The organism is Nocardioides sp. LHG3406-4 (assembly GCF_049897745.1).
GTDB lineage: Bacteria > Actinomycetota > Actinomycetes > Propionibacteriales > Nocardioidaceae > Nocardioides.
In genome coordinates this window covers 112,481-169,258 of sequence record NZ_JAFCWV010000006.1, presented here as the reverse complement: position 1 = coordinate 169,258, position 56,778 = coordinate 112,481, and the positions used below count along the sequence as shown (strand labels likewise).

At 71.4% G+C, this 56,778-nt stretch carries 51 protein-coding genes and 1 riboswitch (2 of these 52 only partly in view); of the genes, 17 read left to right on the top strand and 34 right to left on the bottom strand.

Annotated features, from left to right (window positions below):
* Positions 1-1,659, bottom strand: the 5' portion of a protein-coding gene (locus ACP7BP_RS19400; RefSeq protein ID WP_426247038.1) for a methylmalonyl-CoA mutase family protein. Its footprint begins 54 nt before the window's first position; the window shows 1,659 of its 1,713 coding nt (coding positions 1-1,659); the start codon lies at positions 1,657-1,659; its stop codon lies off the left edge, out of view.
* A gap of 145 nt (positions 1,660-1,804) precedes the next feature.
* Between ACP7BP_RS19400 and ACP7BP_RS19395 the strand changes: the two genes are divergently transcribed.
* The 3 genes from ACP7BP_RS19395 (at position 1,805) to ACP7BP_RS19385 (ending at position 4,574) form a co-directional block, all read left to right on the top strand.
* Complete coding sequence (locus ACP7BP_RS19395; RefSeq protein ID WP_426247036.1) at positions 1,805-2,440, top strand: RNA polymerase sigma factor; 636 nt, start codon at positions 1,805-1,807, stop codon at positions 2,438-2,440.
* Complete coding sequence (locus ACP7BP_RS19390; RefSeq protein ID WP_426247035.1) at positions 2,433-3,359, top strand: CU044_5270 family protein; 927 nt, start codon at positions 2,433-2,435, stop codon at positions 3,357-3,359. The genes ACP7BP_RS19395 and ACP7BP_RS19390 overlap by 8 nt, the downstream gene beginning before the upstream one ends.
* Before the next feature lie 129 nt (positions 3,360-3,488).
* Complete coding sequence (locus ACP7BP_RS19385) at positions 3,489-4,574, top strand: glycosyltransferase (RefSeq protein ID WP_426247034.1); 1,086 nt, start codon at positions 3,489-3,491, stop codon at positions 4,572-4,574.
* Between the two features lie 24 nt (positions 4,575-4,598).
* Here the strand turns inward: ACP7BP_RS19385 and ACP7BP_RS19380 are convergent, their stop codons facing one another.
* Complete coding sequence (locus ACP7BP_RS19380) at positions 4,599-4,976, bottom strand: VOC family protein (protein WP_426247032.1); 378 nt, start codon at positions 4,974-4,976, stop codon at positions 4,599-4,601.
* 169 nt (positions 4,977-5,145) lie between these two features.
* Here ACP7BP_RS19380 and ACP7BP_RS19375 point away from each other — a divergent pair, with 169 nt between their 5' ends.
* Positions 5,146-6,360, top strand: a complete 1,215-nt coding sequence (locus tag ACP7BP_RS19375) for an MFS transporter (RefSeq protein ID WP_426247030.1) — start codon at positions 5,146-5,148, stop codon at positions 6,358-6,360.
* Between the two features lie 16 nt (positions 6,361-6,376).
* Here ACP7BP_RS19375 and ACP7BP_RS19370 read toward each other — a convergent pair whose 3' ends face one another.
* The 6 genes from ACP7BP_RS19370 to ACP7BP_RS19345 form a co-directional block, all read right to left on the bottom strand.
* Positions 6,377-6,772, bottom strand: a complete 396-nt coding sequence (locus ACP7BP_RS19370; RefSeq protein ID WP_426247028.1) for a MerR family transcriptional regulator — start codon at positions 6,770-6,772, stop codon at positions 6,377-6,379.
* Positions 6,773-6,833: 61 nt separating this feature from the next.
* On the bottom strand, positions 6,834-7,610 hold the full coding sequence (locus tag ACP7BP_RS19365; protein WP_426247026.1) for a succinate dehydrogenase/fumarate reductase iron-sulfur subunit: 777 nt from the start codon (positions 7,608-7,610) through the stop codon (positions 6,834-6,836).
* A 2-nt stretch (positions 7,611-7,612) separates the two neighbouring features.
* Complete coding sequence (locus ACP7BP_RS19360; protein WP_426247025.1) at positions 7,613-9,499, bottom strand: fumarate reductase/succinate dehydrogenase flavoprotein subunit; 1,887 nt, start codon at positions 9,497-9,499, stop codon at positions 7,613-7,615.
* On the bottom strand, positions 9,499-10,272 hold the full coding sequence (locus tag ACP7BP_RS19355; protein WP_426247023.1) for a hypothetical protein: 774 nt from the start codon (positions 10,270-10,272) through the stop codon (positions 9,499-9,501). The genes ACP7BP_RS19360 and ACP7BP_RS19355 overlap by 1 nt, the downstream gene beginning before the upstream one ends.
* Before the next feature lie 119 nt (positions 10,273-10,391).
* Positions 10,392-11,624, bottom strand: a complete 1,233-nt coding sequence (locus ACP7BP_RS19350) for a DUF1501 domain-containing protein (protein ID WP_426247021.1) — start codon at positions 11,622-11,624, stop codon at positions 10,392-10,394.
* 5 nt (positions 11,625-11,629) lie between these two features.
* Positions 11,630-13,210: a DUF1800 domain-containing protein gene (locus ACP7BP_RS19345; RefSeq protein WP_426247019.1), complete on the bottom strand. Its 1,581-nt coding sequence runs from the start codon at positions 13,208-13,210 to the stop codon at positions 11,630-11,632.
* 136 nt (positions 13,211-13,346) lie between these two features.
* Between ACP7BP_RS19345 and ACP7BP_RS19340 the strand changes: the two genes are divergently transcribed.
* The 7 genes from ACP7BP_RS19340 to ACP7BP_RS19310 all read left to right on the top strand — a co-directional run bounded on the left by ACP7BP_RS19340 (position 13,347) and on the right by ACP7BP_RS19310 (position 22,089).
* Positions 13,347-14,060, top strand: a complete 714-nt coding sequence (locus tag ACP7BP_RS19340; protein WP_426247018.1) for a succinate dehydrogenase cytochrome b subunit — start codon at positions 13,347-13,349, stop codon at positions 14,058-14,060.
* Positions 14,061-14,082: 22 nt separating this feature from the next.
* Positions 14,083-16,104: a fumarate reductase/succinate dehydrogenase flavoprotein subunit gene (locus ACP7BP_RS19335; RefSeq protein ID WP_426247190.1), complete on the top strand. Its 2,022-nt coding sequence runs from the start codon at positions 14,083-14,085 to the stop codon at positions 16,102-16,104.
* Positions 16,105-16,201: 97 nt separating this feature from the next.
* On the top strand, positions 16,202-16,945 hold the full coding sequence (locus tag ACP7BP_RS19330; protein WP_426247188.1) for a succinate dehydrogenase/fumarate reductase iron-sulfur subunit: 744 nt from the start codon (positions 16,202-16,204) through the stop codon (positions 16,943-16,945).
* A gap of 111 nt (positions 16,946-17,056) precedes the next feature.
* Positions 17,057-17,890, top strand: a complete 834-nt coding sequence (locus ACP7BP_RS19325) for a M55 family metallopeptidase (protein ID WP_426247016.1) — start codon at positions 17,057-17,059, stop codon at positions 17,888-17,890.
* Positions 17,883-19,193, top strand: coding sequence for a M20/M25/M40 family metallo-hydrolase (locus ACP7BP_RS19320; RefSeq protein WP_426247015.1), 1,311 nt, complete (start codon positions 17,883-17,885; stop codon positions 19,191-19,193). Before ACP7BP_RS19325 ends, ACP7BP_RS19320 begins: the two co-directional genes overlap by 8 nt.
* An 11-nt stretch (positions 19,194-19,204) precedes the next feature.
* The gene (locus ACP7BP_RS19315; RefSeq protein ID WP_426247014.1) at positions 19,205-21,160 is read left to right on the top strand and encodes a prolyl oligopeptidase family serine peptidase; all 1,956 of its coding nucleotides are present in this window, start codon (positions 19,205-19,207) and stop codon (positions 21,158-21,160) included.
* Positions 21,157-22,089, top strand: coding sequence for a S66 peptidase family protein (locus ACP7BP_RS19310; RefSeq protein WP_426247012.1), 933 nt, complete (start codon positions 21,157-21,159; stop codon positions 22,087-22,089). The genes ACP7BP_RS19315 and ACP7BP_RS19310 overlap by 4 nt, the downstream gene beginning before the upstream one ends.
* On the opposite strand, the gene ACP7BP_RS19305 is transcribed toward ACP7BP_RS19310, so the two are convergent.
* The 9 genes from ACP7BP_RS19305 to trpS all read right to left on the bottom strand — a co-directional run bounded on the left by ACP7BP_RS19305 (position 22,061) and on the right by trpS (position 30,936).
* Positions 22,061-23,065: an ABC transporter ATP-binding protein gene (locus ACP7BP_RS19305; RefSeq protein ID WP_426247010.1), complete on the bottom strand. Its 1,005-nt coding sequence runs from the start codon at positions 23,063-23,065 to the stop codon at positions 22,061-22,063. The genes ACP7BP_RS19310 and ACP7BP_RS19305 overlap by 29 nt on opposite strands.
* On the bottom strand, positions 23,062-24,066 hold the full coding sequence (locus tag ACP7BP_RS19300; RefSeq protein ID WP_426247009.1) for an ABC transporter ATP-binding protein: 1,005 nt from the start codon (positions 24,064-24,066) through the stop codon (positions 23,062-23,064). The genes ACP7BP_RS19305 and ACP7BP_RS19300 overlap by 4 nt, the downstream gene beginning before the upstream one ends.
* Before the next feature lie 8 nt (positions 24,067-24,074).
* A complete protein-coding gene (locus tag ACP7BP_RS19295; RefSeq protein ID WP_426247007.1) occupies positions 24,075-25,001 on the bottom strand; it encodes an ABC transporter permease in 927 nt (308 codons plus the stop codon).
* Positions 24,998-25,981, bottom strand: coding sequence for an ABC transporter permease (locus ACP7BP_RS19290; RefSeq protein WP_426247005.1), 984 nt, complete (start codon positions 25,979-25,981; stop codon positions 24,998-25,000). Before ACP7BP_RS19290 ends, ACP7BP_RS19295 begins: the two co-directional genes overlap by 4 nt.
* A gap of 7 nt (positions 25,982-25,988) precedes the next feature.
* Complete coding sequence (locus ACP7BP_RS19285) at positions 25,989-27,833, bottom strand: ABC transporter substrate-binding protein (protein WP_426247004.1); 1,845 nt, start codon at positions 27,831-27,833, stop codon at positions 25,989-25,991.
* 152 nt (positions 27,834-27,985) lie between these two features.
* Positions 27,986-28,213 carry an SCO4848 family membrane protein gene (locus ACP7BP_RS19280; protein ID WP_426247002.1) on the bottom strand — a complete coding sequence of 76 codons (228 nt, stop codon included), beginning with the start codon at positions 28,211-28,213 and terminating at the stop codon, positions 27,986-27,988.
* Entirely contained in the window at positions 28,210-29,328 is a 1,119-nt protein-coding gene (locus tag ACP7BP_RS19275; RefSeq protein ID WP_426247000.1) for a YihY/virulence factor BrkB family protein, read from the bottom strand. Before ACP7BP_RS19275 ends, ACP7BP_RS19280 begins: the two co-directional genes overlap by 4 nt.
* A 5-nt stretch (positions 29,329-29,333) precedes the next feature.
* A complete protein-coding gene (locus ACP7BP_RS19270; protein WP_426246998.1) occupies positions 29,334-29,867 on the bottom strand; it encodes a 2'-5' RNA ligase family protein in 534 nt (177 codons plus the stop codon).
* A gap of 10 nt (positions 29,868-29,877) precedes the next feature.
* Entirely contained in the window at positions 29,878-30,936 is a 1,059-nt protein-coding gene (gene trpS, locus ACP7BP_RS19265; protein ID WP_426246997.1) for a tryptophan--tRNA ligase, read from the bottom strand.
* Between the two features lie 236 nt (positions 30,937-31,172).
* Here trpS and ACP7BP_RS19260 point away from each other — a divergent pair, with 236 nt between their 5' ends.
* Positions 31,173-32,456 carry an HNH endonuclease gene (locus tag ACP7BP_RS19260; protein ID WP_426246995.1) on the top strand — a complete coding sequence of 428 codons (1,284 nt, stop codon included), beginning with the start codon at positions 31,173-31,175 and terminating at the stop codon, positions 32,454-32,456.
* A gap of 58 nt (positions 32,457-32,514) precedes the next feature.
* Here the strand turns inward: ACP7BP_RS19260 and ACP7BP_RS19255 are convergent, their stop codons facing one another.
* From ACP7BP_RS19255 to ACP7BP_RS19245, 3 genes are all read right to left on the bottom strand, one after another.
* Positions 32,515-33,747, bottom strand: a complete 1,233-nt coding sequence (locus ACP7BP_RS19255; RefSeq protein WP_426246994.1) for an MFS transporter — start codon at positions 33,745-33,747, stop codon at positions 32,515-32,517.
* 250 nt (positions 33,748-33,997) lie between these two features.
* Entirely contained in the window at positions 33,998-34,309 is a 312-nt protein-coding gene (locus ACP7BP_RS19250) for a hypothetical protein (RefSeq protein ID WP_426246992.1), read from the bottom strand.
* A gap of 93 nt (positions 34,310-34,402) precedes the next feature.
* Entirely contained in the window at positions 34,403-36,619 is a 2,217-nt protein-coding gene (locus ACP7BP_RS19245; RefSeq protein ID WP_426246990.1) for an NADP-dependent isocitrate dehydrogenase, read from the bottom strand.
* A gap of 233 nt (positions 36,620-36,852) precedes the next feature.
* Here ACP7BP_RS19245 and ACP7BP_RS19240 point away from each other — a divergent pair, with 233 nt between their 5' ends.
* On the top strand, positions 36,853-37,950 hold the full coding sequence (locus ACP7BP_RS19240) for an MIP family channel protein (RefSeq protein WP_426246988.1): 1,098 nt from the start codon (positions 36,853-36,855) through the stop codon (positions 37,948-37,950).
* A 240-nt stretch (positions 37,951-38,190) separates the two neighbouring features.
* On the opposite strand, the gene ACP7BP_RS19235 is transcribed toward ACP7BP_RS19240, so the two are convergent.
* The gene (locus ACP7BP_RS19235) at positions 38,191-38,955 is read right to left on the bottom strand and encodes a hypothetical protein (protein ID WP_426246986.1); all 765 of its coding nucleotides are present in this window, start codon (positions 38,953-38,955) and stop codon (positions 38,191-38,193) included.
* A gap of 95 nt (positions 38,956-39,050) precedes the next feature.
* Between ACP7BP_RS19235 and ACP7BP_RS19230 the strand changes: the two genes are divergently transcribed.
* A complete protein-coding gene (locus tag ACP7BP_RS19230) occupies positions 39,051-40,040 on the top strand; it encodes a malate dehydrogenase (RefSeq protein ID WP_426246984.1) in 990 nt (329 codons plus the stop codon).
* Between the two features lie 62 nt (positions 40,041-40,102).
* Here the strand turns inward: ACP7BP_RS19230 and ACP7BP_RS19225 are convergent, their stop codons facing one another.
* From ACP7BP_RS19225 to ACP7BP_RS19205, 5 genes are all read right to left on the bottom strand, one after another.
* On the bottom strand, positions 40,103-40,477 hold the full coding sequence (locus ACP7BP_RS19225; protein WP_426246983.1) for a DUF3017 domain-containing protein: 375 nt from the start codon (positions 40,475-40,477) through the stop codon (positions 40,103-40,105).
* Positions 40,474-41,337, bottom strand: coding sequence for a bifunctional methylenetetrahydrofolate dehydrogenase/methenyltetrahydrofolate cyclohydrolase (locus tag ACP7BP_RS19220; RefSeq protein WP_426246981.1), 864 nt, complete (start codon positions 41,335-41,337; stop codon positions 40,474-40,476). Before ACP7BP_RS19220 ends, ACP7BP_RS19225 begins: the two co-directional genes overlap by 4 nt.
* A gap of 16 nt (positions 41,338-41,353) precedes the next feature.
* Positions 41,354-42,907, bottom strand: a complete 1,554-nt coding sequence (gene purH / locus ACP7BP_RS19215; RefSeq protein ID WP_426246979.1) for a bifunctional phosphoribosylaminoimidazolecarboxamide formyltransferase/IMP cyclohydrolase — start codon at positions 42,905-42,907, stop codon at positions 41,354-41,356.
* A 28-nt stretch (positions 42,908-42,935) separates the two neighbouring features.
* A riboswitch (ZMP/ZTP riboswitch) is annotated at positions 42,936-43,013 on the bottom strand.
* Entirely contained in the window at positions 43,011-43,622 is a 612-nt protein-coding gene (purN, locus tag ACP7BP_RS19210) for a phosphoribosylglycinamide formyltransferase (protein ID WP_426246977.1), read from the bottom strand. Its footprint overlaps the riboswitch before it by 3 nt.
* Before the next feature lie 26 nt (positions 43,623-43,648).
* Positions 43,649-44,905 (bottom strand): DUF6350 family protein, encoded by a 1,257-nt coding sequence (locus ACP7BP_RS19205; protein WP_426246975.1) that lies wholly within the window; start codon positions 44,903-44,905, stop codon positions 43,649-43,651.
* A gap of 136 nt (positions 44,906-45,041) precedes the next feature.
* Here ACP7BP_RS19205 and ACP7BP_RS19200 point away from each other — a divergent pair, with 136 nt between their 5' ends.
* A complete protein-coding gene (locus tag ACP7BP_RS19200; RefSeq protein WP_426246973.1) occupies positions 45,042-46,937 on the top strand; it encodes a hypothetical protein in 1,896 nt (631 codons plus the stop codon).
* A gap of 102 nt (positions 46,938-47,039) precedes the next feature.
* On the opposite strand, the gene sucD is transcribed toward ACP7BP_RS19200, so the two are convergent.
* Both sucD and sucC read right to left on the bottom strand, forming a co-directional pair.
* A complete protein-coding gene (gene sucD / locus ACP7BP_RS19195; RefSeq protein ID WP_426246971.1) occupies positions 47,040-47,921 on the bottom strand; it encodes a succinate--CoA ligase subunit alpha in 882 nt (293 codons plus the stop codon).
* 1 nt (position 47,922) lies between these two features.
* Positions 47,923-49,092 carry an ADP-forming succinate--CoA ligase subunit beta gene (sucC, locus tag ACP7BP_RS19190; protein ID WP_426246969.1) on the bottom strand — a complete coding sequence of 390 codons (1,170 nt, stop codon included), beginning with the start codon at positions 49,090-49,092 and terminating at the stop codon, positions 47,923-47,925.
* Between the two features lie 169 nt (positions 49,093-49,261).
* On the opposite strand from sucC, the gene ACP7BP_RS19185 reads away from it, so the two are divergent.
* Entirely contained in the window at positions 49,262-49,864 is a 603-nt protein-coding gene (locus ACP7BP_RS19185) for a dihydrofolate reductase family protein (RefSeq protein WP_426246967.1), read from the top strand.
* Positions 49,865-49,868: 4 nt separating this feature from the next.
* Here ACP7BP_RS19185 and ACP7BP_RS19180 read toward each other — a convergent pair whose 3' ends face one another.
* Positions 49,869-50,285, bottom strand: a complete 417-nt coding sequence (locus ACP7BP_RS19180; RefSeq protein WP_426246965.1) for a cobalamin B12-binding domain-containing protein — start codon at positions 50,283-50,285, stop codon at positions 49,869-49,871.
* Between the two features lie 258 nt (positions 50,286-50,543).
* Here ACP7BP_RS19180 and ACP7BP_RS19175 point away from each other — a divergent pair, with 258 nt between their 5' ends.
* Positions 50,544-51,473 (top strand): M23 family metallopeptidase, encoded by a 930-nt coding sequence (locus ACP7BP_RS19175; protein ID WP_426246964.1) that lies wholly within the window; start codon positions 50,544-50,546, stop codon positions 51,471-51,473.
* Positions 51,474-51,491: 18 nt separating this feature from the next.
* On the opposite strand, the gene ACP7BP_RS19170 is transcribed toward ACP7BP_RS19175, so the two are convergent.
* The 5 genes in view from ACP7BP_RS19170 to ACP7BP_RS19150 are tightly spaced (at most 58 nt apart) and all read right to left on the bottom strand, a layout consistent with a single transcriptional unit that may run on beyond the window.
* Complete coding sequence (locus tag ACP7BP_RS19170; protein WP_426246963.1) at positions 51,492-52,124, bottom strand: LysE family translocator; 633 nt, start codon at positions 52,122-52,124, stop codon at positions 51,492-51,494.
* A gap of 58 nt (positions 52,125-52,182) precedes the next feature.
* On the bottom strand, positions 52,183-54,591 hold the full coding sequence (gene pcrA, locus ACP7BP_RS19165) for a DNA helicase PcrA (protein ID WP_426246961.1): 2,409 nt from the start codon (positions 54,589-54,591) through the stop codon (positions 52,183-52,185).
* Between the two features lie 45 nt (positions 54,592-54,636).
* Positions 54,637-54,993 (bottom strand): hypothetical protein, encoded by a 357-nt coding sequence (locus ACP7BP_RS19160; RefSeq protein ID WP_426246959.1) that lies wholly within the window; start codon positions 54,991-54,993, stop codon positions 54,637-54,639.
* A 28-nt stretch (positions 54,994-55,021) separates the two neighbouring features.
* Positions 55,022-55,480, bottom strand: coding sequence for a universal stress protein (locus ACP7BP_RS19155; RefSeq protein ID WP_426246957.1), 459 nt, complete (start codon positions 55,478-55,480; stop codon positions 55,022-55,024).
* A gap of 2 nt (positions 55,481-55,482) precedes the next feature.
* On the bottom strand, positions 55,483-56,778 hold the 3' portion of the coding sequence (locus tag ACP7BP_RS19150) for an APC family permease (protein WP_426246956.1). 120 nt of this gene lie beyond the right edge of the window; only the last 1,296 of its 1,416 coding nucleotides appear in the window; its start codon lies off the right edge, out of view; the stop codon is at positions 55,483-55,485.

Genomic DNA, 56,778 nt, shown 5'->3' with positions numbered 1-56,778 from the left:
CGCGCAGGAGTCGTCGGCGCCGACGTCGGCCCTGCCGGCGACGATGACCCACCCGGCGCCGGCCTCGCGCAACGCCTGCACCGCCTGCGCGCCCCACTCGGCGTACGCCGTGTCGGTGCCGGCCAGGCAGACGACCGGCTGTCCGGCGTACGCCGCGACCAGGTCGTCGGGGCCGGCGGCGGCGCCGGCCGGGTCGACGGCGACGCCGCCCGCAGCCAGGAGGTTGGCGGCGAAGGTCGCGCGCGCCGTGTGCTGGGCGACCGTGCCCATCGTCGCCAGGAAGACGCGAGCAGCAGGCGGCTCCTCGCGGAGCGCCTCGAAGGCCGCGCCATAGCGGCGTACGGCGGGAGGGACGGGGTACGGCGCCCGCTCGGGCCGCGTCTCACCCAGGTGGGGGAACTCGCTGAGCCCCGTGATCGGCCGCGTGCGATGGGCGATCTGCGCGTCGCGGGCGGCCGCCACCTCCGCGATGCGGGAGTCCAATCCGGCCGGGCCGTCGCGCTCGATGCGTCCCAGCTCGGCCCAGGCGGCGTGCGCGAGGTCGTCGGTCAGCTTCTCCACGGCGTAGGCCCCGCCCGCCGGGTCGGCTACGTGGGCGACGTGGGACTCGCTCATCAGCAGGCTCGAGGTGTTGCGGGCGATGCGCCGGCCGAAGGCGTCGGGCACGCCGAGCGGGGAGTCGAAGGGCAGCACCGTCACCGCGTCGGCGCCGGCGACGCCCGCAGCGAAGGCGGCGACGGTGGTGCGCAGCATGTTGACCCACGGGTCGAACGCGCTCATCATCGGCCGGCTCGTCACGACGTGCTGGCGCTGATGGGTGCGGTCGGAGCCCGACAGCTCGGCGACGCGGGCCCACAGCCGGCGGGCGGTGCGCAGCTTGGCGATCGTGGGGAACTGCTCGTCGGTCGCGGCGTAGCGGAACTCGATGAGCCCGAGTGCGTCGTGGATGGCGATGCCGGCCGCGGTCAGGGTGCGCAGCGCCCCGATGCCGGCGGCGAGCGACCAGCCCAGCTCCTGCACGTCGGAGGCGCCCCGGTCATGGACGAGAGTGCCGTCGACCACGACCGCCAGCGTGCCGGCTTCGAGGGCCAGGCCGGCCACGGCCACGAGCTGGTCGTCGTCCCACGGGGCGCCGAGGTTGGTGCCCTCCGCCGGGGTGGCGCCACCCAGCACGCCGAGGAACGCGCGCGCTGCGGCGAGGGTGTCCCCGTGCCCGTCGAGCACGACCGGTGCCAGGTCGAGGAGCACGCCGTCGAGCAGGCCGGGCAGGTCGACTCCCTCGACCCGGTCGAGCCACAGCGAGGTCACGCCCTGGTCGAGGTCGACGAGGATCGCCTCGTTGGTGGCCTCCTCGGCCACGACCGTGACGTGCGACCGGATGTCCCAGTCGCCCGCGCGGGTGGGGCGACCGGCCGTGGTCGCCTGCTCGGCCAGCTCTCGGGTGCCGATGGGAGGCACGTCGATGCCGTCGAGGGTGGTCCGGGCCAGCCGGTCCCAGACCAGCTCGTCGGGATCGTCGGCGCCGAGCCGGCGGGCCTTGCGGAGCACCGCAGCCGCCGCCCTCTCCCAGTCGGCCACCGTCGCGTCGTCATCAGGGGATGCCAGGGTGAGCGAGCCCTGCTCAGGCTCGAACTCCTCCGGCTCCGTGAGGCCACTCATGCTGCGAACAATAGGCAGCGGTCTCCGCGACGACCACCGAGTGTGACGTTTTCGGCGCATCACCCGACCGCTCCGGTCCGTCCTGGCACGGGGAGCGGTGGACGAAGCCGTGAACCCGGACCACGACATCGGGGAACATCACCACGTGAGCACTCCCGCAGCGGCCCCGCAGCCCGACCGCACCGACGCCCAGGTCGTCGCGGCGTCCCTGCACGACCCGGCCGAGTTCGCACACGTCTACGACCGGCACGCTCCCGACGTACACCGCTACCTGCTGCGCCGTCTGGGCGCCGACGTGGCCGAGGACCTCACCGCCGACACGTTCGTGATCGCCTTCCGCTCGCGGGCCCGCTTCGACCACACCCGGGGCAGCGCTCGGCCCTGGCTCTACGGCATCGCCAGCAACGTGGCCGCCAAGCACCGGCGCAGCGAGGTGCGGGGCCTCCGTGCCTTCGCACGCACGGGCATCGACCCGATCGCCCACTCGTGGGTCGAGCAGGCCGACCAGCGGGTGGCTGCCCAGGCGCTGAACCGGCCGCTGGCCCTCGCGCTCGCCGAGCTCTCGGCCGGCGACCGCGACGTGCTGCTGCTCGTGGCGTGGGCCGACCTCTCCTACGCCGAGGTGGCCTCGGCCCTCGGCCTCCCGGTCGGGACCGTGCGGTCCCGGCTCAACCGCGCCCGCCGCAAGGTCCGTGAGGCACTGCCCGGACCGCCGGCGGGCGACCCCGATGACGCGCGCGACACCATCCGATCGACCAGTCAGGAGACCCACCATGGATGAGCTGACCCTCGTGCGCGAGCTTCGCGCCGACGCACCCGCCGCCGCGCCGAGCGGCGCCCGCGACGTACTCCTCGCCGAGCTGCGACCACCCCGTCGCTCCCGAGCCCGCTGGCTGGTCTCGGCCGCGGCCGTGCTCGCCCTCGGCGCGGGCGGCCTCGTGGCCCTGCAGACCGGACCCGGTGCATCGCCCAGCGCGGCAGCCGTGCTCCAGCGGGCCGCGGCTGTCGTCGCCGACGACGTAGTGGAGCGGCCCCGCGACGACCAGTGGGTCTTCGAGACGATGTACGGCGGAGCCACCGTCGGAGAGCCCTTCGAGATGATCCCGGGCGAGGCATGGACCCGGTTCGACGGCACCCAGTTCGCCGGCGGCCCGTCCGACCGACCGGGCAAGCTCCTCGTCCAGGACCTCGTGGACGACCCCGAGATCCCCACCCCCGAGGAGTGGTACGACGGCGCGGCCGCCCTGCCCGCCGAGCCCGCGGCGCTGCTCGCCGCTCTCCGTGACGGCGACCTTGCCGACGCGAAGGGCCCCACCGAGGCGGCCCGCGACTTCGACGCCGTCGTCGAGACCCTGGGCCAGCCCCTCCTGCCGGCGCAGGCCCGGGCGAACCTGTTCCGGGCGCTGGCGACCATCCATGGCGTCGGGATCGACGAGGACGCCCGACCCGACCTCCTCGACCGTCCGGTGCTGTCCGTGACGTTCGACGGGGTCCCCGACGTGACCGGCATCGAGTCCCGGCGCGAGATGCTCCTGGACCCGCACACCTACGCCTACGTCGGCACCCGCGTGACCGCGCTCGAGGCGGGCCACATCGGCGCGGCTGGTGACCCCGGCTTCGACCTCACCCCGGGCGAGACCTGGTACGAGTCCACGGTCCTCCCCGCGGCCGTCGTCGACCGTCCCGGCCAGCGCCCCTGACGCCATCGAGGAGGCCGGCCCACGGGGGTGCCGGCCTCCTCGATGCCTGTTCGGCCGACCGGCCTGGTGTTCATCGTGGGGTCGACCGCAGTCCGCGCCGCGTTGGTGATGGCGTCCGATGCTTGCCGCATGACGCCACGTCGGATCGCGCTGGTGACCGAGTCCTTCTATCCCGCCGTCGACGGCACCACCACGACGCTCAAGAACGTCGCCGACCACCTCGTCGACACCGGCCACGAGCTGATGATCGTCGCGTCGGGACCCGGACTGGCGACGTACCGCTCCATGCCGGTAGTCCGGGTCGCGACCACCCACGCCGGCGCCCACGTGCGTGCCGCGCTGACGACCTTCGAGCCCGACCTGGTTCACGTCCTGAGCCCGGGGCGCATCGGCCGGCGCGCCCTCGAGCACGCCCGGCGCCTGGGTGTCCCGAGGCTGGCCGTGCAGCACTCCCCCGTCTCGGCCGCCGCGGCGGAGCGCTGGCTCCGCCAGGTGGTCGCGCGCGCCGACCGCGTCGTCGTGACGAGCCCGTGGATGGCCGACCGGATGGGCATCCTGGGCGTCGACGCCCTCGTCTGGCAGCCCGGCGTCGACCCGGCCGCGTTCTCGCCGAGCCTGCGCGACGAATGGCTGCACGCGAAGTGGGCTCGGGCGAGGTCGAGCTCCGGCCCGCGCGTGGTCGTGGGCTACGCGGGGAGCCTGCACAAGCGACACGGCGTACGACGCCTCGCGGAGCTGGCCGGCGTCCCGGGCATCCGTCTGGTGGTCATCGGCGACGGACCCCAGCGATCGTGGCTCGAGGCCCGGCTGCCCGGCGCGAAGTTCACCGGGACCCTCCCCACGGGCGAGCTCGCGACCGCCCTGGCCTCGCTCGACGTGCTGGTCCACCCCGGCACCGACGAGACCTGCTGCCACGTCCACCGTGAGGCGGCCGCGTCGGGCATCCCGGTCGTCGCGCCGCGGTCGGGGGGCGCGCTGGGCCTCGTCCGACCCCTCGAGACCGGCCTGACCTACGACCCGGCCGACCCGCGTGCCCTGCGTCGCGCCGTGGAGTCCGTGGCCGCCGACCCGCAGCGTCACCTGCTCGGCACCCGCGGCCGCGAGCTCGCGTCCGCCCGCACCTGGGTGGAGGCCTGCGCGGCACTCGACGCGATCCACGAGGACCTGCTCGCCACGAGTCGCCCGCCAGCGCGGTACGCCGCTGCCACCGGGTGACACCGGCGTACCGCAGCGGGACGATCAGGACTGCTGCGACCAGTCCGGCAGCTCCTGGAGCGCCCAGCGGTTGCCGTCCCGGTCGGCGAACGACACGAACCGGCCCCAGGGGTGCTCCTCGACGCCGTCGGCGTCCACCCCGCGCGAGCGCAGGTCAGCCAGGGTGGTGTCGGCGTCGGCGACGACCATCTGCAGGTTGTCGAGCGAGCCGGGGGTCAGCCGGGTGAGGCCCCGGCCGATCGCGATCGAGCATGCCGACCCAGGCGGGGTCAGCTGCACGAAGCGAATCTCCTCGCTCACCGTGTAGTCGTGATCGGCGACGAAGCCGACCTTCTCGTAGAACTCCTTGGCCCGGTCGACGTCCGTCACGGGCACCATCACCAGCTCCAGCTTCATGTCCATGACATCGAGCCTAGGAAGTCATCAGGTCAGTTCCTGGCCTCTACATCGAAATTTCGAACGACCACCAGGAGTTGCTCGGCGCCTGCGAGCCTCGACCGGACGCACGTGGCTGACCTCACACCCAGCCGCTTTGACCTTCACACCTCTGTGAGGGTTCGACCATGGCGCCATGCGAAACGACACGGCACGGCCGGTCCCCGGCCCACAGACATCCACGAGCCAGCGGCTCCCGCTCGGGGCACTGATGGCCATGGCCACGGCCTCCTTCATCACCGTCCTGACCGAGGCCCTGCCAGGGGGCCTGCTGCCCGCGATGAGCAGCGACCTCCGGGTGGGCGAGTCGGCGATGGGGCAGGCGGTGACCATCTACGCGATCGGGTCCGCGGTCGCGGCGATCCCGTTGTCCGCGGCCACCTCCGGGTGGCGGCGCAAGAGACTGCTGCTGACCACGATGGCCGGGTTCGCGATCGCCAACACGATCACAGCCGTCTCCGACCAGTTCGTGCTGACGATGGTCGGCCGGTTCATCGCCGGCGTCTGCGGCGGGCTGGTCTGGGCGATGATGGCCGGCTACGCGCGGCGCATGGTCCCCAGCGCGCTTCACGGCAAGGCGATCGCGGTCGCCATGGCCGGGACGCCGCTCGCCCTGGCGCTCGGGGTGCCGGCAGGAACGCTCCTCGGCCAGGCTCTCGGCTGGCGGGTCGCCTTCCTCACCATGACCGTCATCGCCCTGGTCGTGCTCGCCTGGCTCGGCGTGACGGTCCCGGACTTCCCCGGCGAGCACCGGCAGCGTCGGTCCCGTGTCGCGCACACCCTGCGCGTGCCCGGCGTGACACCCGTCCTGTTCGTCGTCCTCACCGTCGTCCTGGCGCACACCGTCCTCTACACCTACATCGCGACCTTCCTCGACGAGTTCGGCATGGTCGACTCCACCGCAGCGGTGCTGTTCGTGTTCGGCACGGCGTCGGTGGCGGCCATCTCGCTGGTGGGCTCCCACATCCACCGTCGCCTGCGCCGCCTCACCATCGCCGGCACTCTCCTGTTCGCCGCAGGGACCACCCTCCTGGCCACGCTCGCCGACAGCCCGGTCGTCGTCTACGTCGCAGCGGCTCTGTGGGGAGTGGGATTCGGCGGCATGGCCACCCTCCTGCAGACGGCTCTGGGCGACGCGGCCGGCGCAGCGGCCGACACCGCCCAGGCCATGCTCGTCACGCTGTGGAACGCAGCGCTCGCCCTGGGTGGCGTCGCGGGCGGTCTGCTCCTCGACGGCCTGGGCGCGCGATCCTTCCCCTGGTTCGTCCTCGTCCTTCTGGCCCCGGCGCTGGCGGCCGTCGTCACGGGCACGCACGGGTTTCCCGCGAGGCGGAGGGAGGCGACCACATGAGTGCCGCGAACCGGGCCTAGGCGTGCAGCAGACCCGTCTCGTCGTTCACCGACTTCACGGCCAGGACCTTGTCGAGGTAGTCGGCGATCGCGTCCCGGTTGCGGGTCAGGCACTCGATGCGCTCGGACAGGCGCGCCTGCTCCAGCTGGAGGGTCGCGGTCATCTCGGGGGTCACGTTGGGGACGTAGATGGTCCGCGGCCTGTCCAGGCACGGCAGGAGCTGCTGGATGATGCGGGTCGGCAGTCCGGCATCGAGGAGCCCCTTGATCTGGAGGACGATGTCCACGTGCGCCTCGTCGTACTCCCGGTAGCCGTTGCGGGCCCGGCTGGGCGTGATCAGCCGCTGCTCCTCGTAGTAGCGCAGCAGCCGTCGGGACACGCCGGTGCGCTCCGCGAGCTCGCCGATCCTCATGCCCTCCAGGATAGGACGGGACCCTCACAGCCATGTGCAGGTCTCACGCTCGCAGCCCGGCTCAGACCTCGGTGCGCCCCTCGGAGTCCTTGCTCCGCAGCCCGATCTTGCTGCCCAGCCACACCAGCGGGTCGTACTTGCGGTCGACCACGCGCTCCTTCATCGGGATGATCGCGTTGTCGGTGATCTTGATGCCCTCGGGGCAGACCTCGGTGCAGCACTTGGTGATGTTGCACATCCCGAGCCCGGCGGCGTCCTGGGCCAGCGCCCGGCGGTCATGGGTGTCCAGAGGGTGCATGTCGAGCTCGGCGTACCGCAGGAAGAACCGCGGCCCGGCGAACGCCTGCTTGTTGTCCTCGTGGTCGCGTACGACGTGGCAGGTGTTCTGGCACAGGAAGCACTCGATGCACTTGCGGAACTCCTGCCCGCGCTCGACGTCGATCTGCGCCATCCGGCGCTTCCCATCGGGGTCGCGGGGGCCGAGGTCGGCGTACGGCAGCTCCTTGGCCTTCTCGTAGTTGTAGGACACGTCGGTGACCAGGTCGCGGATCACCGGGAACGTGCGCATCGGCGTGACCGTGATCGTGTCGGTCTCCTCGAAGTCGGAGAGCCGGGTCATGCACAGCAGCCGCGGCTTGCCGTTGATCTCCGCCGAGCACGAGCCGCACTTGCCGGCCTTGCAGTTCCAGCGGATCGCCAGATCGCCCGCCTGGGTCGCCTGCACCCGGTGGAGGGCGTCGAGGACGACCTCCCCCTCGGACACCTCCACGGTGTAGTCGCCGAGCTCGCCGCCGTCCTGGTCGCCGCGCCAGATCCGCATCTTCAGGTCGTATCCCATGGCTACTTCCCCTCCTTGCTGTCGGCTGGGCTCTCGGCGGCTGCCGGCTCGAAGTACCTCTTCAGCTCGTCGGGCATGACGGGCAGCGGCTTCTCGTGCAGGTCGACGCCGGTGCCCTGGTCGTTGAGGGTCACGATGAGGTTCTTGACGCCCCACTCCTCGTCGTTCGGCCCGGGGAAGTCGTCGCGGGTGTGCCCGCCGCGCGACTCCTGCCGGGCCAGCGCCGCCTTGGCGATGCACTCGCTGACGACGAGCATGTTGCGCAGGTCGAGCGCGAGGTGCCAGCCGGGGTTGTACTGCCGGTGTCCCTCGACCGCCATCGCCGCCGCCCGCACCTTGAACGCCTCGATCTCCTCGAGCGACCGCTCCAGCTCCTCGGCGGTGCGGATGATCCCGACCAGGTCGTTCATCGACTGCTGCAGGTCGCCCTGGATGGAGTAGGGGTTCTCGCCGCCCTCCAGCTCGAACGGCGCCAGCGCGCTCACCTCGGCGGCCTTGACGTCGGCCGGCGCCACGGCCGGCCGGTTGCCGCCCAGTCCGGCGGCGTACGACGCGGCGGCCTCCCCCGCCCGGCGCCCGAACACCAGCAGGTCCGACAGCGAGTTGCCCCCGAGCCGGTTGGAGCCGTGCATGCCCCCGGAGCACTCGCCCACGGCGTACAGGCCGGGGACGGCCGTCACCTCGGTGTCGGGGTCGACCTCGACGCCACCCATCACGTAGTGGCAGGTCGGGCCGATCTCCATCGGCTCGGCGGTGATGTCGACGTCGGCGAGCTCCTTGAACTGGTGGTACATCGACGGCAGCCGCTTGCGGATGAACTCCGGGCTCCGGCGGGAGGCGATGTCGAGGTAGATGCCGCCGTGCGGTGATCCGCGACCGGCTTTGATCTCGGAGTTGATCGCGCGGGCGACCTCGTCACGGGGCAGCAGCTCGGGAGGACGACGGTTGTTCGCCTTGTCGTCGTACCACCGGTCTGCCTCCTCGACCGTGTCGGCCGTCTCGCTCTTGAAGTACTCCGGGATGTAGTCGAACATGAACCGCTCGCCCTCGGAGTTCTTCAGGATGCCGCCGTCGCCGCGCACCGACTCCGTCACGAGCAGCCCCTTGACCGACGGGGGCCAGACCATGCCCGTCGGGTGGAACTGCACGAACTCCATGTTGATCAGCGAGGCCCCGGCCCGGAGCGCGAGCGCGTGCCCGTCACCGGTATACTCCCAGGAGTTCGAGGTGACCTTGAACGACTTGCCGATGCCGCCCGTCGCGAGGATGACGCTCGGCGCCTCGAAGGTGACGAAGCGTCCGGTCTCGCGCCAGTAGCCGAAGGCGCCGGAGACCTTGTCACCGTCCTTGAGCAGGTCGGTGACCGTGCACTCCATGAACACGTCGATGCCGAGCTGTACGGCGCGCTGCTGGAGCGTGCGGATCATCTCCAGGCCGGTGCGGTCACCGACGTGCGCCAGGCGGGCGTACCGGTGCCCGCCGAAGTCGCGCTGCGAGATGAGCCCGTCGTCGGTGCGGTCGAACAGGGCGCCCCAGTCCTCGAGCTCCATCACCCGCTCGGGGGCCTCCTGGGCGTGCAGCTGGGCCATCCGCCAGTTGTTGAGCATCTTCCCGCCACGCATGGTGTCGCGGAAGTGCACCTCCCAGTTGTCCTCGGGCCAGCGGTTGCCCATCGCCGCGGCGATGCCGCCCTCGGCCATCACCGTGTGTGCCTTGCCGAGGAGCGACTTGCACACGATCGCGGTCCGGGCGCCCGCGTCGTGCGCGGCGATCGCGGCCCGGAGGCCGGCACCGCCGGCGCCGACCACCACCACGTCGTAGGTGTGGCGCTCCATCCCGCCGCTGTGCTCCCCGGACATCTCGTTGCCGGTCATCTCGTGCCGAGCCATTAGAAGAACCTCACGTCGTCGATCACGCCGGTGGCGAGCAGGTAGATGTAGAGGTCCACCAGCGCCACCGAGAAGAGGGAGTACCACGCGTACTGGGCGTGCCGGGTGTTGAGCCGCGACACCCACGTCCACAGCCGGTAGCGGACCGGGTGCTTCGAGAAGTGCCGCAGGCGGCCGCCCACCGCGTGCCGGCAGGAGTGGCACGACAGGGTGTAGAGCCAGATCAGCACCACGTTGACCAGCATCAGGAGGGTGCCGAGCCCCATGTGGCCCCACTCGTGCTCGGCGTTGCGGAAGGCCAGCACGACGTCGAAGCTCAGGACCAGCGCGACCAGGACCGCGGCGTACCAGAACCAGCGGTGGATGTTCTGGAAGACGAGCGGGAAGCGGGTCTCACCGGAGTAGGCCTGGTGCGGCTCCGCGACGGCGCACGCGGGCGGCGAGAGCCAGAAGGCTCGGTAGTAGGCCTTGCGGTAGTAATAGCAGGTCAGCCGGAAGCCCAGCGGGAAGATCAGGATGATCAGCGCCGCCGAGAGCGGGAACGCCTGGAACGGCTGCCCGAAGTCGGACGCGCCGTCGACGCAGTCGCCCAGGCACGGCGAGTAGAACGGCGAGAGGTACGGCGACGCGTAGTAGCCGCTGCCCATGAAGGCACGCACGGTCGCGTAGACCACGAAGGCCGCGAACACCACGAAGGTCGCGAGCGGCGCCAGCCACCAGCGGTCCTCGCGCAGGGTCCTCTCCGGGATTCGCGCTCTGGTCGGGCCGCTCACTCCGGTGTCCGTCGATGCCACTAGTTCCTCCGCTGGTCAGACAACGCCCCCGACTATGGCGGGTGTCACACGCCAGCGGAAGGGGGCGCGCCCATTCGCGGACAGCGAGGGTGCGGTGGCTACACCCGGGCCATCAGGCCGACGGCGCTGCGCTTCAGGCCGGGGAAGACGGTCGCCGACGAGGCGCCGAACCGGGTCTCGACCACGTCGGCCAGCACGTTGCGGTAGTCGGTGGTGACCGCGAGGTCGGCCTCGTAGCTGTTGGCCAGGCCGGGCCACCGGCCGTGGTAGCCGCCCCTGACCCCGGCCCCGACGGCGAACATCACGTTGCCGTGGCCATGGTCGGTGCCGTAGCCGTCGTTCTCGACCACGCGGCGGCCGAACTCGCTGATCGTGACCAGCGTGACCTTCGGCGCCTGAGGGCCCAGGTCGGCGAAGAAGGCGGCGATGGAGGCGGCCAGGTCCTTGGCCTTGTCGGCCATCCAGCCGCCGTCGGCCGACCCCATGCCCGTGTGCATGTCCCAGTCGCCCTGGTCGACGGTGATGACCTCGACGCCGACGTCGCCGCGCACGATGCGGGCCGCCGTGGAGAGCGCGCGGCCCAGGTCGGACCCGGGATAGGTCTTCGAGTTGTCCACGGCCGCCTGGGCCGGGTCGAAGGCGTCGATGGCGGAGAAGACCGAGCGGATGCTCGTGCCCAGGCCGCTCCTCTCGTTGGCCCACAGGGTCTCCAGCGATGCCTTGCGGCGACCCTCCTTGTCGGCTCCGGGCACCTCCACGCTCTTGACGTTGCCGCCCGACATGACCGGGCTCCCTCCGTAGAGCGCGGTGGGCAGGGTGCCGACGCCGAACCCCTGCAGGGGGTGCGATCCCGCCGTGGTGCCGACCAGGCGGTTGAGCCAGCCGACGCGCTTGCTCGACCCCGGGTCGGCGTCCTCGATCTCCTCCATGGCCGCGAAGTGCGAGCGGTTGGCGACCGGCAGACCGGTGGCGTGAACCGCCGCCACCTGCCCGGCGTCCCACAGCGGCACGAGGGCGCTCATGGCGGGATGCAGCCCGAACATGGCGTCCTTCGCCAGCAGCCGGTCGGCGGGTACGGCGATGCGCGGCCGCGCCGCGTAGTAGACCGGGTCGGCGTGCGGCACCACGAGGGACAGGCCGTCGGCGGCGCCGCGCAGCGACACCACGACGAGCACCGACGACGCGCTCGCCGCCGCGGCCGGGGAGGCCGTGACGACGGCGTTGCCGACGACGGTGCTGGCGCCGGCCAGGGCCAGGGCGCCGGCGAACAGCCCGCGGCGCGAGACCGCGGCGTACTCGTCACAGCAGGGGGTGGCGGGGTTCTGCGTCATGGCGGTCACCTGGTGAAGTGGTCGGGCGAGTCGAGGAAGGTCGCGAGGAACCGCGGGAACATCCAGTCGGCGAGCGGGTGGTCGACGTCGATGGGCTCGTCGGCGTCGTAGCCGGTGGCCCGCTTGCACGCCAGCATCAGCGTGCCGGTGGCCGGGCGGTGCAGGATCCGCTCGGACATGTGCTCGACGTACTCGTCGAAGCGCAGCTGGGGCCTCGGCAGCCAGGACACCGGCTCGCGGAAGACGATGTCGTCGCCACCGGACCAGCCGCCCGCCATGCCGTAGTGCGTCGCCATCGAGCCGAGCAGCCGGGACGGGGAGGACCACCCGGCGTTGTCGATCGGCGCCCCGTCGGGGGGTGACCAGGTGTGCGGCGGCGGGCCGATCTGGCTGGTCTGCCAGAGCAGGGCGGCGACCCCGGAGGATCCGTACTCCTCCCCCGTAGGCGGCCGCCGGAACGTCGGCGCCAGGACGCGGAGGGTGGCGACGACGTCCTCGCCGGCGTCACGCACCTTCTCGCCCTCCGCCTTCTTGAAGGCCTTGGAGGCCACCAGCGCTCGCAGGACCGGCACGATCGCGGTGTCGTTGTCGAGGTAGACGCGGGCCAGCTGCCTGACGAGCGAGGCCGGCGGGTCGTCGCTGACGAACTTGATCGCGAGCTTGGTCGCCAGGTGCCGCGCGGTGTCGGGGTGGTGGGCGAGGTGCTTGAGGTAGTCGCGGGTGACCTTCTTGCCGTCCGCCTTGTGGTTCTTGTCCGTGAACCCCTTGACCTTGACCCGGCCCCGGTAGTGGGTGTCGTAGAGGTAGAGGGCGCGCCAGGCCTCGCGGTCGACCGTCCAGCCGGTCAGGATCCGTGCGGAGTCACGCACGTCGCGCTCGGAGTAGTTGCCGACCCCCACGGTGTGCAGCTCGAGCAGCTCGCGCCCGAGGTTCTCGTTGGGGTGCTCCTTGGTCGACTTGTCGGCGGCGAAGTACATCAGGTTCGCGGGGTGGGTCGCGGCCGCGAGCAGCAGCTCGTCGAAGCGCCCGAGGGCGTGCTTGCGGATCGTCTGCCCATAGTCGGCGCGGTAGGTGAAGTGCGGGTCGCCCACGGCCGGGACGTGGAGGTGGTTCTCCCAGAAGGACGTCATGACCTCCAGCACCTGGCGGTTGGAGTGCACGTGCCGCAGCAGCACCCAGCGGACATAGTCGTCCATCACCTGCCAGCCGCCCTCGACATCGGTCACCTGCCGCGTCCAGAGCTCTCCCGGTCCGCGCCGCATGCTCGGGAACCACGACGCGATCGTCTCCGCCTTGGGGTCACGGATCCGCGAGGGCTTGAGCTGACGCTCGAACCAGGCCTCGGCGCCCCCGCGCCGGCGGACGTCCCTGGCCAGCTCCGGGGTGATCCCGAACGAGAAGCGGCTCACCAGGTGGCGGTCCTGCTTGGACAGCAGCCGTCGCTTCCCCTTGCCCCTGCCCTTCCCGCCACCTGGGGCGAGGGCGTCGGCGGGGGCCGAGGCGAGCGGGAGGAGGGCGGCAGCCGCGCCCAGGCTGGCGCCGCCGACGAGGGCGCGCCGACCGAGGGCAGAGGTCGTTGAGGACATGGGGGGAGACTTCCAGGAGCGGGGGCGGACGCGACACGCTAGCGCGAGGGGGGTGCCCCGAGTAAGGGCCGAGCGGGTCGAATGTCACACCGCCCGGGCTCATGTCCCGGGTCCCACTGGCGGTAGCGTAACCATCGTGTCAGCCCAAGTCTCCGGCCCGAGCCTGGTCAGAGGTGCTCGTGCCTCGCGGTCCACGATCGCCCTCAAGCTCCTGATGGCCGTCAGTGGATTCGTCTTCATCGGCTTCGTGATCCTCCACATGTACGGCAACCTCAAGGCCTTCGCCGGCCATGACGCCTTCAACGAGTACGCGCACCACCTGCGCACCTTCGGACAGCCGATGCTGCCGTACTCCGGCCTGCTGTGGATCATCCGCGCCGCACTCGTCCTGTCGCTGGTGGCCCACGTGTACGCCGCGGTGGCGCTCTGGCGCCGCGCCCGGCTGGCCCGGCCGGTCAAGTACGTCGTGAAGAAGCACACCGGCGCGATCCCGGCCAGCCGGCTGATGCGCTGGGGCGGCGTGACGCTCCTGCTCTTCGTGGTGTGGCACCTGCTGAACTTCACCATCGGCAAGGTCAACGTCGACGGCGGTCCGACCAACGACCCCTACAACCTGTTGGTCGACACGTTCGCCACCTGGTGGCTCACGGTCATCTACCTGGTCGCGATGGCGATGCTCGGAGCGCACATCCACCACGGCTTCTGGAGCGCGTGCCAGACCATGGGGCTCACCGGCACCCAGCGCTCGCGCACCCTCGCCAAGCGGGTCGCGTTCACCCTGGCGGTCGTCATCGCCGGAGGGTTCTCGCTGGTCCCGATCTTCGTCCTCGCCGGTGTCATCGAGAAGTAAGGCAAAGCACCCCATGACCGACATGCCGGACACCACCCTCACGTCCCACCCCTCCCACGACGCCCCGCTCGGTGGCGAGACCGACGACGCCGCCGGCTACTACACGCCCGGCGCCCCGATCGCCGACACCAAGGCGCCCGGCGGCCCGATCGACGAGCGCTGGAGCACCCGCAAGTTCGAGGCGCGACTGGTCAACCCGGCCAACCGCCGCAAGCTGTCGGTGATCATCGTCGGCACCGGGCTCGCCGGCGGCTCGGCCGCGGCCACGCTCGGCGAGGCCGGCTACGTCGTGAAGTCCTTCTGCTACCAGGACTCACCGCGTCGCGCGCACTCCATCGCCGCCCAGGGCGGCATCAACGCCGCGAAGAACTACAAGGAGGACGGCGACTCCGTCCACCGCCTCTTCTACGACACGGTCAAGGGCGGCGACTACCGCTCCCGCGAGTCCAACGTCTACCGGCTGGCCGAGGTCTCGACCAACATCATCGACCAGTGCGTCGCGCAGGGCGTCCCGTTCGCCCGCGAGTACGGCGGCCTCCTCGATAACCGCTCCTTCGGCGGCGTCCAGGTCTCCCGCACGTTCTACGCCCGCGGCCAGACCGGCCAGCAGCTGCTCCTCGGCGCCTACCAGGCCCTGGAGCGCCAGGTGCACGCCGGGACGGTCGAGACCTTCACCCGTCACGAGATGCTCGAGCTGATCGTCGTGGACGGAAAGGCCCGCGGCATCATCGCCCGCGACATGGTGACCGGTGAGATCGAGACCCACCTCGCCGACGTCGTCGTACTCGCGAGCGGTGGCTACGGCAACGTCTTCTACCTCTCCACGAACGCGATGGGCTGCAACGTCACGGCGACCTGGCGAGCGCACCGCAAGGGCGCCTACATGGCCAACCCGTGCTACACGCAGATCCACCCGACCTGCATCCCGGTCTCGGGCTCGCACCAGTCGAAGCTGACGCTGATGAGCGAGTCGCTGCGCAACGACGGCCGCATCTGGGTGCCCAAGAAGCAGGCCGACTGCACCAAGGACCCGCGCGAGATCCCCGAGGCCGACCGCGACTACTACCTGGAGCGGATCTACCCCTCCTTCGGCAACCTGGTCCCCCGCGACATCGCGTCCCGGGCCGCCAAGACCGTCTGCGACGAGGGTCGCGGTGTCGGGCCCGAGGTCGACGGCGTACGCCGCGGTGTCTACCTCGACTTCGCCGACTCCATCGCCCGCCTCGGCCGCGACGGCATCGAGGAGAAGTACGACAACCTCTTCGACATGTACGCGCGCATCACCGGCGAGAACCCCTACGAGACGCCGATGCGGATCTACCCCGCCGTGCACTATGTGATGGGCGGCCTGTGGGTCGACTACGACCTCCAGTCGTCGATCCCGGGGCTCTTCGTGACCGGTGAGGCCAACTTCTCCGACCACGGTGCCAACCGCCTGGGCGCCTCGGCGCTGATGCAGGGGCTGGCCGACGGCTACTTCGTGCTGCCGCACACGATCCGCGACTACCTGGCCGACGGCCCGTTCGAGACCATCGACGAGCAGCACCCCGCCGTGGTCGAGGCCCGCACCCAGGTCGAGAGCCGGATCAACCACTTCATGACGGTGGGCGGCACCCGCAGCGTCGACTCCTACCACCGCGAGCTCGGCAACATCATGTGGGAGTACTGCGGCATGGAGCGCACCGCGGACGGGCTGCGCAAGGCCATCGACCTGATCCGCTCGCTCCGCGACGACTTCCACCGCAACGTGAAGGTGCTCGGCAGCGCCGACAGCCTCAACCAGAACCTCGAGAAGGCCGGCCGGGTGGCCGACTTCTTCGAGCTCGGTGAGCTGATGTGCATCGACGCCCTCAACCGCCGCGAGTCGTGCGGCGGCCACTTCCGGGCAGAGTCCGCGACCGAGGACGGCGAGGCGCTGCGCCACGACGACCAGTTCGCGTACGTCGCGGCGTGGGAGTTCGCAGGAGACGGCGAGGCGCCGGTGCTCCACAAGGAAGAGCTCGTCTACACGGCCATCGAGATGAAGCAGCGGAGCTACAAGTGAACGAAGCGAGAGACCGCGTCGGTCTGCACCCGAACGCGGCCGTGACCGTGCGGTCGAACTGCGAGCGAACGGACATGAAGTGAGTGACGGACAGAACATGCACATCACCCTGGAGATCTGGCGGCAGGCCGATGCGTCGAGCGAAGGCGAGATGAGGACCTACCAGGTCGACGACGTCTCCCCCGACATGTCGTTCCTCGAGATGCTCGACGTGCTCAACGAGCAGCTCAACGCGGCCGGCGAGGAGCCGGTGGCGTTCGACTCCGACTGTCGCGAGGGCATCTGCGGCATGTGCGGCCTGATGATCAACGGCGAGCCGCACGGGCCGGAGGTCACCACGACCTGCCAGCTGCACATGCGCTCGTTCCAGGACGGCGACACCATCACCATCGAGCCGTGGCGGGCCGGCGCGTTCCCGGTGATGAAGGACCTCTGCGTCGACCGCGGCGCCTTCGACCGGATCATCCAGCAGGGTGGCTACATCTCGGTCAACACCGGCTCGGCTCCCGAGGCCCACTCGGTGCCCGTGCCGCGTGACGACGCCATGCGCGCCTTCAACGTCGCCACCTGCATCGGCTGCGGCGCCTGCGTCGCCGCCTGCCCCAACGGCTCCGCGTCCCTGTTCATGGGTGCCAAGATCACCCACCTCGGCGAGCTGCCGCAGGGCCAGCCCGAGCGCGACAGCCGAGTGGTCAACATGGTCGCCCAGCACGACCACGAGGGCTTCGGCGGCTGCACCAACATCGGCGAGTGCACCGCTGCATGCCCCAAGGAGATCCCGCTCGACGTGATCTCGCAGCTCAACAAGGACCTGCGCACCGCGATGCGGCACGGGCACTGACCCAAGGCGCGCGGCTGAAGGCTTCGACACGCCAGTAGATCCACGTGTCGGAGCGGCCGCGCGGGCACGTCGCGACCCCCACAGGTCGCGATGGCGCTACGTTGGCGCACGATGAAGATCCTGATCTCTGCCGACATGGAGGGCGCCACGGGCGTCACCTGGCCCGCCGACTGCGAACCCGGCACGCCGGAGTGGCAGCGGTGCCGCCCGATGTTCACCTCCGACGTCAACGCCGCCATCGAGGGGTTCTTCGAGGGCGGCGCCACGGAGGTCCTGGTCAACGAGGCGCACTCGACGATGCGCAACCTGCTGCTGGAGGAGCTCGACGAGCGCGCCAGCATGCTGACCGGGCGGCACAAGGACCTCAGCATGGTCGAGGGTGTCCAGCACGGTGACGTCGACGGCATCGCGTTCATCGGCTACCACACCGGCGCCGGCACCGAGGGCGTGCTCGCGCACACCTATCTCCCCAACTCGATCACCGGCGTGTGGGTGGGTGGCACGCCCGCCAGCGAGGGCTTCCTGAACGCGGTCGTCTGCTCCGAGTACGGCGTCCCCGTCGTGCTCGTGACCGGCGACGACCGCGCCTGCCTCGACGCGGCGGCGTACGCCCAGGACGCCCGGACCGTCGCGGTGAAGGACTACGTCTCGCGGTACGCCGCAGTGTGCCGGCCGCCGGTGCGGACCCATGCCGACATCCGCGCGGCCGCCCAGGAGGCCATGACGCTGGCCGTGCGGCACGAGCCGCGGTCGTGGGGTCCGGTCGAGCTGGAGATCGAGGTCGACGCGACCCATCTGGTCGGGAACGCCTGCATGGTCCCCGGCGTGGAGCGCGTGGACGAGCGCCGGGTCCGCTACTCCAGCCCGACCGGCTACGAGATGATCCGCACGTTCAAGGCGGTGACGACTTTGATCTCCAACGCCGTGGAGAAGTCCTATGGCTGACCCCGTGGACGAGGTCGTGCGCTTCACCTCCGACCTGATCCGGATCGACACGTCCAACCGCGGGGCGGGCGACTGCGCCGAGCGTCCCGCCGCCGAGTACGTCGCCGCGCAGCTCGCTGAGGACGGGCTGGAGCCGCTGCTGCTCGAGTCCGCCCCCGACCGCGCGAACGTCGTGGTCCGGCTGGCCGGCGCCGACCGCGACCGACCGGGGCTGCTGGTGCACGGCCACCTCGACGTCGTGCCCGCCGAGCCCGACGACTGGACCGTGCACCCGTTCTCCGGCGAGGTGGCCGACGGGTGGGTCTGGGGACGCGGCGCGATCGACATGAAGGGCATGGTCGCGATGATGCTGACCGTCGCCCGGCGGATGGCCCGGGAGGGGCGCCGGCCGGCCCGGGACGTCGTGCTGGCGTTCACGGCCGACGAGGAGGACAGCGCCGCCGCCGGAAGCGACTGGCTGGTGCGCGAGCACGCGGACCTCTTCGAGGGCTGCGCCGAGGGCATCAGCGAGTCCGGCGCCTACACGTTCCACGCCGCGGAAGGCGTGCGGCTGTACCCCGTCAGCGCCGGCGAGCGCGGCACCGCCTGGCTCGAGCTCACCGCGCACGGCACCGCGGGACACGGGTCCCGGGCCAACGGTGACAACGCGGTCGGCGTACTGGCGGAGGCGGTCGCCCGCATCCACGCCCATCGCTGGCCGGCGCGGCTGACCCCGACCGTGCGGGCGGCACTGCGCGAGATCGGGGGCGCCCTCGGCGTCCCGACCGATCCAGAGGCTCCCGGCTTCGACGTCGACGACGCCATAGGAAGGCTCGGCGCCGCGGGTGACCTGGTGGCCTCCACGGTGCGCAACAGCGCCAACCCGACCATGCTCCAGGCCGGCTACAAGGTGAACGTCATCCCGGGCTCCGCCACGGCGCGGGTCGACGGCCGGGTCCTGCCGGGCGGCGACGCCGAGTTCGAGGCCACGCTCGACCGGCTGTGCGGCGATGCCGTCAGCTGGCGCTACGTCCATCGCGAGGTGCCGCTGGAGGCCTCGGTGGACACCCCGACGTTCACCGCCATGCGGGAGTCGCTGCTGGCGGAGGACCCCGGCGCGCACGTCGTACCCGTCTGCCTGGCCGGCGGCACCGACGCGAAGCAGTTCTCCCGGCTCGGCATCACGGGCTACGGGTTCGCCCCGCTCCGCCTGCCCGACGGCTTCGACTACTCGGCCGCGTTCCACGGCGTCGACGAGCGGGTGCCCGTCGACGGCCTGGAGTTCGGGGTCGAGGTCCTCGACCGGTTCCTGGCCACCTGCTGAACGGAGTGCACATGACCACCACGACGCCGTACGGCGCCTGGCCCTCGCCCCTCACCGCGCGCAGCGCGGCCGCCGACGACGGGATGCCACGGTGGGTGTCCGCGCGCGGGGACGCCGTGTGGTGGTGCGAGCCACGACCCGCCGAGAGCGGCCGGGTCGCCCTGGTCCGCCGCGTCGGCGACGGCCCGGTCGAGACCGTGCTCCCGGCGCCGTGGAACGTCCGCAGCCGCGTGCACGAGTACGGCGGCCGGTCCTACCTGGTGCTGCCGGACGACGCGGTGGTCTTCGCGGAGTACGCCGACCAGCGGCTCCACCTGGCCCGAGCCGGCGGCGAGCCGGTGCCGATCTCGCCCGCTCCGGCGGTGGCGAGCGGACTCCGCTACATCGAGCCGTTCCTCTCCCCTGACGCGAGCGAGGTGTGGTGCATCCGCGAGGAGCACCACAGCGAGGTCGCGACCGACGTCACCCGCTCGATCGTGGCGGTCCCCCTCGACGGCTCCGCGGCGACCGACCCGGCCCGGGCACGGGTGGTGGTCGAGGACGGCCACTTCCTGGCCTGTCCGCAGCTGTCGCCGGACGGCACCCAGCTGTCCTGGCTGACCTGGGACCACCCTCAGATGCCCTGGGACGCCACCCTGCTGCGGGTGGCCGAGCTCGGCGACGGCATCGCCGGGCAGGCCAGGACCGTCGCCGGCGGCCCGGACGAGTCGGTGCCGCAGGCATGCTGGCTCGACGACTCGACCCTGCTGGCGGCCAGCGACCGCAGCGGCTGGTGGAACCTGCACCGCATCGACCTCGACTCCGGGCGGTCCGAGAGCGTCTGCCCGCGCGACGAGGAGTTCGCCGGCCCGTTGTGGAACCTCGGGCCGCGCTGGTTCGGCGTGCTCGACGACGGCCGGGTCGCCACCCTGCACGGGGTCGGCGCCATGCGGCTGGGCCTGCTCGACCCCAGCACGGGGGTCCTCGGTGATGTCGAGTCCCCCTTCACCGAGTGGTCCGGACAGCTCCATCTCGCCGACGGCCGTGTCCTGGCGGTGGCGGGAGCGTCCGACCGGCCCTTCCAGGTCGTGGCCTTCGACCCGGCCACCTCGCAGACCACGGTCGTCTCGGAGGTGGGTGAGCCCGGCGCGCTCGCCGACTACGTGCCCGTCCCCGAGCACCGGACCTTTCCCGGACCCGGCGGCGAGGTGCACGCCCACCTCTACCCGCCCCGGCATCCCGAGGTGACCGGGCCGGCGGACAAGCTGCCGCCGTACGTCGTCTTCGTGCACGGCGGCCCGACCAGCCGGTCCCCGATGGTCGAGGACCTCGAGATCGCTTTCTTCACCAGCCGCGGGATCGGTGTCGTCGACGTGAACTACGGCGGGTCGACCGGCTACGGACGCGACTACCGCAGGAGGCTCAACGAGAGCTGGGGCGTCGTCGACATCGACGACTGCGTGGCTGTCGCGCAGGCGCTGGTGACCGCCGGCCTGGCCAGCGCCGACCGCCTGGCCATCCGCGGGCTCAGCGCCGGCGGGTGGACCACCGCGGCCGCGCTGGCTGCGACAGACGTCTTCGGGTGCGGCGCGATCGCCGCACCGATCCTGGACCTGGTCGCCTGGCAGGGCTCGGGCACCCACGACTTCGAGGCGCACTACCTGCACAGCCTCGTCGGCCCGTGGCCCGACACCGCGACCCGCTACGAGGAGCGCTCTCCGCTGGCCCGGGCGGACCAGGTGCACGCGCCGTTCCTGCTCCTGCAGGGCGACGAGGACGTCATCTGCCCACCGTCGCAGGCCGAGGAGTTCCTGGCCCGCGCGGCCGGGCACGGCGTGCCCCACGCCCACATCGTCTTCGCAGGCGAGCAGCACGGCTGGCGCCAGGAGTCCACGATCGCGGCCGCGCTCGAGGCCGAGCTCTCGCTCTACGGCCAGGTCTTCGGCTTCGACCCGCCCGACATCACGCGGCTCGAGCTGCACCCGTGAGCGAGGGGCTGCAGCCGCTCACGAGGCCGCCGCGGCTGCGCGAGGGCGACAAGGTTGCGGTGGTCTCGCCCAGCGGACCCGTCCTACCCGACCGGCTCGAAGCCGGCTGCGAGATCCTGCGTGCCTGGGGACTCGAGGTCGAGATCGCGCCGCACGTCCTCGACGTGCACCCGGAGCTCGACTACCTCGCCGGCACCGACCGGGCGCGGGCCGAGGACCTCCAGGCGGCCTGGCTCGACCCCTCGGTGGCGGGAGTGCTGTGCGCCCGCGGTGGGTACGGCGTGCAGCGGATGGTCGACCTGCTCGACTGGAGCGCGATGCGCGACGCCGACCCCAAGGTGTTCGCGGGCTTCAGCGACATCACCGCCCTGCATGCGGCCTTCGCCTCCGAGCTCAGGGTGGCCACCCTGCACGCGCCCATGGTGGCGGTGATGTCGTTCGTCGAGGCCGGGCACACCGCAGACCTCGCGCACGCGATGCTGTTCGACCCGGAGTCGCAGCTGTGCCTGACCTCGGCCACCGCGCAGACGTTGGTGCCCGGGGTGGCCCGAGGCGTCACCGTGGGCGGCTGCCTGAGCCTGCTGGCCAGCGAGCCCGGCACACCCCACGCACGCAGGAGCGCTGCGGGCGGCATCGTCCTGCTCGAGGACGTGGGCGAGGATCGCTACCGCCTCGACGGCTTCCTGACCCACCTGCTGCGCAGCGGCTGGTTCGACGGCGTCACCGGCATCGCGCTCGGGTCCTGGCTCGACTGCGAGGACGGCGTACGCGAGCTGATGCTGGACCGGCTGGGCGGCCTCGGCGTGCCCGTCGTGTGGGAGCTGGGCTTCGGCCACGGCACGCCGTCCCTGACGGTGCCGCTCGGTGTGCCGGCGACCCTGGACGCGGACGCCGGCACCCTCACACTGGACGTGCCGGCTCTGCTGTGACCCGGGCGTAGTGGCAGGCCACCTGCGAGGTGGCCTCCGCGCTCAGGATCTCCAGGTCGACCGTGCGGCACTGGTCGGCCACGCCCGCGGCGTCGGCCGCCCCGGACGCGAGCACGGGGCACCTCAGGTGGAACCGGCACCCGGCCGGGATGCGGGCCGGGTCCGGCGGCTCGCCCGTGAGCACCGTGGGCTCCGCGGCCCCGCCGGTCGCGTCGGGCAGCACCGAGAGCAGGGCCTGCGTGTAGGGGTGCTCGGGTGCCGACAGGATCTTCTCGACGGGACCGGTCTCGACGATGCGGCCGAGGTACATCACCGCGACCCGGTCGGCGATGTTCCACGCCAGCCCGAGGTCGTGGGTGACCACGAGGCAGGACAGGCCGAGGTCGTCGCGCAGCCGCAGCAGGAGGGAGAGGATCTCGCCGCGTACCGACGCGTCGAGGGAGGCCACCGGCTCGTCGGCCACCAGGGTGGTCGGATGCAGCACCAGCGCGCCCGCGATCACCACCCGCTGCCGCTGGCCGCCGGAGAGCTCGTGGGGGTAGCGCAGGAAGAAGCGCTCGGGCGGACGCAGCCCGGCCCGCGACAGCGCGTCGGCGACGGCCGCCTGCTCGTCGGCCACCCCACCGTGGATGCGCAGTCCCTCGGCGACGGCCTCGTAGACGGTGTGCCGCGGGTTGAGCGAGCCGGTGGGGTCCTGCAGCACCAGCTGGACCTTCCGCCGGTACGCCGACAGCGCACGGCTGGAGTAGGACAGCGGTGTGTCGTCGTAGTAGATCGTGCCCTGGTCGGGACGCTCGAGACCGAGCAGGGTCCGGGCCAGCGTGGTCTTGCCGCAGCCGGACTCCCCCACCAGGGCCACGATCTCCTTCGGCCGGACGTGGAGGTCGACACCGTCGACGGCGCGGGCCACGCCACCGCCGCCGCGAGCCGGGAAGCCGACGTGCACCCCCTCCGCGCGCAGCCCGGCCCCGCTCATCGGGCCACCTCCTCGGCAGGGGCGAGCAGACCCTCACCCTGGTCGGGGAGCACCAGGACGCACGCGGCCCTGGTCGCCTCGCCGGCGGGCCACAGCTGCGGGTCGATGTCGTCGCAGATGTCGCGAGCCGACGGGCACCGCGGGTGGAAGCTGCAGCCGGACGGGAGGTCGGCCGGGTCGGGAGGGTCGCCGGCCAGTCCGCGCGGCCGGAGGCGGGACGCCGGGTCGCCGATGCGGGGGAAGGCGTCCGAGAGCGCCGAGCTGTAGGGATGGCGGCCGGACTCGAAGACCTGCCTGGCCGGGCCCTCCTCGACCACCCGGCCGGCGTACATCACGGCCAGCCGGTCGCACGTGCCGGCGAGCACCGCCAGGTCGTGGCTGATCATCATCAGGCTGATGTCGCTGTCGCGGACCAGGTCCTCGATCAGCCGCAGGATCTGCGCCTGGACCATGACGTCGAGCGCCGTGGTCGGCTCGTCGGCGACGATCAGCCGCGGGTTGCAGGCCAGCGCCATCGCGATCATCACCCGCTGCCGTTGGCCGCCGGACAGCTCGTGGGGGTAGGCCTGGGCACGCTCGGGGGGCAGTCCGACCTGGGTCAGCAGCTCGTCGACGCGGCGGTCGGCCACCGCCTGGGTCACCCGCTCGTGGAGCAGGATCGGCTCTGCGATCTGCGCCCCGATGCGGTGCACCGGGTTGAGGGAGTGCATCGCACCCTGGAAGACGATGGAGGTGCCCGCCCAGCGCACGGCACGCAGCCGGCCCCACGACATCGTGAGGACGTCCTCGCCCTCGAAGAGGATCCGGCCGCCCAGGGTGGCGGTCGGTGGCAGCAGCCTCAGCAGCGCCAGCGCCACAGTCGACTTGCCACAGCCGGACTCGCCGGCCAGCCCCAGCTTCTGACCCGCGTCGAGCGACAGGCTGACACCGCGCACCGCGGGGACCGGGCCCCCACCGGTGCGGTAGGTGACCGTCAGGTCCTCGATCTCCAGCAGGGTCATCGACGTCCCTATCTCTCGCTCAGTCTCGGGTTGAGCACCTGCTCGAGCGCCCGCCCGACGAGGGTGAAGGCCAGCGCGACGAGGGCGATGGCGAAGCCGGGAGGGAGGATCCACCACCACAGCCCGGCTGAGGTGGCACCCGCGCTGCGCGCCTCCTGCAGCGTCGAGCCCCAGGAGATCCGCGACGAGTCGCCCAGCCCGAGGAAGGCCAGCGTGGACTCGGCGATGATCGTGCCCGCGACCAGGAGCGTGGTGCGGGCCAGCACGATCGGCATCACGTTGGGGAGCACGTGGCGGCTCATCACGTGCCAGTGGCCCCCGCCCAGCGCCTTGGCGCGCTCGATGTAGGGCCGGGACTCGACCGCCAGCGTCTGCGCTCGCACCAGCCGGGCGGTGACCGGCCACGCGGTGACGCCGATGGCGATGATGATCGTGCTCAGCCCCCGGCCCATCACGACGACGAGCGAGATCGCCAGCACCAGCGTCGGCAGCACGAGCACCCAGTCGGTGAACCTCATCAACACCGACTCGACCCAGCCGCGGAAGTGCCCGGCGGTGATCCCGACGAGGGTGCCGAGGAACACCGAGATGAAGGTGGCCAGGAAGCCCACGGTCAGCGAGACCCGGGCGCCCTCCCAGATGAGGTGCATGATCGACCGGCCGAAGCTGTCGGTGCCGAGCGGGTAGGTCCAGCTCGGGGACGCCACGAACGGTCCCGGCGCCCGCGTCAGGCTGAGCTCGGCCGGGCTGATGAACAGCGGTGCCAGCAGGGCGCCCACGCACGCGAGCAGCAACGTGACGAGCCCGACCATGCCTGGGGTGCTGCGACGGAACTCGCTCCACAGCCGGCGTACGGCGCGCCCGCGGCGTGCCCACGCGAGGTGCCGGGGCACGGGTGCCGGCGTCGGGGCGGGTGTCTGGGGTGTCGAGCTCATCGGCGTACCCGGGGGTCGAGGAAGGGGTAGATCAGGTCGGCGAGCAGGTTCATCACGATCACCGCGGCGGAGAAGAAGAGGAACATGCCCTGGATCAGCGGCAGGTCGGGCACCTTGAGCGCCTCGTAGAACATGTTGCCGAGGCCGGGCCAGGAGAAGACGGACTCGACCAGGATCGTGCCGGCCACCACTCCCCCGAGGTCGATGGCGATCATCGTCACCGTGGGCAGCAGGGCGTTCGGGACGGCGTGCTTGCGCCGCACCCTGGCGTCGCGCAGGCCCTTGGCCCGCGCGGTGAGCAGGTAGTCGCTGCCCATCTCGTCGAGCAGCGACGACCTGATCACCAGGAGGTACTGCGCGTAGACGACGGCGACCAGGGTCACCACGGGCAGCACGAGGTGGAGGGCGACATTGCCGATCAGGTCGGTGCCGGTCACCCCCGGATCGCGCATCCCCCCGGTCGGGAAGAGCCCGGGTATCGGCCCCAGGCCGGACGAGAAGACGATGATCAGCATCAGCCCCAGCCAGAACGTCGGGACCGACCACAGCGACAGCGCGATCCCGGTGTTGACCCGGTCGCTCGTGCTGCCGCTGCGCCAGCCCGACCTGATGCCGATCCAGAGCCCCAGCACGGCCGACAGCACGGTGGCCGTGCCGACGAGCAGGACGGTCGGCAGCAGCTTCTCGCCGATCAGCCCGGCGACCGACTCGGCACCGCGGTACTGGTAGGACGTGCCGAGGTCGAAGTGCGCCAGCTGGACGACGTAGTCGACGAACTGGCGCCACAACGGCTGGTCGAGCCCGAACTGGTGACGCAGCGCCTCGAGCTGCTCGATGCTGACGTTCTGGTCCTCCGTCATGGTCCGCACCGGATCCCCGGGCAGCACTCGGAACAGGAAGAACCCGATGAACGCCACCGCGAGGAGCGAGAGCGCGGCCCCGAGCAGACGGCCGACGACGTAGCGGGTCGTCTTCCCCATCCGCCGCCTACTCGCGATCTGCGGAGCTGGTCGCCCGGCGGCGTGCCAGCAGGACGCCACCGGCCACCAGCACCACCAGGACCGCGGCCCCGATGCCGAGCACGAGGCCGTTCGAGCCGCCGTCGTCGGAGGCGTTCGAGCCGCCGTCCGTGCCGCCGTCGGTGCCTTCGGCACCGGCCGGCTGCGCGGACCACCAGCCCCAGTAGCCGTCCTGCCCGTAGATGTTGCCGTTCTCGGCCGGCTGCGTCTGCGGGCTGTCCTCCTCGATCACGTCGGTGCGGTAGGCCTCGAGCATGTCGGGGTAGCCGAAGATGACCACGACGCCGTGCTCGTAGATCTCCTTCTGCATGTCGCGCACGATCTCGGCGCGGGCGTCGGGGTCCAGCTCGGTCTTCTGCTCGGCGTACATGTCGTCGTACGCGGGATCGCACATGAACGAGTCGGTCTGGTAGGAGGCGCCCGGCTTCGCCGGCCGTACGTCGCACGTCTGGATGCTGAAGATGTAGTCGGGATCGGGGTTGACCGTCCAGCCGGTGAAGAGGAGGTCGAACTCGCCGGTGTCGAGGAACCCGCCGATGTCGTCGCTCGGCGTGGTCTTCACCTCGATGCCGATCTCCTTGAGCCACTCCTCCATGAACTGGGCGATCGCGCGGTACTGCGCGTCGTCGGCGTGGACGTACTGCCGCAGCGACAGGCGTACGCCGTCGGGCGAGACCCGGATGCCGTCGTCGCCGCGCTCGTAGCCGGCCTCGTCGAGGATGCGGTTGGCCTCGTCGGGGTCGTAGGCGATCAGGTCGTCGCCCTCGGCCTCCCAGTGGTAGTCGCCGTACCGGCTCGGGATGTAGCTGCCGTTGGGCTCGAACTTGCCGGAGTAGACGCGCTCGGCCACGGCGTCGCGGTCGATCGCGTGCAGGATCGCGGTGCGGACCTGCGGGTCCCGCAAGGCGGGGTTGCCGTCACCGATCGGGGTGCCGTCCTTGGCCTCGGCGCCCGGGTTCATCGTGAGCCCGGCGAAGCGCTTGCCGACCGCCTCGTTGACGTGGATGTTGTCCTCGTTCTCCAACGCCTGGGCCTGCAGGGTGGTCAGTCCGGTGATGAACGAGACCTCGCCCTTGCGGAGCGCCTCGACGACGGCGTCCTGGTCCTTGTAGAAGCGGTAGACGAGCTTGTCGAACCCGGGAGCGCCGCGCCAGTAGTCGGGGTTCGCGTCGAGGGTGATCGACTCGTTGCGCTGGTAGTCGGTGAGGATGAAGGGGCCGTTGCCCACGATCGGGTAGGTGTCCTCGTTGCTGAAGTCGGCGATGTTGTCGACCTTCTCCCACACGTGCTGCGGCACGATCGGGATGTCGATGGCCAGCATCGAGGCCGTCGGCTCCTTCAGCTTGATCTCCACCGTGTGCTCGTCGGTCGCGGTGACCGACTCGAAGTTGGTGACGTAGCTGCTGTTGGCCATCGCCCCCGACTCGTCGTCCATGATCGCGTTGTAGGTGTAGGCGACGTCGTCGGCGGTGACTGGCTCGCCGTCGGAGAAGGTCGAGTCGTCGCGGATCGTGAAGGTCCAGGTGAGGCCGTCGTCGGAGAACTCCCACGACTCGGCCAGCCCCTCCGTCGGGGTGGCGTCCTCGGCGCTGTACATCGTCAGGTAGTCGTACATCAACCGGTGGATCTGGGTCGGCAGCGAGTAGATCGACGTGAATGGGTTGAGCGAGTCGACCGTGGGGTCGACCACGCCGATCGTCAGGGTCGTCGGCTCCTCGGTCGCGTGCGCGACCGGTGTCGTCGCGCCCGGCGCGGTGGCCGCGAGGCCCAGGGCCACGAGCGCGGCGGCGAGGGCGCCGATGATGCCTCTCATCGGCCATCTCCTCGGCCGGTCGCTGCTCATGCTTGACAGTGCTGCGGTCCGAGATCGGCTCACGACGGAGTCCCTTCGATGAAAGCTCAGGTTCCCCGGACGTTATCCACGAGGATGCGGGCTGTAAAGGAAGCCGCTCCGGCCGGGCGCCCCTATTCGCGGCTGGTCGAGCGCAGCGCCCGCCAGCCGAGCGAGCCCAGCACGGCCGCGATGGCGACGTTCACGACGATGAGCACGGTGTGCGCGACCCAGTAGCCGGTCGCCCGCTCCTCCCCCGACTCGTAGGCGGAGTAGAGGTTCTTGGCGAAGTTGCCGAACGTGACGACGTTCCACAGCGCCACCGCCAGCAGCAGCACCGCATGCCTGCGCTCGAGCTTCACGACTTTCTCCTTCTGAGTACGGCGGCCAGGGCGAGGGCGGCGCTGCCGCCGGCGACCAGGGCGATCCGGCCTCGATTGTCGTGCACCACCGAGGAGCGGCCGCGGGCGGGCTCGGGAGTACGTCGCGGCGCGGGGGCATCGACCGCCTCCGCGACCGCCTCCCCGACGGCATCCGCGACGGCCGGGCCGACGGACGGCCCCTCGACGGTCAGCTCCGCCCGGCGCCTGGCATCGGTCACCGCGCGCGCCTCCGCGGACGTGTGCGCCCAACTGGCGGCGTACACGACCACCCGCGAGAAGTAGTTGATCCACACGACGAGCACGAGAGCGATGCCGAAGGCCTGGAAGGCCGGTTGCGAGGCGGTCGCGGAGAGCAGGAACCGCGAGAGCTGCTTGAGCACCTCGAAGCCCACGGCTCCGAGCAGGGCGCCCGACCACAGCGACCTCGCGGGGGCGTCGGGCTCCCCGAGGAGTCGGAAGAACACGAAGAACAGCACGGTGTTGGCGACCAGGCCGATGACCACCGCCAGCACCCACACGGCGGGCTCGAGGCCCAGCCCCAGGTCGAGAGCCTCCAGGATGTTCTTGGACAGGCTGGTCACGACGCCCGACACGGCCACGCTGAGCATCAGGATCACGCCGAGGGCGACCAGCGCCACCAGGTCGCGCAGCTTGCCGACGAGGAAGTTGGGGTGCTCGCGCGCGGGCTGCTCGAACACGGCGAGCAGCGCGGTGCGCATGCCGGAGAGCCAGCCCAGGCCGGAGTAGAGCAGGGTCAGCAGGCCGATGCTGAAGATCCCGGGCGCGGCCGACTCGATGTCGGACAGCTGGACCTGGTCGTCGCCGTCGCCCACGATGCCCGGCAGCACCTGGTTGATCGCGTCGACGAGGTTCTGCTCGGCGTCGGGGTAGACGCGGGCCACCCAGCCGACGACGGCGAACGACAGGGCCAGGATCGGGAAGAACGAGAGGAACGCGAAGTAGGTGACCGCGCCGGCCTGGAGGCTGCCGTTGACCTTGCCGTAGTGCTCGACGGTGCGCAGCGCGTGGTCCACCACCGGACGCCCGTGACGGAGGTCGTTGACGCGTCTCTTGATGGTGGCGATGACCGGCACGGCGCCTACCCGGAGGTGGCGCGCGCGGGCAGGAGGCTGAAGGTCTGGGTGGGCTGCCAGCCGTGCTGGTCGTCGTGGCAGTAGAGATGGAACTCGCTGACGTCGAAGACGCACTCGAAGGACGCCAGCTCGCCGAAGGCCCTGTCGAGCGCGGCGTCGTCGAGGTGGTGGGCGATGGTGACGTGCGGGTGGAAGGGGAAGCTGAGGTCGAGGGCGAGGGGCCCGCTGCGTACGGCGCCGGCGAGCTGCTCGCACTCGGAGATGCCGCGCGCCAGCGCCACGAACACCACCGGCGACACCGGGCGGAACGTGCCGGTGCCCCGCAGGTGCACGGCGAACCCGTGGTTGCCTGCCGCGACGTCCGAGAGGTGCTGGACGCAGTCGTCGAGCTTCTCCGGGCTCACCTCGACCGGCGGGATCAGCGTGATGTGCGTCGGGATCTTGGTGGCCGTCTCGTCACCGAGCGACGTCCGATAGTCCTGGAGCTCGCTGGCCCACGGCTGCGGGATGGCGACGGCGACACCGATCGTGGAGGACACGCGGGCGACCCTACCGACCCGGGAGGAAGCCGACGCGGTCGTAGACGTCGCGCAGGGTGGCCTCCGCCACCGCGCCCGCCCGAGCCACTCCGTCGGCGAGCACGGACTCGAGCTCGGACCGGTCGTCCATCAGCTCGAGGGTGCGGTCCCGGAACGGGGTGACGAAGTCGACCACGATCTCGGCCAGCTCCTTCTTGAGGTCGCCGTAGCCGCGGCCGGCGTACTGCTCCTCGAGACCGGCCACCGGGGTGCCGGTGAGCGCCGAGGCGATCGTGAGCAGGTTGCTGACGCCCGGCTTGGTCTCGGGGTCGAAGCGAATCTCCGACTCGGAGTCGGTGACGGCCGAGCGGATCTTCTTCGCGCTCACCTTGGGGTCGTCGAGCATCTCGATGATGCCGCTGGGCGAGGACGCCGACTTCGACATCTTCGCGGTCGGCTCCTGGAGGTCGGTGATCTTGGCCGTCGCCTTGAGGATGTAGGGCTCGGGCAGCCGGAACGTCTTCTTGTACCGGTGGTTGAAGCGCTGTGCGACGTCGCGGGTGAGCTCGAGGTGCTGGCGCTGGTCCTCGCCGACAGGCACGTAGTGCGGGCGGTAGAGGAGGATGTCCGCGGCCTGCAGCACCGGGTAGGTGAAGAGGCCGACGCTCGCTGCGCCCTCGCCGCCCTTGGCCGACTTGTCCTTGAACTGCGTCATCCGGCGGGCCTCCCCGAAGCCGGTGAGGCACTGCAGCACCCAGCACAGCTGGGCATGGGCCGGGATCTGGCTCTGCACGAAGATCGCCGAGCGCTGCGGGTCGATGCCCATCGCGAGCAGCTGGGCGGCCGCACGCAGGGTGCGCTCGCGCAGCACCTTGGGATCCTGCTCGACGGTGATCGCGTGCAGGTCGGCGATGAAGAAGAACGGCTCGTGCTCGGCCTGCAGGTCGACCCACTGCCGCAGCGCACCGAGGTAGTTGCCGAAGTGGAAGGAGTCGGCGGTCGGCTGGATCCCGGACAGCACCCGCGGCCGGGCCGGGGCGCCACCCGCCTGCTTCGTCTCGGTGGCGGGAGCTGCTGCGGTGCTCGGCATGGCGGGGATTCTTCCATCCGGGCAACCTGGGGGCCGTGCCGGGAGTCGTGCTGGCGAACCGGGGCGGTGCGAGCAGCGCCCGGGGTGTCCGTGGTTGGCGTGTGGGCAGCGCTGGCGGTGTCGCCGGTTGAGGTGCGCGGAGCGCAGCGACGAGCCTCGAAACTAAGACCCCCGAGTATCCACAGGCACCCGAATCGGGACGCCGAAATGTCGGTGTTCCCTGGTTGGCTTCTTCTATGGCGATCACCACCAGCGAGCTTCCCGACACCGCGTCCGCGGTGCTGGTGTTCGCCCGTTCCCGCCGGCGGGTGGCTGATCGGGCGGAGGCGGAGCTGCTGGTCGCATCGTGTGAGTGGGCCGACCTGCACCCCGCCGCGTCGGTGTCGGATGCGGCCGCGTTCACCATCCCGGGTGGTGGTGAGCACGAGGAGCCGGTCGCCGGTCCGGGTGCACCGCTGGTCGCGGAGTTCTGCATTCCCGAGTTCGGTGCCGTCCTCGGCCTGTCCACCTCGGCGGCGAAGCAGCTGATCGGCCAAGCGGTGGAGCTGCGGCACCGGCTCCCCAAGCTGTGGCGCCGGGTCCAGGCCGGGGACCTGGCACCCTGGCGGGCCCGCCGGGTCGCCGAGACCACCATCCACGCCCGGCTCTCACCCCAGGGGGCGGGGTACGTCGACACCCAGCTCGCCCCCTTCGCACACCGCACCACGGTCTCGGCCGTCGACCGGCTGGTCGACGCCGCGATCGCCCGGTACGAGCCCGCCCGCGCCGCCGAGACGGCCCGGCTCGCCGCCGACGGCCGACACGTGACCATCGACGAAGACCAGGTCTCGTTCGCGGGCACCATGCGGGTCACCGCGGAGCTCGACCTCGCCGACGCCCTGGACCTCTCCGCCGCCGTCACCCACGGCGCCGACGTGTTGAAGGCACTCGGGTCCGAAGAGTCCCTGGATGCCCGGCGGGCCGCCGCGGTCGGAGAGCTCGCTCGGGCCCAGCTCGCTCTGCCGCTGGTTGAGGAGGTTGCGCAGCAACCGCCTCGAAACCAAGGCACCCCACCCGCACCGGCCCGGCAGGTGGTCCTGCACGTGCACCTGACCGAGGACGACCCAGTCGCCCGCCTCGAGCCCGGCACCCTCACCACCCTCGACCAGGTCCGCCACTGGTGCACCCGATCCCACACCCAAGTGGTCATCAAGCCCATCCTCGACCTCAACGAACCCATCGTGTGCGACGGCTACCAGCCCCCACCGCGGCTGCGCGAGCAGGTGATCCTCCGCGACCGCACCTGCGTGTTCCCCTGGTGCACCCGACCAGCCCGAGGCTGCGACCTCGACCACATCGTCCCCTGGGAGACCGGCGGCCCCACCGACACCACCAACCTCGCCGCCCTGTGCCGCCGACACCACCGCCTCAAGACCCATTCGGCCTGGACCTATGTGCGCACCGGCCCCGCGGCGTACACCTGGACCAGCCCGCACGGCCACACCTACGTCCGCGACGACACCGGCACCGAGCCGGGTTGAGCACCACGCCCCACACCCCGCGTCACGGCGCGGGGGCATCGGCATGCGACTGCCATCGTCAGGCGGCGTAGGCGCGGCCTGACGCAGCGATGGTGCGCCGGTGCACGGCGTACGACGCGAGCAGCACGACCACGCCGACGACGGCGAGCCCGGCGCCGACGACGCCGGGCGCCCGGTAGCCCCAACCTGCGGCTACGACGAGTCCGCCCAGCCAGGCGCCGAGCGCATTGGCGATGTTGAGCGAGGCGTGGTTCATGGCCGCGCCGACGGTCTGCGCATCCCCGGCCACGTCCATCAGACGCAGCTGGAGGTTCACCACCAGGATCGACCCGAGCACGGTGATGCCGAAGACCACGGGCAGGTTCCACCAGCCGGTGGGCGCGAGCCACGAGAAGACGAGCAGCAGCACCCCCTGCCCGACGCCGCCCGCGAACAGCGATCCGAACACCGACCAACGGGCCAGCTCCCCGGCCAGCCAGGTGCCGGCGACCATGCCCAGGCCGAAGGCGAGCAGGAAGACCGGCGCCACCGACTTGGAGAGTCCACCGACCTCGGTCACCGTCGGCACGATGTAGGTGTAGACGGCGAACATGCCGCCGAAGCCGATCGCGCCGGTGAGCAGCGTCAGCAGCACCTGCGGCCGTCCCAGCGCGCTGATCTCGCGGCGCCACGTGGCGTGCGGGTCACCGACGATCGAGGGCACGAAGGCCAGGACGAGGGCCACGGTGGCCAGGCCGAGCACCGCCACCAGCCAGTAGGCCGAGCGCCAGCCCAGGAGCTGGCCGAGCCAGGTGGCCGCAGGCACCCCGACGACGTTGGCGACCGACAGCCCGAGCATGACCTGGGCGACGGCGCGGCCCTGCCGGCCTGGCCTGGCGAGGCTCGCGGCCACCAGCGAGGCGACGCCGAAGTACGCACCGTGCGGCAGGCCGGCCGCGAAGCGCGCGATGAGCAGGCCTTCGTACGACGAGACGAGGGCACTGGCCGCGTTGCCCACTGCGAACGCCGCCATCAGCACGATGAGCAGTGCGCGGCGCGGCAGCCGTGCGCCGAGCAGGGCGATGGTGGGCGCCCCGACCACGACACCGAGGGCGTAGGCGGAGATGGCGTGCCCGGCCGAGGGAATAGAGACCGAGACACCGCGGGCCAGGTCGGGCAGCAGGCCCATCGACACGAACTCGGTGGTGCCGATGGCGAACCCGCCCATGGCCAGCGCCAGCACGGCCCAGCCGTAGTGCGCGCACCGTGTCGGTGCGGTCGGGGTGGTCACGCCGGGCGCGGTCGTCGTCATGAGGGCAGTACTCCCGTGTGGTGCTGGACAGGGCGTGCTGACGGCGTACGCAGCGCGGGTCGTCGCAGGACGCGAGCGACCCCTACATGATGCAACCGGACCGGCGGGTGTGGCTATTCCACGGCCGCCCTCGACGACTCGCGGTCGTCTCCACGTGACGAGGCCGTCGGGCTGCCGGACCTCTCCCTCCGGACGGTCCGGCTGCTCGACGAGCTCGTCCGCGCCCGTCATCGACGGGCGCAGCACTGTCTCAGCGGCCCCCCGACCGCTTCGAGCAGGCGCGCTTCGCCATGACCCGGTGGTGCACCGACTTCTTGCCGCACTTCGTCCCGGGGGCTCGCGAGGCCATGCCGGCGCTCTGGATCCCGGCGTCGTCGACGCTGCCGACGGTGGTCACCACCGTCGGCGAGCCGTCGACCGGGTCGGCCAACGCCTGCGCGCCACCCGCGAGGACGAGCCCCGTGCCGACCGTGAGGCTGAGGACGAGTCCGGCGAGGACGCGTGCGAAGTCGCCGTGGTGTGCCGTCCGGCTGGGCCGGTGGGTCTGTCCCTGGGTCTGCATACCGTGAGTCTCGGCTGCGGCCGTCCGGCTCCGTGGCAGAACCGGACCGAGGTACCGCATATTGATGACCGCCGGGCGGCCCCCAGGCGACGCTCAGACGTTCAGCGTCTCCAGGGCCGCGTTGAGGGTGGTGGACGGGCGCATCACGGCGGTGACCTTGTCCGCGTCGGGGCGGAAGTACCCGCCGAGCTCGACCGGCGAACCCTGGACCGCCAGCAGCTCGTCGACGATCTTCTGCTCGTCGTTGCGCAGCCGGGTGGCGAGGGCATCGAAGGCCGCGCCCAGCTCGGCGTCCTCGGTCTGCTTCGCCAGCTCCTCGGCCCAGTAGAGCGCGAGGTAGAAGTGGCTGCCGCGGTTGTCGATCGTGCCGAGCTTGCGACCGGGCGAGCGGTTCTCGGCGAGGAAGGTGCCGGTCGCACGGTCGAGGGTGTCGGCGAGCACCTGCGCCCGGGCGTTGTCCGTCGACGCCGCGAGGTGCTCGAAGCTGGCCGCCAGCGCGAAGAACTCGCCCAGGCTGTCCCAGCGCAGGTAGTTCTCCCGCAGCAGCTGCTGTACGTGCTTGGGCGCCGAGCCTCCGGCGCCGGTCTCGAAGAGGCCCCCGCCGCGCATCAGCGGCACGATCGAGAGCATCTTGGCGCTGGTGCCGACCTCGAGGATCGGGAAGAGGTCGGTGTTGTAGTCACGCAGCACGTTGCCGGTCACCGAGATGGTGTCCTCGCCCCGGCGGATCCGCTCCACGGAGTACGACGTGGCGTCGGCGGGGTTCATGATCTCGATGGTCAGGCCCTCGGTGTCGTGCTCGGGGAGGTACTCCTTGACCTTCGCGATCAGGTTGGCGTCGTGGGCGCGGGTCTCGTCGAGCCAGAACACGGCGGGCGCCCCGGAGGCCCGGGCACGGTTGACGGCCAGCTTGACCCAGTCGCGGATCGGCGCGTCCTTGGTCTGGCAGGCGCGCCAGATGTCACCAGCGCGCACCTCGTGCTCGATCAGCGCGTCGCCGGCGGCGTTGACGACCCGGACCGTGCCGGCCTCGGCGATCTCGAAGGTCTTGTCGTGGGAGCCGTACTCCTCGGCCGCCTGGGCCATCAGTCCCACGTTGGACACCGAGCCCATCGTCGCCGGGTCGTAGGCGCCGTGTGCGCGGCAGTCGTCGATGACCGTCTGGAAGATCACCGCGTACGACGAGTCGGGGATCACCGCGAGGGTGTCCTGCTCCTCGCCGTCGGCGTTCCACATGTGGCCCGCGGACCGGATCATCGCCGGCATCGACGCGTCCACGATGACGTCGGAGGGGACGTGCAGGTTGGTGATGCCCTTGTCGGAGTCCACCATCGCGAGCGCCGGGCCGTCGGCGATGCCCTGCTCGATCGCCGCGCGGATGACCGGGCCGTCCGGGAGCGCGTCGACAGCCGGGAGCACAGCACCGAGCCCGTCGTTCGGGCTGATGCCCGCGGCGGCCAGCTGGTCGCCGTACTGCTCGAAGACGGCCGGGAAGAAGACCTTCACGACGTGGCCGAAGATGATCGGGTCGGAGACCTTCATCATCGTGGCCTTGAGGTGGATCGAGAAGAGCACGCCTTCGTCCTTGGCACGCTGCACCTGCTCGGCCAGGAAGGCGTCGAGTGCGGCCACGTCCATGAACGTGGCGTCGACGACCTCCCCCGCGAGCACCGGCACGGCGTCCTTGAGGACGGTGACCGAGCCGTCGGCGGAGACGTGCTCGATGCGCAGCGTGTCGTCGGCGTCGAGGACCACGGACAACTCGTTGGAGCGGAAGTCGTCGTGGCCCATGGTGGCGACGTTGGTCTTGGAGTCAGGGGACCAGACGCCCATCGAGTGCGGGTGCGCCTTGGCGTAGTTCTTGACCGAGGCCGGGGCGCGGCGGTCGGAGTTGCCCTCGCGGAGCACCGGGTTGACCGCGCTGCCCTTGACCTTGTCGTACTTGGCCCGGATGGCCAGCTCGTCGTCGCTCTGCGCGTTCTCGGGGTAGTCCGGGAGGTCGTATCCCTGGCCCTGGAGCTCGGCGATCGCGCCCTTGAGCTGCGGCAGCGAGGCCGAGATGTTGGGCAGCTTGATGATGTTGGCCTCGGGCGTCATCGTCAGCTCGCCGAGCTCGGCGAGTGCGTCGTCGATGCGCTGGTCGTCGGTGAGCCGCTCGGGGAACTGCGAGATGATCCGGCCGGCCAGCGAGATGTCTCGGGTCTCCACGTCGACTCCGGCCGTGCGGGCGTAGGCCTCGACGATCGGGAGGAGGGAGTACGTCGCGAGCAGCGGGGCCTCGTCGGTGTGGGTGTAGATGATCTTGGCCATGGGGTCGGGGACTCCTGATCCGTGGGCGACATGAATTGCTTGACGTCAAGATACCTGACGCTCACCCGGCGTTCGGGTTCACTCCTAGCGTGGCATCACCGCTCGTGGGAGGCTAGGCCGACCGCTCGACGGCCGACCGACCGGCCAGAGTGATCGGGCAGACCGATTCGGCACTCCGGTTGGGCGCCGCACGCATGCACAGATGACGTAAGACCACAGGGGGCTTTGCGCACATGACCACGACGACCACCGACACTCCCACGACGGGCCAGAAGTTCGCGGCGGAGGTGTTCGGAACCTTCGGCCTGGTGTTCTTCGGGTGCGGCACCGCGATGCTCACCTCGCAGACCGGGGACTTCAACTACCTCGGCACCGCGCTGGCCTTCGGCCTCGCAGTCCTCGTGATGGCCTACGCCGTCGGCCGCATCTCGGGCGGTCACTTCAACCCCGCCGTCACGCTCGGTGCCGCGTTCGGCGGCCGCCTCGCCTGGCGTGAGGTGGGCGTCTACATCGGCGCACAGCTGCTCGGAGGCCTGCTCGCCGGCGCCGTGCTCTTCGGCCTGTTCCACGGCATCGACGGCTTCGAGGCCAAGGGCAACATGGCGCAGAACTCCTTCGGAGACGACGGCACGGGCTACGCCTGGTGGGCGGCCCTGCTCCTCGAGCTGCTGCTCACCGCGATCTTCGTGTGGGTGATCCTGGCCGTCACCGACGCCCGCAACGCGCTCAACGCGAGCGCGGCCCCGCTCGCCATCGGCCTGGCGCTGACGATGATCCACCTCGCCTCGATCGGCTTCACCGGCACGTCGGTCAACCCGGCTCGCTCCATCGGCGTGGGTGTGTTCGCCGGCACCGACGCGATCGTCCAGCTGTGGCTGTTCATCGTGGCGCCGCTCCTCGGGGCCGCGATCGCCGGTCTCACCTACCCGCTGATCTTCGCCCACGGCGATGCTCCGGTGCCCGGCTCCGGCCTGCGCCTGGGCGGCGGCCGCAAGCAGCAGCTGCAGTACCCCGGGTACGGCCAGCAGCAGTGGGCCCAGCAGGGCGCACCGCAGCAGTGGGGCCAGCCGGGCACGCCGCAGCAGTGGGGCCAGCAGGCCGCGCCCCCGCCGCCGCAGCAGCAGTGGGGCCAGCCGCCGGCCGCGCCCGCGCAGGGTCCCGCTCCCCAGCAGCCCGGTCAGCAGCCCGTTCAGCAGGACGGCTACCCGCAGGCCCAGCCCGGCCAGCCCGGACAGCAGTGGGGCCAGCCCACCCCGGGTATGCCGCCCCAGCACTGGGGCACGCCCGACGCCGACGAGGACGGCCGGACCCAGATCCGCCCCCAGGACTGACCCCATCCGTCGAGTCGCGCCGGCGTACCCGTTGAGTTGCGCCGGCGTACCCGTCCAGTCGCGCCGGCGTACCCGTCCAGTCGCGCCGGCGTACCCGTCCAGTCGCGCCGGCGTACCCGTCGAGTTGCGCCGGCGTACCCGTCGAGTTGCGCCGGCGTACCCGTCGAACGGAACAACGGCGCCACTCACGAGGCACAACGGCGCGACTCGACGGGCACGGAGGCGCAACTCAACGAGGGGTCAGGGCGAGCTGCTGAGGGACACCGAGGCCTGGGGGGTGTACTCCTGCACCAGGCCGACGCCATGCGCGTAGAAGCGGTCCACTCCCCCGCCCGTCGAGGTGCCCGGCGAGGCGCTCGACGTCGTGCCCGCCCCGACGCTCGACGACACGGTGGTCACGGCGAGCTGCACGAGGCCGTCAAACTCCCCGGCCGGGGTCGACCTGGTCGCGTCGAGCGACTCGACGCTGGCGATGTCCTCCGCCAGGCCCGGCGCCAGCTCCTGGCGGAAGCCGTCGCCCACGCGCGGCTGTGCCGGCATCTCCAGGCCCGCCTCCGCCCCGTCGACCCCGGCCCGCCAGGACCCGCCGGTGTCGGGCACGACCTGGTCGCGGCCGAACGCCCACACGTTGCCCTGCCGGTCCTGGGCGAAGTAGTCGACCGACTCGGCGACCGTGGTGCCGTCGAGGCTCGCGGTGACCTGGCGTACGCCGGTCACGTCGACACCGGCGACGTCGGTGGTGCCGTCGACGACCGTCACGGTGCGGGTGCCCGGGACCGGCCCGGAGACGTCGTACTCCCAGACGGCGCCCGGATAGAGGGGCAGCCAGGGGTTGGTGATCCGGGCTGCGAAGTCGCCGGGGTCGGGCGAGGGGGTCGGGATGACGAGCTCGTCGACGCCCGACGGGTCGCTCACCGGAGGGCTCGACGACGCGCAGCCGGCGGTCAGGACGGCGACGGCGCACACCGCCGCAGCGAGCCCGCGACGGGGCCTCGAACTCGACATGGCGGCCAGCATGCCACCCACGTACCCGCGAGCCGCCGCGCCCGCGCCCGCTGCTAGCGTCTGAGCCGCACACCCACGTCCCCCGAGGAGTCCTCGTGAGCAACGCCCCCCTCAAGGTCGCCGTCACCGGCGCCGCCGGTCAGATCGGTTACAGCCTGCTGTTCCGGCTCGCGAGCGGCTCGCTGCTCGGCCCGGACCGCCCGATCCAGCTCCAGCTGCTGGAGATCGAGCCGGCCCTCAAGGCGCTCGAGGGCGTCGTGATGGAGCTCGACGACTGCGCCTTCCCGATGCTGGCTGGCGTCGAGATCGGCCACGAGCCGGAGAAGATCTTCGACGGCGTCAACCTCGCGCTGCTGGTCGGCGCCCGCCCCCGCGGGCCCGGCATGGAGCGCGGTGACCTGCTCTCGGCCAACGGCGCGATCTTCACCGCGCAGGGCAAGGCCCTCAACGAGGTGGCGGCCGACGACGTACGCATCGGCGTCACCGGCAACCCGGCCAACACCAACGCGCTGATCGCGCTCACGAACGCCCCGGACATCCCGGCCGAGCGCTTCTCCGCGTTGACCCGTCTCGACCACAACCGCGCGATCTCGCAGCTCGCTGCGAAGACCGGTGCCCCGGTCACCGACATCACCCACATGACCATCTGGGGCAACCACTCGGCCACGCAGTACCCCGACCTCTTCAACGCGCGGGTCAAGGGACAGAACGCCGCCGAGGCCGTGGGCGACCAGGACTGGCTGGAGAACACCTTCATCCCGACCGTCGCCAAGCGCGGCGCCGCGATCATCGAGGCCCGCGGGTCGTCGTCCGCCGCCTCCGCCGCCTCCGCCACCGTCGATGCCGCTCGCGACTGGCTGCTCGGCACCCCCGAGGGCGACTGGGTGTCGATGGCGGTCGTCTCCGACGGCTCCTACGGCGTGCCCGAGGGCCTCGTGTCGTCGTTCCCCGTCACCACCAAGAACGGGGACTGGGAGATCGTCCAGGGCCTCGACGTCAACGAGTTCTCCCGCGGCCGCATCGACGCGACGACCGCTGAGCTCGCCGACGAGCGCGCCGCGGTCACCGAGCTCGGCCTGATCTGACCCAGACACACCACGAGCCCGGTCCCCACGTGGGGCCGGGCTCGTGTGCGTCGTGGCTGGGCTCAGCCCGGCTGGTCGGGGATCGAGCCGGCCAGGAAGATCAGCGCCGCGCCCACGCCCGACAGCATCACCGCGTCGATCCACTTCGAGCGGACGGCGAGCATGCCGGCGTCGCGGCTCTTGAGCACGACCCTGACGACGGCGGCGAAGACCAGCGCACCGCCGAGCCAGCGGATGCCCGTGCGCCAGCTGCCGCCGACGACCACGCCGATCGCGACGGCCGCGACGACGAGTACGACGAGGTAGAACGCGCCGCCGATCGTGCTCGGGTAGCGGCGCTCCTCGAGCGCGGCCGGGGTGGCCAGCTCGCCGTCGACGAGTGCCTCCGCCGAGACGGCGGGAACGTCCTCGGGCGTGGGCAGCTCACCGTCGGTCACGGGCGTGCGGACCTCTCGGCGATCTCGACGATGTTGGTGAGCAGCATGGCGCGGGTCATCGGGCCGACACCCTTGGGGTTGGGCGAGACCCAGCCGGCGACGTCCCAGACGTCGTCGGCCACGTCGCCGGCGATCTTGCCGTCGACCCTGGAGACGCCCACGTCGAGCACGGCCGCGCCGGGCTTGACCATGTCGCCCGTGATCATGCCGGGCACGCCTGCCGCTGCCACGACGATGTCGGCGTTGCGCACGTGGGCGGCGAGGTCGACGGTGCCGGTGTGGCACAGCGTGACGGTCGCGTTCTCCGAGCGACGGGTCAGGAGCAGGCCCAGCGGCCGGCCGACGGTGAGCCCCCTGCCGACGATGGTGACCTCGGCGCCCGCGATCGGCACCCCGTGGCGCCGGAGCAGCTCGATGGCCCCGACCGGGGTGCACGGCAGCGGGCCGGGCTCGCCCAGCACCAGCTTGCCGAGGTTGGTCGGGTGGAGGCCGTCGACGTCCTTGTCGGGGTCGACGCGCGACAGCAGGGCGAACTCGTCGAGACCGGTGGGCTGCTGCACCAGGAAGCCGGTGCAGGCGGGGTCGGCGTTCAGCTCGTCGATGACCGCCTCGACCTCGGCCTGCGTCGCCGTGGCGGGCAGGTCACGGCGGAAGGACGCGATCCCGATGGCCGCGGAGTCCTTGTGCTTCGCGCCGACGTACCACTGGCTGCCGGGGTCCTCGCCGACCATCACGGTGCCGAGGCCCGGCACGATGCCGCGCTCGCGCAGAGCAGCGACGCGCTCGGTCAGCTCCGCCTTGATGGTGGCGAGCGTCGCCGCACCGTCCAGAGGCTGTGCCCGGGTGCTGGATGCAGTCATGGGTGGTCCCTTCCGATCAGTGGGCGAAGTGCCGGGTGCCGGTGAAGTACATCGTGACGCCCGCGGCCTCGCACGCCTTGATGGTGAGCTCGTCGCGCTTGGAGCCGCCCGGCTGCACGATGGCCGCGACCTGGGCGTCGAGGAGGATCTGCGGGCCGTCCTCGAACGGGAAGAAGGCGTCGGACGCGGCGACGGAGCCGGCGGCACGCTCTCCCGCCCGCGTGACGGCCAGTCGGCAGGAGTCCACGCGGTTGACCTGGCCCATGCCGATGCCGACCGAGGCGCCGTCCTTGGCCAGCAGGATGGCGTTGGACTTCACCGCCCGGCAGGCCTTCCACGCGAACGCGAGGTCGGCGAGCACCTCTGCGGACGCCGCCTGGCCGGTGGCCAGGGTCCACGACGCCGGGTCGTCGCCGGGTGCGTCCACGTGGTCGCGCATCTGCACCAGGATGCCGCCGCTGACCGGCCGCATCTCGGCGGGACGCTCGTCGGTCGGCGGGTCGCAGCGCAGGATCCGGATGTTCTTCTTGCCGGCGAGGATCTCGACCGCGCCGTCGTCGTACGCCGGGGCGACGATGACCTCGGTGAAGACGTCCGCGACCTGGCGAGCCATCTCGACCGAGACGGAGCGGTTGACGGCGATGACCCCGCCGAACGCCGAGGTGGGGTCGCACTCGTGGGCCCGACGGTGCGCCTCGGCGACGTCGGCGCCGACCGCGATGCCGCACGGGTTGGCGTGCTTGATGATCGCCACGGCCGGCTCGTCGAAGTCATAGGCCGCGCGTCGCGCCGCGTCGGTGTCGACAAAGTTGTTGTAGGACATCTCCTTGCCGTGCAGCTGCTCGGCGGCGGCCAGGCCACCCGTGGCGTCGACGTAGAGCGCTGCGTCCTGGTGCGGATTCTCGCCGTAGCGCAGCACCGAGGACTTGGTCCAGGTGTCACCGGCGAAGGCGGGCCAGCCGTCGGCCGCCCCGACGTAGGACGAGGCGAACCAGTTCGCGACCGCGACGTCGTACGACGCGGTGTGCGCGAACGCCTCGGCGGCCAGTGCCTTGCGCTGGTCGAAGGTGAAGCCACCGGCCGCCACAGCCGCCAGCACACCGTCGTACGACGCGGGCGAGGTCACGATCGCGACCGAGGGATGGTTCTTGGCGGCGGCGCGCACCATCGACGGCCCGCCGATGTCGATCTGCTCCACGCACTCGTCGGGCGAGGCGCCGGACCGGACGGTCTGCTCGAAGGGGTAGAGGTTGCACACGACGAGGTCGAAGGGCTCCACGTCGAGCTCGGCGAGCTGCGCCACGTGCGTCTCGAGGCGGCGGTCGGCGAGGATGCCGGCGTGCACGCGCGGGTGCAGCGTCTTGACGCGCCCGTCGAGGCACTCGGGGAAGCCGGTCAGCTCCTCGACCCGGGTGACCGGGAGGCCGAGACCCTCGATGAGGGCGGCGGACCCACCCGTCGAGACGAGCGCGACGCCCGCCTCGTGGAGGCCGCGGACCAGGTCGTCGAGCCCGGTCTTGTCGTAGACGGAGACCAGGGCGCGCCTGACGGGGATCTGGAGATCTGACACGGGACTACTCCTGCAGCATCGGATGCGGTGCGAGCACCCAGGCGTTCGATGCTCACCGTGCGTCACTCCCCGGTGGTTGCCCACCTGCGCCAGTCGTGTGCCCTCAGCCTAGACGAACCCGGCGGCCGTCGACCGACCAGCCCGCACGCGCCATCCGGCCCACGCTCTCGACGAGCATCGCCCGCTCGGCGGCCTTGATCCGCTCGTGGAGGGACGCCTGGTCGTCACCGTCCTCGACGGGCACCGCCACCTGCGCCACGATCGGCCCGGTGTCGATCCCACCGTCGACCACGAAGAGGGTCGCACCGGTGACCTTGACGCCGTACGCGAGCGCCTCGGCGGGCCCGTGCATCCCCGGGAACGACGGGGACAGCGCCGGATGGGTGTTCAGCATCCGGCCCTCGAAGCGGGCCAGGAAGTCCTCTCCCACGAGCTTCATGAAACCCGCCGACACGACCAGGTCGGGCTCGAAGGCGGCGACCGCGTCGGTCAGCGCACGGTCCCAGTGCTCCCGGGAGGTGTAGTCGGGCACCCGCCTGACGAACGTGGGTACGCCGGCCCGCTCAGCGCGCGCCAGACCCTCGATGTCGTCCCGGTCGGCTCCCACCGCCACCACGCGGGCGCCGTACGCGGGGTCGGCACAGGCGTCGAGCAGGGCCTGGAGGTTCGTGCCTGATCCGGAGACGAGGACGACCAGGCGGGCGGAGGCGGGCACCCGCGGAGTCTAGGCGCCCGTCGGCGTCAGGCCTCGGCGTCGTCCACCGGGATCGACGTCCGTCGCTGCCACCACGTCATCGCGAGCCCGCCGAGCAGGCCACCGATCCCGAACGCGGTGACGGCGTGGACGAGCACGTCGAAGCCGAAGGGGCCCACGAAGCGCATCCGGCCGGGACCTGCGGCCCCGCCCGACAGCGCGGCGAGCAGCGCGAACATGAAGCCGGCGATGATGCCGCCGCCGCAGCCGCGCATCGCCCCCTCGTCCCAGCGCAGCGTCGGGAACCGGCGCTGCACCCGCGCGGTCGCGAGGGCTGCCACCAGCGGGGGCACGACGACCACGGCGCCGGTCCAGGCCGGCACCGCGCCGGCCGCGGGCAGCGCGGCCAGCAGCGGGAAGAGCGGCAGCGGGCCGAGCACCACCGCCCCCGGCGACACGAGGGTGTGGGCGCCCACCTCGAACCCCGGACCCAGGAGGTAGGACCCGCTGAAGAGGGTCGCGTTCGGCACGAAGGCACCGTTGACCAGGCCGAGCAGGGTCGCCTCGCCGGCGCCGGTGTGCAGGCGCGAGGCCATGTTGAGAGCGGCGGCCAGGTCGACGACGAACGCGACGGCCAGCACCACCGCGCTGACGACCAGGAAGGTGCCGAGCACGCCGAGCGCCGTGCGCACGCCGTAGCGCAGCACGGGCGGGAGGTACGACGCCCAGATCGCCGCGCGACCGGACCCGATCGCCACCGCGGGAGCGGCCAGGCAGACGGTGAGCAGCAGCGTCCAGCCGAGCACCGGGGTCACTGACGGAGCGACCTCGCCGCCCGCGAGCGAGGAGGTGACCACGGCCACGACGGCGTAGCCGGCGAAGTACGTCGAGACGGCGGCCGGGACGGTCCAGTCGCGCTCGCCGTCGGCGATGCGGTGGGCGTCGGGACCGTGCGCCGACACCGCCTCACCCAGCCGGAGGGCGGTGCGCCACACGACCCACGCGCAGATCGCGGTGAGACCGAGGGGCACGAGGTCGACCGCCACGCCGCGCACCACCAGGCCCGAGCCGTGGGCCGCCAGCCAGCCCAGCGCACCGGCCCGCATCCCGTCGCGGGGTGCGCCGTGCACGCCGGCATCACTGAGGAACCAGCCGACCACGCCGACGGCCAGGCACACCAGCAGCGTCGAGCCCGCGGCGGCGAGCCCGGCGAGCATGCCGAGGACGGCGACCGGTCGGCGCCGGGGCGTGGGTCCGGGCGGCCGGGTCCGACCGGTAGGGCGGGCAGGCAGCAGCGAAGTCATGGCCCTGCCATCTTGGCCCGCCGGTCGCGTCGGCCGGGGGTGCCACGCCGCGGGCGGTCGGGTCCCGGCTCAGCGGGGGTCCAGATGACGGGTTGGTGTGCATGATCTGGGGTCCGCCCCGTAACGTTGAGTGGTCATGAGGGATCCAGACGAGTTCGACGCGTTCTACCTCGACGCGCGCGACCGCGTGCTCCTCGAGGCCTACGCGCTGACCGGTGACCTCCCCGTGGCCCGCGCGGCGGTGCGCGACGCGTTCGCCGTCGCCTGGCACCACTGGCGCAAGGTCTCGCGGCTCGAGGATCCCGAGGCCTGGCTCCGCCCACTCGCCTGGGGCCGCGCGCAGCGCCGGCACACGGCCCGCATCTGGCACCGCGAGAAGGACCTCGACGCCGACGCCAAGAGCACCCTCGACGCACTCTCGAAGCTGCCGGTGGCGCAGCGCAAGGCCCTGATCCTCACCAACCTCTCGCCGCTGCCGCTGGCCGCGATCGCTCGCGAGGTCGGCCGACCGCAGGCCGACGTCGAGCGCGAGCTCCAGACCGCCACGGCACAGTTCGCCGTCGCCCGCGACACCGGCTCCACGGAGGCCCGCGCGCACCTCGAGCACCTGCGCACCGTCACGGAGGGCGTGCGCTGGCCGCGCGTCTCCATCGTCAGACGCGCCGGCGCGGCCCGGCGGCGTACGCACACTGTCGTCGGAGTGGTCGGCACCGCACTCGTGCTGCTCGCCGGGGGCACCTTCGTGACCCAGGGTGACACCGCGACCGCGAGCCTCGACCACGAGCGGTTCGACACCTCGCCCGTGACCGACGACGAGGCCGACCAGGGTCCGACCCTCAGCGACGACGTGCTGATGGCGGCGGCCGACGTCCGTCCTCTCGACAGGCAGATGACGTGGGTCGAGTCCGACACCGACGACAACGCCGGCGGGAGCGGGCTGGCACTCCCCTGCCAGCTCCACCGGTACGCCGATCCCCAGGGCCGGGGCGCGTTCGTGCGCACGTTCGAGGGCACCGGCCCAAGCGCGGCGGAGTCGGCGAAGAAGGACAGGTCGAAGCAGAAGTCGAAGGTCACCCCCGCGCCCCCGGCGGAGGCCACGGCCTGGGAGCTCGTCGAGCTGTCGGGATCCGACGAGGCGGCGCGGAAGGCCTACGCCACGGTCAACGGCTGGTACGCCGGGTGCCTTGCCGACCGCATCCAGCTGCTCTCGGTGCACCGGGTCGACCAGGTTGGGGACGACGCCCGGCTCTACACCCTCCGCAGCTGGAAGGGCGAGCCGCGCACCCTGCGGGTGGGCGTGGCGCGCAGCGGGCAGATGACGGTCACCACCGTCTCCCGGTTCGACGGGCTGCAGACCGATGTCCGCAAGCCGGCTGCCGTGCTCGCCGCCGCCGTCAACCGCCTGTGCTCGGCGCCGGGCGCCAACGCCTGCGCCGGAGAGCCTGCGGTCAAGGAGATCGCGGTGCCGCCGGCCGGCGTCGTGCCCGGCATGCTGAGCGAGTTCGACCTCCCGCCCATCGCGCGCGCGCCCGGTCCGTGGATCGGCACCGAGCCGGCGAGGGCCAAGGTCAACGTCGCCTCGACCCGTTGCGACCGCACGAAGTTCACCGGCGCCGGCGTGCGCACGAACCTCACCCGGACCTTCCTGTTCCCCGCCGTCGACAAGGCCAACGAGTTCGGTCTCACCGAGACGGTCGGGATGTGGTCGCAGAGCCGCGCCCGCACGTTCGTCAAGGACGTCCGCGAGCGGGTCGGCCGGTGCGCGGAGAACGCCTTCGGCACCGAGGTCCGTCAGCTGCGGCACGTCGCCGGCGCCAAGACCGACGTGACGGCATGGAACATCTCCACCCAGATCTCCGACAAGGACTCCGTGGAGTTCCTGATGGCGATCATCCGCAGCGGCGATACGGTCGCCCAGGTCGGCTTCGTGCCGTCTCGTGCGATGTCGATGGAGCGCGCCGACTTCCTGGCCCTGGTCGACCGGGCCCTGTCGCGGCTGCCCCGGCTCGATCTGGGAGTCAGTGAGCCCTGAGGCGCCCTTCCGCCGCTTCTGGCCACCGGCCGGGGACATGACAGACGCCCCGGCCCAGGGGCCGGGGCGTCCGCTCGTGCGCTCGTGCGCTCGTGCGCTCGATCAGAGTGCCTGCAGGATCTCCCGCATCAGGGCGGCGGTCTCGGACGGCGTCTTGCCGACCTTGACGCCGACCGCCTCGAGAGCCTCCTTCTTGGCCTGCGCCGTGCCGGACGAGCCGGACACGATCGCCCCGGCGTGCCCCATCGTCTTGCCCTCGGGGGCGGTGAAGCCCGCGACGTACCCGACGACCGGCTTCGTGACGTGAGCCTTGATGTAGTCGGCGGCACGCTCCTCGGCGTCGCCGCCGATCTCGCCGATCATCACGATCGCCTTGGTGTCCGGGTCGTTCTCGAACGCCTCGAGGGCGTCGATGTGGGTGGTGCCGATGATCGGGTCGCCGCCGATGCCGATGGCGGTGGTGAACCCGAAGTCACGCAGCTCGTACATCATCTGGTAGGTCAGGGTGCCCGACTTGGACACCAGGCCGACCGGGCCCTTGCCCGCGATGGTGTGCGGGGTGATGCCGGCCAGCGACTCACCGGGAGTGATGATGCCCGGGCAGTTGGGACCGATCATCCGGGTGGACTTGCCCTCGAGGTAGGCGAACACCTCGGCAGAGTCCTGCACCGGGACACCCTCGGTGATGACGACCAGCAGGGCGATGCCGGCGTCGATGGCCTCGATGCAGGCGTCCTTGGTGAAGGCCGGCGGCACGAACACGACCGAGACGTTGGCGCCGGTCTCGGCCATCGCCTCCTTGACGCTGCCGAAGACCGGGAGGTCCTTGCCACCCAGCTCGACCGACGTGCCCGCCTTGCGGGCGTTGACGCCGCCGACGATGTTGGAGCCCGCCTCGACCATGAGGGTGGTGTGCTTGGAGCCCATCCCGCCCGTCATGCCCTGGACGATGATCTTGGAGTCCTTGTTGAGGTAGATAGACATCTCAGTTGCTCCCGTTCGCCAGCTCGGCGGCCTTGTCGGCCGCGCCGTCCATCGTGTCGACCATCGTCACCAGCGGGTGGTTCGCCTCGCTGAGGATGCGGCGACCCTCCACGACGTTGTTCCCGTCGAGGCGTACGACGAGGGGCTTGGTCGCCTCGTCGCCGAGGATCTCCAGCGCGCCGACGATGCCGTTGGCGACCTCGTCACACGCGGTGATGCCACCGAAGACGTTCACGAAGACCGACTTGACCTGCTCGTCGTTGAGGATCACGTCGAGTCCGTCGGCCATCACCTGGGCGTTGGCACCGCCGCCGATGTCGAGGAAGTTCGCCGGCGTCACGCCGCCGTGCTTCTCGCCGGCGTACGCGACGACGTCGAGGGTCGACATGACCAGGCCGGCGCCGTTGCCGATGATGCCGACGGCACCGTCGAGCTTGACGTAGTTGAGGCCCTTGTCCTTGGCCTTCGCCTCGAGGGGGTCGGCCTCGTCGCGGATCTCGAACCGCTTGTGGTCCTCGTGGCGGAACTCGGCGTTCTCGTCGAGCGAGACCTTGCCGTCGAGCGCCTCCAGCTTGTCGCCGGTCAGGCGAGCGAGGGGGTTGACCTCCACGAGGGTGGCGTCCTCCTCGGTGAAGACGGTCCAGAGCTGCTGGATCATCTCGATCGCCTGGTCGCGCAGCTCGGCCGGGAAACCGGCCTCGTCGGCGATGGCGGCGGCCTTCTGGGCGTCCACGCCGGTGAGGGCGTCGATCGCGATCTTCTTGACGGCGTCGGGGTTGGTCTTGGCGACCTCCTCGATCTCCACACCGCCCTCGACGCTGGCGATGCACAGGTAGGAGCGGTTCGACCGGTCGAGCAGGAAGGAGAAGTAGTACTCCTCCTCGATCGACGCACCGGGGACGACCAGGACGCGGTTGACCGGCAGCCCCTTGATCTCCAGGTCGAGGATCGCGCGGGCGGCCTCCTCGGCCTCCTCGGGCGACTTCGCCACCTTGACGCCGCCGGCCTTGCCGCGGCCCCCGGCCTTGACCTGGGCCTTGACGACGACGACGCCACCGATCTCCTCGGCGGCCGCGCGTGCGTCCTCGGGGGTCTCGACGGTCTTGCCGAGCGCGCCGGCCACTCCATGCTTGGCAAAGAGCTCTTTTGCCTGGTACTCCATCAAGTCCACGATGTACCCAGTCCTTATTCTTCTTCTCGACAGTCGGGGGATTGCACGGCTCAAAGCCTCTGGCACCTTAGACCGGTTCGCACCCTCCGGGCCATGCGGGCCGGCGCGATCTAGGTCACGGCAAGCTCGATCAAGCGGCGTGTCGGCGCCCGTCGCTAGCGTGGTCGACATGGCCGAGCCCGGGGTGAGCAGAGGGATCAGCAAGGTGCAGTACTACACCGCCGCCACCCTCGACGGATTCATCGCCGACGAGCACCATTCGCTCGACTGGCTCTTCGAGGTGCCGCACTCGGGCGACGAGGAGGGCGCCAGGTCGTGGGACTCCTTCATCGCCGGGGTGGGCGTGCTCACCATGGGGGCCACCACCTACGAGTGGATGCTCGAGCACCACCCCGAGATGCGCACCGGCCCCGAGCAGTGGCGCGAGTTCTACGGCGCCCGGCCCGCATGGGTCTTCACCCACCGTGAGCTCCCCCCGATCCCCGGGGTCGACATCCGGTTCGCGCAGGGCCCGGTCCAGGCGGCGTACGACGCCATGGTCGCGGCGGTCCCCGACCGCAACGTCTGGATCGTGGGCGGCGGCGACCTGGTCGGCCAGTTCGACGACGCGGGGCTCCTCGACGAGATCCACGTCCACATCACACCGGTGGTGCTCGGCGCCGGGGCCCCGCTGCTCCCCCGCCGGATCATCTCCTCGCGGCTGGCCTTCCGCGAGGGCGGCCTCGTCGGTCAGCGGCTCAACGTCGTGCTCGACGTGACGAGGCCCGGCTGACGGTTCACGCCTCGTCGGCGCAGTGCTCCGCGAGCCAGCCGGTGATCTCGCCGGGGGTGGCGCCCGGGCCGAAGACCTTTGCCACCCCGAGCTCCTCGAGCACCGGGATGTCCTCGTCGGGGATGGTCCCGCCGCCGAAGACGACGATGTCGGAGGCGTCGCGCTCCGCGAGCAGCTCGATCAGCCTGCGGAAGAGCCCCAGGTGCTCCCCGGGCGGCACCGAGAGACCGATCAGGTGGGCGTCCTCCTGGATCGCGGTCTCGACGACCTGCTCCGGCGTCGAGTACAGGCCCGTGTAGACGACCTCGTGACCGGCGTCACGCAGCGCCCGCGCCAGGATCCTGGCCCCTTCGTCGTGCCCGTCCGGCCCGGGCTCCCCGATGACTATCCGGAGGCGGCGTACAGCGGCGGTCGAGCTCATGGCCGGAACGCTAACCGACCCGGCGCGGGTCGAGGGGCCACCTGGAGGGGTTGCCTGCGGCAGCGGAATGGGTGAAACTCCTGCGGTCGCCGAGGTGCTCCTCCACAATCGTTGGCACCCAGGATTTCAGCGGCCGTGACCGATCCGTTACAGTCGGCCGCGTTGTCTTTCCCCCGGACGCAGTCGAGGTACACCTTTATGGGTCAGCACCGAGCAGAGCGCGGTCAACGCCGCGACCCCTCGGAGACCCCGTCCCCCATGCCTGAAAGTCGGTCCACGACGCACGCGGCGACCCGGGAAGGGGCCCGATCGAAGCCCCGCAAGGCCGCTCCGGTGGCCGGCGCCCGGGTCGCAAGCCGGGCCGCGGCGAAGTCGGCCGCCAAGGCGGTCCCCCAGCCCGCCGCCCCTGCCCCCGGCAGGCGCAAGGCCGCCAAGCACACCGCCCGGAGCACCCCGCTGTTCCGCCGGCTGCCCTCCGCACCGGTCCTGGTCGGTGTCGCCGCGCTGGCCATCTCCGCGGGCGGGGCCATCAGTGCCGCCGACCCGGACCACGTCACCGATCGGATGGACACCGGCACCGTCGCCGCCGCCCAGATGTTCACCGGGGCCACCGACGCCGGGCTCCTCAGCCGCGACGCCGCCCCCGTGAGTCGCACCGCACGCCGGGGGCCGGTCTCCGCCCCCGACGCGGAGCTGGTCGCCGAAGCCGAGGCCCAGGCCCGCCAGCGCAACACCGCTCTCGAGGCCTACGCCGAGAAGGCGGCCCAGCAGGCACTCAAGCTCGAGAAGAACCAGTGGGTGCTGCCGGTGGACGGGTACCGCATCACCGCCACGTTCGGCATGTCGAGCGGGCTGTGGGCGCACAACCACACCGGCCTCGACTTCGCCGCCCCGAGCGGCACCCCGATCCGCGCAGTCGCGGGCGGGGTCGTGACCTCCACCGGGTACGACGGCGCCTACGGCAACAAGACCGTCATCACCCTCGAGGACGGCACCGAGATCTGGTACTGCCACCAGACCTCCTACCTCGTCAGCACCGGCGACTCGGTCGCCCCCGGCGAGGTCATCGGATCGATCGGCTCGACGGGCCACGTCACCGGCCCGCACCTCCACCTCGAGGTGCGACCGTCCCCCGACACCCCGGTGGACCCGTACGCCCAGCTCGTCGAGCACGGCGTCCAGCCCTAGCCCCACCCGGGTCGGTCGTCAGTCGGTGACGGCCATCGTCGCGCCGAGACCCACCATCGACACGCCCCCCGCCAGGCCCAGGGAGTCGAGCCGACCCGGCCGCCGCGCGAACCAGTCCCTGGCCCGCGACGCCACCAGCGCCCACACGGAGTCCGACATCACGGCCATCAGGGCGAACACCCCGCCTAGCAGTGCGATCTGCACGCCGGTGGAGCCGGCGCCCTCGTGGACGAACTGCGGCAGGAACGCGGCGAAGTAGACGAGGGTCTTCGGGTTGGTGACTCCGACGACGAAGCCCATCCGCACCGGTCGCGGCTGCCGCGTCGCCGTGGGCCGCAGCCCCTCGAGCACCAGCCGGGCGTCGGCGCGGTGCCGGATGGCCTGCACGCCGAGGTAGATCACGTAGGCCGCTCCGCAGAGCTTCAGCGCGGAGTACGCCGTCGCGCTGGCCGCCACCACCGCCCCGAGGCCGAGCGCGACGAACACCGTCTGGCAGGCGATCCCGAGGGCGTTGCCGCACACCGACAGCAGTGCCTCCCTCCGGCCGACCGAGAGCGCCCGGCCGATGGTGAAGAGCAGGCTCGGCCCGGGGACCTGGATGAACAGGATCGAGGCGACCAGGAAGGCCAGCCACTGGCTGGAGGTGGGCATGAGCCGAGTCTGGCACCGCACCGTCTCCAGCGCACGGAGGTTTCCGGGCGGTGGACCCTCAGAGCTTCTCGACCGGCGCGTAGCGCAGCAGCAGCCGCTTGACGCCCTCGGAGCCGAAGTCGATCGAGGCGACGGACTTCTCGGCCGCTCCCTCCATCGAGACGACGGTGCCGAGGCCGAACGAGTCGTGCAGCACCCGGTCGCCCGGCTCGAGCGACGGGATCTCACGGGCCGGCTTGGCCTTCGCCATCACGTCGGCGCGCGCCGCCGCGGAGGAGAAGTTGCGGCGTCCCGCAGCGGTGGGCTGGCCCAGGCGGGCCGCCGAGTTGGCGGCCAGGTCGGGCCGGCCCCACCGGGTCTGCGCCGCCTCGGTGCGGCGCCAGTCGACGAGATCGACCGGCAGCTCGTCGAGGAAGCGTGAGGCCGGGTTGTGCGAGGGCGCCCCCCAGGCGGAGCGCACCACGGCGCGGGAGATGTAGAGCCGCTGCTGGGCACGGGTGATGCCGACGTAGGCGAGGCGGCGCTCCTCCTCGAGCTCGGGCTGGTCGCCCAGCGAGCGCTGATGGGGGAAGACGCCATCCTCGAGGCCGGTCAGGAAGACCACCGGGAACTCGAGGCCCTTGGCGGTGTGCAGCGTCATCAGCGTGACCACACCGGAGTCGTCGCCGTCGGGGGTGTCGGGGATCTGGTCGGTGTCGGCGACCAGCGCGACGCGCTCCAGGAAGTCGCCCAGCCCGGGCGCGACGGTGCCGGCGTCGACGTCGGCGGGGTCGGCCGACGGCCCGGCCACCGGGTCGTCGGAGAACTCGCGGGCCACGGCGACGAGCTCGGCGAGGTTCTCGACCCGGGTGTGGTCCTGCGGGTCGTCGGAGGCCTCCAGCTCGACGAGGTAGCCCGATCGCTCGAGCACCGACTCGAGGATCACGTCGGCGCGCTCGTCGGCGGCCACCATCGACTGGAGCTCCTGGATCATCGCGACGAACGCCTCGATGTTCTTCAGCGACCGGGTGGCCACCCCCGGTGCGTCCCTGGCGCGGGTGAGCGCCTCCCAGAAGGTGATCCGCTCCCGCTCGGCGAGCGCCGCGACGCACGCCTCGGCACGGTCGCCGATGCCCCGCTTGGGGGTGTTCAGGATGCGTCGCAGCGAGATCTCGTCGTCGGGGTTGGCGAGCATCCGGAGGTAGGCGAGCGCATCGCGAACCTCGCGGCGCTCGTAGAAGCGCACCCCGCCGACGACCTTGTAGGGCTGGCCGGTGCGGATGAACACCTCCTCGAACACCCGCGACTGGGCGTTGGTGCGGTAGAACACCGCGACGTCGGCCGGCCTGACGCCACCGTCGACGAGCTTGTCGATCTCCTCGGAGACGAAGCGGGCCTCGTCGTGCTCGTCGTCGCCGACGTACCCGACGATGCGCTCGCCCGTGCCGGCCTCGGACCACAGCCGCTTCGCCTTGCGACCGGCGTTGTTGCCGATCACGGAGTTGGCGGCGTTGAGGATCGTCTGGGTGGAGCGGTAGTTCTGCTCGAGCAGGATCGAGGTCGCGTCGGGGAAGTCCTCCTCGAAGTCGAGGATGTTGCGGATGTTGGCGCCGCGGAACGCGTAGATCGACTGGTCGGCGTCGCCCACCACCATCAGCTCCGCCGGCTCGACCCGCTCGCCACCCGACTCGGTGAGCTCGGGGTTGTCGGCGCACAGCTGGTGGATCAGGGCGTACTGCGCGTGGTTGGTGTCCTGGTACTCGTCGACGAGCACGTGCCGGAACCGGCGCCGGTAGGTCTCGCGTACCTCGGGGAACGTCTGGAAGAGGTGGACGGTCATCATGATCAGGTCGTCGAAGTCGAGGGCGTTGGCCTCGCGCAGCCGGCGCTGGTAGGCGGAGTAGGCCGCGGCGTAGGCCTCCTCGAAGTTGTTCTTGGTGTCCTTGGCGGCCTCCTCGGCGTCGCGCAGGTCGTTCTTGTGGTTGGACACCCAGTGCAGGACGGCGCCCGGCTGGTAGCGCTTGGGGTCCAGGTCGAGGTCGCGCAGCACCAGCGTCATCAGGCGCTTGGAGTCGGCGGCGTCGTAGATCGAGAAGCTCGACTTGTAGCCGAACTTGTCGATCTCCTTGCGCAGGATGCGCACGCACGCGGAGTGGAACGTCGAGACCCACATGATGCGCGCCCGCTTGCCGACGAGCTCCTCGACGCGCTCCTTCATCTCGGCGGCGGCCTTGTTGGTGAAGGTGATGGCCAGGATCGAGCCGGGGTGCGCCTTGCGCTCGGTGATCAGCCAGGCGATCCGACGGGTGAGCACCCGGGTCTTGCCCGAGCCGGCGCCGGCCACCACCAGCAACGGCGCCCCGGCATGGCGCACGGCCGCCCGCTGGGGCTCGTTGAGCCCGGCGAGAAGCTCCTCCGCGGTCGGCCCGCGCCGAGTCGTGCGGGGCTCGGGCTGGAGACTGTCGAAGCCGGGGAGGAGATCGCTCATGTCGGTGCCAACCCTACGTGCCGGCACCGACGAGGCCGTCGCCGATCAGGTGTGCGCGGGCGACCAGAGGACGGCGACGCAGATGTTGGCCACGGTGAGCGCCAGCAGGCCGAGGTAAAGCCCCTGCGGGATGGTCGGCTTGCGGACGTTGGCCATCACCAGCACCAAGATGACGAGACCGATGGCGAACTTCACGCCGATCTTCGCGTGATTGACGTCGCCGTCCCCGGACTCCAGCACCCCGACGAGCAGCAGGCCGAAGAGGAACGCCGTACCCGCTCCGTCGCGCATGGCCGCGTTGACCGTCTTCTGCGGCTCGCGGGCCTGGACGACGAGGCCACCGAAGAGTGCGGCGAAGCCGAGGATGTGGACGACCAGCAGAACGTGGCGCAGGGTTTCCATGGCGGCACCGTATCGCCGCGAGGGTCGGTCAGCGTCTAGCGGCGCCCTTCTTCCTCTGTCGCGGCGCCGGGCGCACGACGAGCACCGGGCACGGCGCGTGGTGCTGCACGCGCTGCGCCGTACTGCCGACGCTCAAGCCCCCGCCGCCCGCACCCACGACCACCAGCCCCGCCGCGTACCGCTCGGCCGCCTTGACGATCTCCGCGGCCGGCGACCCGCTGCGGATGCGCTGGTGCACCTTCGGCCCCCAGCCGTCAAGCTCCTTCGCCACCGCCTCCAGCGCTCGCTCGGCGGCGTTGCGGAACGACAGCGCCGACTCGACCCGGGTCTCCTCGGAGAGCTCGTCGGCGAACCCGACAGCCGCCAGCGGCCGCACGACGGCCACCAGGGACACGTCGGTGACCTTCGACGGGTCGGCGATGTCCTTGAGCTTGCGCACGATGAGCAGCGACTGGCGCGAGCCGTCGACGGCGATGACGACGTGCATGGTCAGGCCTCCTCTTCGCGGAGTTCGCCGCGGCCGGCACCGGACTGCCGGTCGCGCTTGCCGAAGGCGTACTCGATGAGGAACAGCACGACACCGACCGCGACCAGGGCGGCACACCAGAGGACCGAGGTGGGGTCGTCCGACACCGTGTAGACGAGCACCGCGGCGTTGCCGAGCAGGCCCAGCACGAGCAGCCACCTCGGGGCGCGGTAGTGGTCGGCGTTGACGTCGGTGTCACCGAGCCTCATGCAGGCCACGATCACCATCGAGTAGATGACGAGCAGCAGCACGACGGTCACGGTGGCCAGCCGCGCCACCACGTCGATCTCGAGGCCGAGGCCCTGCAGGGCCCGGCTCGCCACCAGGAGCACCATCACCACGGCGGCCGAGAAGACCAGGCCGATCACGGGGCTGCGCCGGGTGGGGTGCACCTTCGCGAACGCCGCCGGGACGACGTCCTCGCGCGCCATGCCGTAGAGGATGCGCGGCTGGGTGACGATCGCGACGAGCGTGGTGTTGGTGATGGCCGTCATCGCGATGACGGCGAAGACGATCGTCAAGGCGTCGACCGGCAGCCCGAGGGGACCGGAGGTGACGACGTCGAGCAGCGGGGTCTCGGAGTCGGCGAGGTCGCCGATCGGCACGCTGATCGCGGCCGCGATGGAGACCGCGACGTAGAAGAGGCCGGCCACGGCCATCCCCCCGATCAGGGCGCGGGGGAAGGTGCGCGGCGGGTCGATCGTCTCCTCGGCGACGTTGACGGCGTTCTCGAAGCCGGTCATCGCGAAGAACGCCAGCGAGACGCCCGCCAGCACCGCGAACACCGGGTTGCCCTCGGCCCTGAAGTCGCCGAGGACGCCGAAGTCGGCGTCGCCCTGGGCCACGACGAGGATGCCGACGAGCATCACGACCAGCAGGCCGGCGATCTCGACGAGGGTCATCACCATGTTGACCACCACGGACTCGGTGATGCCGATGAAGTTGACGACGGCCAGCAGGGCGATGAAGACGAGGGCCACCAGCAGCGCCGGAGGGAGGTCCCAGACCTCGCCGAAGTAGCGCGCGAAGCCGGTCGCCAGGGAGCCGGCCGCGGCGAAGCTGGCCGCGAGGAAGAGCACGGTCACCATGAAGGTGAGGACCGGGTTGCGGAAGGCCCGGTTCACGTAGAGGGCGGCCCCGGCGGCGCGCGGGTACTTCGTCGCCAGCTCGGCGTACGCCATCCCGGTCACCGTCGCGATGGTCACCCCGACCGCGAAGGCCAGGAAGAAGGCGCCGCCCACGGCGCCCGCGACGAGACC

Coding starts and splice junctions, on each gene's coding strand:
- ACP7BP_RS19285 (WP_426247004.1), bottom strand. CDS start 27,833: ATGAGAGGCATCATCGGCGCCCTCGCCGCCGCGCTCGTGGCCCTGGGC.
- ACP7BP_RS19160 (WP_426246959.1), bottom strand. CDS start 54,993: ATGGAAACCCTGCGCCACGTTCTGCTGGTCGTCCACATCCTCGGCTTC.
- ACP7BP_RS19185 (WP_426246967.1), top strand. CDS start 49,262: ATGGCCGAGCCCGGGGTGAGCAGAGGGATCAGCAAGGTGCAGTACTAC.
- ACP7BP_RS19330 (WP_426247188.1), top strand. CDS start 16,202: ATGCACATCACCCTGGAGATCTGGCGGCAGGCCGATGCGTCGAGCGAA.
- ACP7BP_RS19295 (WP_426247007.1), bottom strand. CDS start 25,001: ATGAGCTCGACACCCCAGACACCCGCCCCGACGCCGGCACCCGTGCCC.
- ACP7BP_RS19260 (WP_426246995.1), top strand. CDS start 31,173: ATGGCGATCACCACCAGCGAGCTTCCCGACACCGCGTCCGCGGTGCTG.
- ACP7BP_RS19155 (WP_426246957.1), bottom strand. CDS start 55,480: ATGCACGTCGTCATCGCCGTCGACGGCTCGCGCCAGTCGCTGCTCATC.
- ACP7BP_RS19360 (WP_426247025.1), bottom strand. CDS start 9,499: ATGGCTCGGCACGAGATGACCGGCAACGAGATGTCCGGGGAGCACAGC.
- ACP7BP_RS19220 (WP_426246981.1), bottom strand. CDS start 41,337: ATGACTGCATCCAGCACCCGGGCACAGCCTCTGGACGGTGCGGCGACG.
- ACP7BP_RS19345 (WP_426247019.1), bottom strand. CDS start 13,210: ATGTCCTCAACGACCTCTGCCCTCGGTCGGCGCGCCCTCGTCGGCGGC.
- ACP7BP_RS19235 (WP_426246986.1), bottom strand. CDS start 38,955: ATGTCGAGTTCGAGGCCCCGTCGCGGGCTCGCTGCGGCGGTGTGCGCC.
- ACP7BP_RS19320 (WP_426247015.1), top strand. CDS start 17,883: ATGGCTGACCCCGTGGACGAGGTCGTGCGCTTCACCTCCGACCTGATC.
- ACP7BP_RS19170 (WP_426246963.1), bottom strand. CDS start 52,124: ATGCCCACCTCCAGCCAGTGGCTGGCCTTCCTGGTCGCCTCGATCCTG.
- ACP7BP_RS19255 (WP_426246994.1), bottom strand. CDS start 33,747: ATGACGACGACCGCGCCCGGCGTGACCACCCCGACCGCACCGACACGG.
- ACP7BP_RS19300 (WP_426247009.1), bottom strand. CDS start 24,066: ATGACCCTGCTGGAGATCGAGGACCTGACGGTCACCTACCGCACCGGT.
- ACP7BP_RS19365 (WP_426247026.1), bottom strand. CDS start 7,610: ATGGGATACGACCTGAAGATGCGGATCTGGCGCGGCGACCAGGACGGC.
- ACP7BP_RS19370 (WP_426247028.1), bottom strand. CDS start 6,772: ATGAGGATCGGCGAGCTCGCGGAGCGCACCGGCGTGTCCCGACGGCTG.
- ACP7BP_RS19380 (WP_426247032.1), bottom strand. CDS start 4,976: ATGGACATGAAGCTGGAGCTGGTGATGGTGCCCGTGACGGACGTCGAC.
- ACP7BP_RS19335 (WP_426247190.1), top strand. CDS start 14,083: ATGCCGGACACCACCCTCACGTCCCACCCCTCCCACGACGCCCCGCTC.
- ACP7BP_RS19375 (WP_426247030.1), top strand. CDS start 5,146: ATGCGAAACGACACGGCACGGCCGGTCCCCGGCCCACAGACATCCACG.
- ACP7BP_RS19240 (WP_426246988.1), top strand. CDS start 36,853: ATGACCACGACGACCACCGACACTCCCACGACGGGCCAGAAGTTCGCG.
- ACP7BP_RS19315 (WP_426247014.1), top strand. CDS start 19,205: ATGACCACCACGACGCCGTACGGCGCCTGGCCCTCGCCCCTCACCGCG.
- trpS (WP_426246997.1), bottom strand. CDS start 30,936: ATGCCGAGCACCGCAGCAGCTCCCGCCACCGAGACGAAGCAGGCGGGT.
- ACP7BP_RS19250 (WP_426246992.1), bottom strand. CDS start 34,309: ATGCAGACCCAGGGACAGACCCACCGGCCCAGCCGGACGGCACACCAC.
- ACP7BP_RS19390 (WP_426247035.1), top strand. CDS start 2,433: ATGGATGAGCTGACCCTCGTGCGCGAGCTTCGCGCCGACGCACCCGCC.
- ACP7BP_RS19245 (WP_426246990.1), bottom strand. CDS start 36,619: ATGGCCAAGATCATCTACACCCACACCGACGAGGCCCCGCTGCTCGCG.
- ACP7BP_RS19200 (WP_426246973.1), top strand. CDS start 45,042: ATGAGGGATCCAGACGAGTTCGACGCGTTCTACCTCGACGCGCGCGAC.
- ACP7BP_RS19305 (WP_426247010.1), bottom strand. CDS start 23,065: ATGAGCGGGGCCGGGCTGCGCGCGGAGGGGGTGCACGTCGGCTTCCCG.
- pcrA (WP_426246961.1), bottom strand. CDS start 54,591: ATGAGCGATCTCCTCCCCGGCTTCGACAGTCTCCAGCCCGAGCCCCGC.
- ACP7BP_RS19385 (WP_426247034.1), top strand. CDS start 3,489: ATGACGCCACGTCGGATCGCGCTGGTGACCGAGTCCTTCTATCCCGCC.
- ACP7BP_RS19325 (WP_426247016.1), top strand. CDS start 17,057: ATGAAGATCCTGATCTCTGCCGACATGGAGGGCGCCACGGGCGTCACC.
- sucD (WP_426246971.1), bottom strand. CDS start 47,921: ATGTCTATCTACCTCAACAAGGACTCCAAGATCATCGTCCAGGGCATG.
- ACP7BP_RS19175 (WP_426246964.1), top strand. CDS start 50,544: ATGCCTGAAAGTCGGTCCACGACGCACGCGGCGACCCGGGAAGGGGCC.
- ACP7BP_RS19205 (WP_426246975.1), bottom strand. CDS start 44,905: ATGACTTCGCTGCTGCCTGCCCGCCCTACCGGTCGGACCCGGCCGCCC.
- ACP7BP_RS19350 (WP_426247021.1), bottom strand. CDS start 11,624: ATGACGCAGAACCCCGCCACCCCCTGCTGTGACGAGTACGCCGCGGTC.
- ACP7BP_RS19290 (WP_426247005.1), bottom strand. CDS start 25,981: ATGGGGAAGACGACCCGCTACGTCGTCGGCCGTCTGCTCGGGGCCGCG.
- ACP7BP_RS19180 (WP_426246965.1), bottom strand. CDS start 50,285: ATGAGCTCGACCGCCGCTGTACGCCGCCTCCGGATAGTCATCGGGGAG.